The following is a 56,688-nucleotide window of genomic DNA, read 5'->3' on the forward strand; positions in this document are numbered from 1 at the left end:
TCCTGTGGGAACGGGAACCCGAACGGTGAGAGGGGCGAAACGGGGAGAGAGGAAAGCGGCCCCGGGGGGGGGGGGGGGGGGGGGTGGGGGACCGACCCCCCCACCTCCGCCGTCGGCAACTGGCGCCGGGCGGGTGTGGCCGGCGCCGCGATAGGCGTGGTCGCGGCGGGCGCGGCGGCGGGCGTCGCCCTGGAGCGGCTGACCGTCGGCCGGGGCATGCGGAAGAAGGCGCGGCTGGCGCTGGACGCGGCGGGACCGTACGGCGCTCTGCGCGGCATGCCGGGACGGGCCGCGGCGGACGACGGGACCGGGATCTACTACGAAGTGGACGAGGTGGAGGCGGACGGCGCCTCGTCGGGGCCGCGCCGGCGCCGGCTCTTCGGGCGCAGGACCCCGGCGCCGGTCACCGTCGTGTTCAGCCACGGTTTCTGTCTCAGCCAGGACTCCTGGCACTTCCAGCGGGCCGCGCTGCGGGGCGTCGTGCGCACCGTCCACTGGGACCAGCGCAGCCACGGGCGCTCGGAGCGCGGGTCGGCCCAGGGCCGCGGCACGGCGGTCGACATCGAACAGCTGGGGCGCGATCTGAAGGCCGTGATCGACGCCGCCGCACCCGAGGGGCCGCTGGTGCTGGTGGGGCACTCGATGGGCGGCATGACGGTGATGGCCCTGGCCGATCAGTACCCCGAGCTCATCCGCGAGCGCGTGGTGGGCGCCGTGTTCGTCGGTACGTCGTCGGGGAACCTCGGCGAGGTCAACTTCGGCCTGCCGGTGGCCGGCGTGAACGCCGTGCGCCGGGTCCTGCCGCGCGTGCTGCGCGCGCTCGGCACGCAGACGGAGATCGTCGAACGGGGGCGACGGGCCACGGCGGACCTGTTCGCCGGCCTGATCAAGCGCTACTCGTTCGGCTCGAAAGACGTGGACCCGGCCGTCGCGCGGTTCGCGGAGCGGCTGATCGAGGGCACGCCGATCGACGTCGTCGCGGAGTTCTACCCGGCGTTCACCGACCACGACAAGGCCGAGGCGCTGGAGATCTTCGCGGAGGTGCCGGTGCTCGTGCTCGCCGGCGACAAGGACCTGGTGACGCCCAGCGAGCACAGCGAGGGCATCGCACGCCTGCTGCCCGACGCGGAGCTGGTGATAGTGCCGGACGCCGGTCACCTGGTCATGCTGGAGCACCCCGAGGTGGTCACCGACCGGCTCGCGGACCTGCTGGCCCGGGTGGGCGCCGTACCGGCAGCCGCTAACGTTGGGACGTATGGAAGCACCGCACAGCCCGGCGGCTGACGCCACCGCCGTCCTCACCGTCCACTCGCCCGACCTCATGCAGGAGTTCGGGCGCCGGCTCGCGAAACTGCTGCGGCCCGGCGATCTCGTGATGCTCACCGGCGAGCTCGGCGCGGGCAAGACGACGCTGACGCGCGGGCTCGGCGAAGGTCTCGGGGTGCGCGGCGCCGTGACGTCGCCGACCTTCGTCATCGCGCGCGTCCACCCCTCGCTGACCGGCGGTCCCGCCCTGGTGCACGTCGACGCGTACCGGCTGGGCGGCGGACTCGACGAGATGGAGGACCTCGACCTCGACGTCTCGCTGCCCGACTCCGTGGTCGTGGTGGAGTGGGGCGAGGGCAAGGTCGAGGACCTCTCCGACGACCGGCTGCACGTGGTCATCCACCGGGCCGTCGGGGACTCCGCCGACGACGTGCGCCGGGTGACGCTGACCGGGATCGGGGCGCGGTGGGCGGGCGAGGACCTGGCCGCGCTGGGCGCCTGACGTCCGTACGTTCCGACAAGACGTCGGCAAGATGTTGCGCCGGTGAGGCCGGGCGTGGTCACATGGATACCGAGACCTGGTTAGGTCTACCTAACCACGCCTGCTCAACCGGAGCCCAGGAGGCATCCATGCCGGCTTCTGAACGCGAAGTGACTCAGCCGCTCTCCATGCGCGACCTGCTGGCCTCGTGCGTCGCGGCCACAGCGGTCTCCACCCCGCCGAGAGGCCGGTCGCAGGAGGACGACGCCGCCGAGGCGCGCGCGGAGGAACGCCCGGAACGGCGCGACGCCGCGTAGGGGCGTCGCGGGGCCGGTGTGCGGGGGCCGGTCACCTGCCGGCGCTCCGCCCTGTCGCTCGTACGAGCGTATTTACGGGACGACGACGACCTTGACGCCGACCGTCGCGAAGCTCCACAGCGCGTCGCCGTCGGGACGCTCCATGCGGACGCCGCCCGTCCTGCTCTTCGGGTCCGGGCTCGGCATCGACCCGTCGACCGCCGCGCTGAAGCCGATCGGCACGCCCTCGACTGTCGTGAAGCGCACGACGTGCTCGACCTCCACGCCGTCCGAGCCGGTGATGCTCCCCGAGCGCGAGCCCACCGCGTACGTACCGGGCGGCGGGCTGACCGTGCTGGGCGCGACCTGGAACGTCCTGGTGGCCTTGCCGGACCCGTCCACCAGCCACACCCGCCGCTCGGCCAGCGAGTACACGACGCGCGTCCCCGTGCCCGACTGGGCCGGCACCGCGAACGGGTCCTTCTTCTTGGCCGGCGCCTTGGGCGGTTGCGTGGCGTGCGCCGCGGGGGTCTTGCCGGCGGTCGGTTCGACGAGCTGGGCGGCGGAGGGCGCGTTCGCCGACGCCTGGTAGGCGAGGAAGGCGACCGCCGCCACGGCTGCCGCGGTGAGCCCGGCCACGATTCCCGAGCTGCTCCTTGCCACCTTGCTCCACCTCATGTTCGTACAGCGCGCGTATTTGTGGTGACGGTAGCAGCAGGGGCCGGGAGGGACGGGGGACGCCGTGCTCCCCGCGCGCGGGCCGTAGGCTGTTTGTGTGCTCCTGCTCGCCGTTGATACCGCCACCCCAGCCGTCACCGTCGCCCTCCACGACGGAGACTCCGTCGTCGCCGAGGCCGGACAGGTCGACGCCCGCCGCCACGGGGAGCTGCTGCTGCCCACCGTCGACCGGGTGCTCGCCGGGGCCGGCCTGAAACTCGACGCGGTGACCGGCATCGTCGTGGGCGTCGGCCCCGGCCCGTACACCGGACTGCGCGTCGGCCTCGCGACGGCCGAGACCTTCGGCCTCGTGCTCGGGGTGCCGGTCCACGGCCTGTGCACCCTGGACGGACTGGCGTACGCCGCCGGGCTGACCGGCCCCTTCGCCGTGGCCACCGACGCGCGCCGCAAGGAGGTGTACTGGGCGCGGTACGCCGACGCCCGCACGCGCGTGTCCGAGCCCGCCGTCGACCGCCCCGCCGACATCGCCGATCAGCTCACCGGCCTTCCGGTGGTCGGCTCCGGCGCGCTGCTCTACCCCGACGCCTTCCCCGACGCGCGCGGACCCGAGCACCAGTCGGCGGGCGCGCTGGCGTCGCTGGCCGCCGAGAAGCTCGCGGCGGGGGAGTCCTTCCTGCCGCCGCTGCCGCTGTACCTCCGCCGGCCCGACGCGCAGGTCCCCAAGAACTACAAGGTGGTCACGCCCAAGTGACCGCGGGCCTGAGAGAGATGCGCTGGTGGGACATCGGCCCGGTGCTCGACCTCGAGCGCGGGCTGTTCCCCGACGACGCCTGGTCGCCCGGCATGTTCTGGTCCGAACTCGCCCACGCGCGCGGGCCGCGGGCCACCCGCCGGTACGTGGTGGCCGAGGAGGCGGACCGCATCGTCGGGTACGCCGGTCTCGCCGCCGCCGGCGGGCAGGGCGACGTACAGACCATCGCCGTCTCCAAGGACCAGTGGGGGACCGGGCTCGGCGCCCGGCTCCTCACCGACCTGCTGGGGCACGCGACCGCCTTCGAGTGCGCCGAGGTGCTCCTCGAAGTGCGCGTCGACAACCTCCGCGCGCAGAAGCTGTACGAGCGTTTCGGCTTCGAGCCGATCGGCTTCCGGCGCGGTTACTACCAGCCGGGCAACATCGACGCGCTCGTGATGCGGCTGACGACGACCGACCCGGCGGCGCCCGCGCCCTCCGTACGAGAAACCGAGATTCACCATGGCTGACGAACCGCTCGTCCTCGGCATCGAGACCTCCTGCGACGAGACCGGCGTCGGCGTCGTGCGCGGCACCACCCTGCTCGCCGACGCCATCGCGTCGAGCGTCGACGAGCACGCCCGCTTCGGCGGCGTGGTGCCCGAAGTCGCGTCGCGCGCCCACCTGGAGGCGATGGTCCCGACCATCGAGCGCGCGCTGAAGGAGGCCGGCGTCGCCGCCTCGGACCTCGACGGCATCGCGGTGACGGCGGGCCCGGGACTCGCCGGGGCGCTGCTGGTGGGCGTGTCGGCGGCGAAGGCGTACGCGTACGCGCTGGGCAAGCCGCTGTACGGCGTGAACCACCTGGCCTCGCACATCTGCGTCGACCAGCTGGAGCACGGCCCGCTGCCGGAGCCCACGATGGCGCTGCTGGTCAGCGGCGGGCACTCGTCGCTGCTGCTCGCGCCGGACATCACGAGCGACGTACGGCCGATGGGCGCGACCATCGACGACGCGGCGGGCGAGGCGTTCGACAAGATCGCGCGCGTCCTCGACCTGGGCTTCCCCGGCGGTCCCGTCATCGACCGGCTAGCCAGGGAGGGCGACCCGAAGGCGATCGCCTTCCCGCGCGGGCTGACCGGGCCGCGCGACGCGGCGTACGACTTCTCCTTCTCCGGGCTGAAGACGTCGGTGGCGCGGTGGATCGAGGCAAAGCGCAACGCCGGCGAGGAGGTGCCGGTGCGGGACGTGGCGGCGTCCTTCCAGGAGGCGGTCGTCGACGTGCTGACCCGCAAGGCCGTGCGGGCCTGCAAGGACGAGGGCGTCGACCACCTGATGATCGGCGGCGGCGTGGCGGCCAACTCGCGGCTGCGGGCGCTCGCCGCCGAGCGATGCGAACGGGCCGGCATCCGGCTGCGGGTGCCCCGGCCGGGCCTGTGCACGGACAACGGCGCGATGGTGGCGGCCCTCGGTGCGGAGATGGTGGCGCGGGGCCGGGCGGCGTCGGACTGGGACCTGTCGGCGGACTCCTCGCTGCCGGTCACCGAGCCGCACGTGCCGGGCGCCGCGCACGACCACGACCACGACCACGTGCACGAGCTCAGCAAGGACAACCTCTACTCATGACCGTCGCGCTGATGTGGGAGGCCCGCGCCACCGAGGGCCGCGGCGCGGAGCTGCTGGAGTGGGCCCGGGCGCAGTCGCGGGTCCTGGCGGCCGAGCCGGTGCGCACGGAGATCCTGCGGGCGCCGCAGGACCGGGTGCTCGTGCTGACGTGGTGGGACGCGGAGTACGACGCGCGGCTGCCCGAACTGCCGGAGCCCGAGGCGGATCTGGTCACGCGGGCGGTCCACCGCTGGCGTTTCGAGTCGGTCGAGGTGGCCTGAGGCAGCCTTAGGCGGCCTGATCCCGGCCGCGCGGCACTCGGTAGTGTCGTGCTCATGTCCCGTCGCGCGCCGCTTCCTCCCCCTCCGCCGCCCGAGCACCTGCGGGCCTGGCCCGGACCGGAGGCGATGAGCGCCGACCGGGCGCGCGTCCTGGACGAGCTGACCGTCCGCGGGCTCGGCCCCGGGCGGCTGGTGCGCTTCTGGCTTCTGGTGGGCGGCGCGGTGCTCGGGTGGGGAGCGGTCGGGGCGGCCCTGGAGTCGTTCGAGGGGCCGGGCGACCCGCTGACCGCCGTCTTCGCGGCGGGTCTCGGCGCGGTGGGGCTCGCGGGCGCGGTGACGTGCTGGATCTTCATCGGCATCGGGGTGCGGCGCGACCGTACGATCCGTCAGTTGCTCGTGGAGTGGGCCCGGGTGGGGCGGGAGCACGGTTTGTCCGCCGCCCGGTGGCGTGTTCCGGGGCTCAGTCTCGCGTGGCTGCTCTCCTCCGTGGCGGTGTGCGGGCTGGGGCTGTGGTCGTCGCTCGGCTTCGCGGTGACCGCGCGGGCGGGCTCCGACACGTACGCGGACGCGGTCTTCTTCATCGGGCTCGGCGTCGTGCTGTGGGTGGCCGGGCTGATCGGCGCGGCGAAGGCCGTGGGGCACTACCGGTGGGCGGTACGGGTGGGCCCGGCGGGCGGGACGGACGGCGCGGCGGGCTGAGGGGTGCGCGCGGGCCGCGAGGCGTGACGGGCTGGGAGGCGCGGGGCCGAGGCGCGTGTCGGCCGGGGGCGGGGAGGTTCCGGGCGGGGCGGGCCGCGTGGGGCGTGCGGAGGCGGCCCGCCGGTCCGGCCCGTGCTAGGCGGCCCCGAGCACCAGGGCGCCGACCACCGGCGCGGCGTACACCAGGGGGAACGGGATGTGCGCGTACCAGCGGGCCCGGACGACCGCGACGACGGCCCCGCGAAGTACAGGACCAGGGCGACCCCGGCGGCCACTCCGACGACCGGCAGGAACAGGCCGGCCACCAGGCCCGCCGCCCCGGCCGCCTTGGCCGTGCCGAGCCACGGCAGCCAGGACTGCGGAATGCCGTAGTCCGCCATGGGCCCGACCACCCACTTCGCGCGGAGGAAGACGGAGGCGGCCGAGAAGCCCACCAGGGCGGCGGCCAGAACGGTGAATACGGTGTGCGCGGTGGACATCGGCAGTGCTCCTCAGCGGTCGCGGCCGGTGCGGGCTCGCTCCGGCTCGTTGTGCGGTGAGTGGCTCACTGCTCTGACGCGCCCGGCGGCGCGAGTGTGACAGGGCGGCGGAAGATCTTTCCGGTTACGCCGCCGGACGGCCGATCAGCACCGTCGGCGCGCCGGCGACCCGGGTGAGGAAGACCGTGGCCGCGTTCGGTCCCGACAGCTTCATCTTGCGCCGCAGCTCCTCCGGTTCGATCGCCGAGCCGCGTTTCTTCACGGTCAGCACGCCGACGCCCCGCTCGCGCAGCAGCGCCTTCAGCTTCTTCACGCCGAACGGCAGCTGGTCCGTGATCTCGTACGCGGTGGCGTACGGCGTCGGGTGCAGCTCGTCCGACGTGATGTACGCGATCGTCTCGTCGATCAGGCGGCCGTTCACCTCCCGCGCCACCTCCGCCACCAGGTGCGAGCGGACGACCGCGCCGTCCGGCTCGTACAGGTAGCGTCCGACCGCGCCCGGTTCGGGGTCCGGCAGGCCCGTGCCGACCAGGGTGCGCGGACCGGGGAGCAGCGTGGCGCGGACCATCCCGGGGGCCGTGCCGAACCAGAACACCGCCTCCTTCACGTCCCCTCCGTCCGAGATCCACTCCGCCTCGGCGTCGGCGGGCACCGCCTCGTGCGGGACGCCCGGCGCGATCTTGAGCGCCGCGTGCGCGCGGGTGCGGGCGGCCTCGACGGCCCAGGACAGCGGCGGCGAGTACGCCTCCGGGTCGAAGATGCGGCCCCGGCCGCCGCGCCGCGCCGGGTCGACGAAGACCGCGTCGTACGGCGTGGTGTCGACGTCCGTCACGTCGGCGCGGCGGACCTCGACGAGGGCGGACAGGCCGAGCGCCTCCGCGTTCGCACGGGCGACCTCCGCCGTCAGCGGGTCCCGGTCGACCGCCAGGACGCGGATGCCCGCGCGCGCCAGCGCGATCGCGTCGCCGCCGATGCCGCAGCACAGGTCGGCGACGCTGCGCACGCCGAGGGCGGCGAAGCGCCCGGCGCGGTACGTGGCCACGGCCGTGCGGGTGGCCTGCTCGACGCCGTTCGGCGTGAAGTACATCCGGTACGCGTCCCCGGCGCCGAACTTCGCCACCGCCCGCTGCCGCAGCCGCGCCTGCCCGAGCGCCGCCGAGACGAGCGCGGCGGGGTGTTCACGGCGCAGCCGCGTCGCGGTCGCCAGCTCCTGCGCCGGGTCGTGGTCGCGCAGGGCGGTGAGCAGGGACTGGCCCTCGTCGGTCAGCAGGGCGGAGAAGGAGTCGAGATCCACGGTCGCCATTCTCCCTGTCAGTGGCGGGCCGTACTGTCGAGGTGTCGTGAGGCGGCGGGGATCGGGGGATCTGTGGAAGCGGTACTCAGCTCGGCGTGGGACAGCCGGCGTCAGCGCGCCCTGCTCGGTTCGGGCGGTACGGAGGGGATTCCCCGGGAGCGGGCCACGCCGGAGGACCGGGTGGAGCTGCTGGGGCGGCTGCGCTGGGAGGTGCTCCAGGGAGGCGTGGCCTTCCTGACGTACGCACAGCTGCTGGACGGGGCAGCCTTCGCCGTGCTGCGCCCGGCCGAGCTGATGGACGAGCTGGCGATACGGGCGGTCGGCGGCGGCGCGATGCTGCCGGTGCGGGTGAACGCCCGGGACGCCGACCTGGGAGCGCAGCTGGTCGCGATGCTGTCGCGGGGTGTCCTGCTCGCCTCGCTCCCGCTGAGTCTCGAGCGGTGCCGGCGGCTTCAGCACCGGCTGGCGGAGGTGGGCGCCGGCGCCCCGGCTTCGGCCGACGGCGGCCCGGTGGAGGCCGTCGACCGGCTGCTGCGGGCGACCGGCGAGCTCGACACCCCGCTGCGACTGCGCCTGGTCGCCCGCTGGAGCGACTGGCTGGAGGCCGCCGGGCGCGGCCTGCTGGAGGTGCGCGGGCTGACCCCGGCCGACTACGCCACCGCCTACGCCGTCCAGCCGCCGCCGGCGCCGGGGGAGCTGGCCTCCGAGGAGGGCCGCGCGGTGCTGGCGGCCTGGACCGCCGGCGCGCTCGACGTGGGCGGGCTGCCGAACCGCAGCCTGCTCCACGACCGGCTCGCCCCGCTGTCCGGCGCCGCCGACCCGGCGCGGCGCGCCGACGCGGAGCTGCTGGCGGAGGCGTTCGACGAGGCGTACTACCGGGCCATCGCGGCGGGCGAGCACTGCATGCTGGCGCTGGCGGCGCCCCGGCGGGGGATACGCAGACGGGAGGCGACGCTGCTCACCGGACAGGCGCCGCTGGTGACGTTCCCCGCCCACTTCGAGCGCCGGCTCGGTCTGCTGCCGGGGGAGGACTGGCAGCGGTTCGCCGACGACGCGTCCGAGGCGCTGGCCCGCTGGTGGCAGGCGCGGGATCCGGCGGCGCTGCAGGAGATGGGCGACCTGCTCGGCGCCCGTACGAAGGACCCGGGAAGCGGGGGCGCGGACGCGGCGCCCCTGACGCGCATCCAGCGCGCGGTACGGACCGTGGGCGGGCGGGGCGGCGAGCTGACTGCGGCCGGCACGCTCGGCGCGGCGGCCAGTCTCGTGGCGGGCGAGGGGCTGCTGGGCGACGCGGTGTCGGGGATGGCGGGGACGCTGGTGCCCACGGTGGTGACGGTGGTCGTGGCCGGCGGGCGGGCCGTCGGCCGGCATGCGCTGGACGCGTATCGCGGGCGGTGCGATGTGGTGGAGTTGCCGACGACGGTGACGGCGGATCCGAACGGGCAGTGAGCATGGACGGTGACCGTGGACAGTGAAGTGGAGCGCTCCGGTTCGCGCAGGGTCTACGGCGACCCGGACGGGAGATGGTGCGACGTCTTCCTGGACACCTACCGGCTCCCCTCCGGGCAGGCGGTGGAGCTGCACCGGGTGCGGGTCGGCGGGGGCCGTACCGGTGTCGTGGTGCTGGCCCGGCGCGGCGACCACGTGCTGATGGTCCGTCAGTGGCGGCCCGCGGTAGGGCGGTGGGCGTGGGAGCTGCCCCGCGGTTTCGGGGAGAGCGACCCGGTCGCCGACGCGCTGCGCGAGCTCGCGGAGGAGACCGGCGTCGAAGGGAGCGAGGCCAGGGTCCTGGCCCGCCTGGACGTGGACTCCGGGCTGCTGGAGAGCGAGGCGGCGGTGGTGGAGGTGACCGTGCCCGACGGCGCTGTGCCCGCGGGGGGCGGGGGCGCGGGCGGCGACGGCGAGGTCGCGGACGCGCGCTGGTGGTCGCGGCGGGAGCTGGCCGAGGCGGTCCGGCGCGGAGAGGTGCGCGACGGGTTCACGCTGGCCGCGCTGGGGGTGGCCGCGGCGTACGGCTGACACCTCGGCGGCCTGTCGGCCACCCGGGGGACGGTCCGCCGCCGGTGCTGGTGTCGGCCGGGGTCCGGGGGTGCGCGCTGGCAGGATGCGACGCCATGCGACCAGTACGACAAAAGGTAAAAAGGACCGGAAGTGGGTACGCCGCGGGGCTCGGCGTCCTGCTGGCCGCCTCCCTCGCGTCCGCCTGCGCCACGCCCGCCACCGAGCGCCCGCGGCCCGCCGCACCCGCCCCCGGCCAGCAGCAGGAGTACCGGCAGGGCCCGGTCCGCGACCTGGCCGGGTCCGCCGAACGGCTGCGGCGCGCCCAGGCCCTGCGCGTCGCAGCGGCCAAGAAGTGGCGCCTCGCCCGGCCTCCGCTCGCCGCGCCCCCGCCGCCCGCGGTGAAGCCGAAGGTCACCACCCGCAAGGGCTTCGGGGCGGGGCGGGGACTGCCACCGGTCTTCACCACCGTCCCGGTCAAGGAACGGGTCGTCTTCCTGACGATGGACGACGGCGCGGAGAAGGACCCGAAGCTGCTGAAGATGATGACCGAGCTGGGCATCCCCTACAGCGCGTTCCTCAGCGACTACCTCGTGCGCGAGAACTACGGCTACTTCGCCCGCATGCAGGCCCGCGGCGTGTCCCTGCACAACCACACCCTCAACCACCGCTACCTGCCGGGCCTCTCGTACGCCCGGCAGAAGCGCGAGATCTGCGGCATGCAGGACGTCATCCAGAAGCGGTACGGCGAGCGGCCCCGGCTGTTCAGGCCGCCGTACGGCAACTACAACGCCGACACGCTGCGTGCCGCCCGCTCCTGCGGCATCAAGGCCGTGCCGCTCTGGGCCGCCGAGGCGTTCCCCGACCGGATGGAGTGGCGGGAGTGGGACCGCGACCTGCATCCCGGCGACATCATCCTCACGCACTTCCGCGGCAAGGAGGACTGGAAGGGCACCATGCCGGACATGATCCGGCGGGTCATGAAGACCGTCACGGCCAAGGGGTACGCCGTCGCCCGGCTGGAGGACTACCTGTGAGGCGCGCGCACCGGCTGACGGCCGCGCTCCTGGCGGCCGGTGCGCTGACGCTCACCGGCTGCGCCCAGTCCGTGGACCCGATCGAGCGCCTCGGCAGGAAGGCGGTCCGCAGCGTCGCCCCGAAGGTCCGCGACGCGGGGGCCCGGGCGCTCGCGGCGCACGCACCGCCCGCGCCCCCGGCGGCGGCGTACGCCCGGTGGGGGCTGCGGGCGCCGTTGCGCGCCGCGCCGGCGCCCCCGGTGCGCAAACCGGCGCGCCCCTTCGTCGTCGACCGCGTACCGACCCGCGACAAGGTCGTCTTCCTCACCTTCGACGACGGCGCCGAGCGGGACCCCGCCTTCGTGCGAATGGTCGACGACCTGAACCTGCCGATCAGCATGTTCCTCACCGACAGCGTGGCCTCCCCCGGATACGACCACTTCGACCGGCTGCGGCGGGCGGGCGGCGGCCTCTCGACGGTGCAGAACCACACCGTCGACCACCCGTACCTGCCGGGTCTCCCGTACGCCGGTCAGCGCGCCCAGATCTGCGGCCAGCAGGACCGCCTGGAAGCCCGTTTCGGGGCCAGGCCCCGGCTCTTCCGGCCACCGTACGGGGCGTACAACAACCAGACGCTGCGGGCGGCGGGCGACTGCGGGGCCGAGGCGGTGGTGCTGTGGGGGGCGTCGATGCAGATCAACGACCTGCGGTACGCGCACGGCGACCGGCTGCGGCCGGGCGAGATCGTGCTCGCGCACTTCCGGGGACCCGCAGAGCTCAAGGGCGCGACGATCACCGCGATGACCACGCGGATGCTGCGCCGGATCCATGAGCAGGGCTTCGCCGTCGCGCGCCTGGAGGACTACCTCTGACCCCTCCGGCACCCGCCCGCGCACCGCCTCCGTCAACACGTGCGGCCGCGTTGGATTGGCACTCCGCTTGACCGAGTGCTAACCGCGTCATAGTCTCGGCGTTGGCACTCTCCAGTGGGGAGTGCCAACAGTAGCGACGGGCAGGTCCGGCACCCGCGACGACGGATCCACCTGGTCGCCACCCCACATCAGTTAACCCCGTGAGATCTCCGAAGGGGGAGACCGGACCGTGACGACCACCAGCTCCAAGGTTGCCATCAAGCCGCTCGAGGACCGCATTGTGGTCCAGCCGCTCGACGCCGAGCAGACCACGGCCTCTGGCCTGGTCATTCCGGACACCGCCAAGGAGAAGCCCCAGGAGGGCGTCGTCCTGGCCGTGGGCCCGGGCCGCTTCGAGAACGGCGAGCGCCTGCCGCTCGACGTATCCGTCGGCGATGTCGTGCTGTACAGCAAGTACGGCGGCACCGAGGTGAAGTACAGCGGCGAGGAGTACCTCGTCCTCTCGGCTCGCGACGTGCTCGCGATCATCGAGAAGTAATTCGCCCGAAGATTGCTTTTGATCTGCGCCCCTGGCCCCCAGCGATTGCCGGGCGGCCCGGGGCGCATTTCGTTTGAGAGGACAGAGAAGCTCCATGGCGAAGATTCTGAAGTTCGACGAGGACGCCCGTCGCGCCCTCGAGCGCGGCGTCAACAAGCTTGCCGACACGGTCAAGGTGACGATCGGCCCCAAGGGCCGCAACGTCGTCATCGACAAGAAGTTCGGCGCTCCCACCATCACCAACGACGGTGTCACGATCGCCCGTGAGGTCGAGCTCGACGACCCGTACGAGAACCTGGGCGCCCAGCTCGTGAAGGAGGTGGCGACCAAGACCAACGACATCGCGGGTGACGGCACCACCACCGCCACCGTGCTGGCCCAGGCCCTGGTCCGCGAGGGTCTGCGCAACGTCGCCGCCGGTGCTTCCCCGGCCGCCCTGAAGAAGGGCATCGACGCCGCGGTCAAGGCGATCTCCGAGGACCTCCTCGCGAACGCCCGTCCGATCGACGACAAGTCCGACATCGCCGCCGTGGCCGGGCTCTCCGCCCAGGACTCGCAGGTCGGCGAGCTCATCGCCGAGGCGATGGACAAGGTCGGCAAGGACGGTGTCATCACCGTCGAGGAGTCCAACACCTTCGGCCTGGAGCTCGACTTCACCGAGGGCATGGCCTTCGACAAGGGCTACCTGTCGCCGTACATGGTGACCGACCAGGAGCGTATGGAGGCCGTCCTCGACGACCCGTACATCCTGATCCACCAGGGCAAGATCGGCTCGATCCAGGACCTGCTCCCGCTCCTCGAGAAGGTCATCCAGGCCGGCGCCTCCAAGCCGCTGCTGATCATCGCCGAGGACGTCGAGGGCGAGGCCCTGTCGACCCTGGTCGTCAACAAGATCCGTGGCACCTTCAACGCCGTCGCGGTGAAGGCCCCCGGCTTCGGTGACCGCCGCAAGGCCATGCTCGGCGACATCGCCACCCTCACCGGTGCGACCGTCATCGCCGAAGAGGTCGGCCTCAAGCTCGACCAGGCCGGTCTCGACGTGCTGGGCACCGCCCGCCGCGTGACCGTGACGAAGGACGACACGACGATCGTCGACGGCGGCGGCAACGCCGACGAGGTCGCCGGCCGCGTCAACCAGATCAAGGCCGAGATCGAGTCCACGGACTCCGACTGGGACCGCGAGAAGCTCCAGGAGCGCCTCGCGAAGCTCGCCGGCGGTGTGTGCGTGATCAAGGTCGGCGCCGCCACCGAGGTGGAGCTCAAGGAGAAGAAGCACCGTCTGGAGGACGCCATCTCCGCGACCCGCGCCGCGGTCGAGGAGGGCATCGTCTCCGGTGGTGGCTCCGCTCTGGTCCACGCCGCCAAGGTGCTCGAGGGCGGCCTGGGCAAGACCGGCGACGAGGCCACGGGTGTCGCGGTCGTCCGCCGCGCCGTCGTCGAGCCGCTGCGCTGGATCGCCGAGAACGCCGGCCTCGAGGGCTACGTCATCACCGCCAAGGTGAGCGAGCTCGACAAGGGCCACGGCTTCAACGCCGCGACCGGCGAGTACGGCGACCTGGTCAAGGCCGGCGTCATCGACCCGGTCAAGGTCACCCGCTCCGCGCTGGAGAACGCCGCGTCCATCGCGTCGCTGCTGCTCACGACCGAGACCCTGGTCGTCGAGAAGCCGGCCGAGGAAGAGGCGGACGCCGGCCACGGCGGCCACGGCCACTCCCACTGACGTACCGCGTCGCGCAAAGGCCCCCGTTTCCCGCTGCTCAGCGGTGGGAACGGGGGCCTTTCGCGTTCGGCCGGCCGCGCGTGGGCGGCCGGACGCGCGGTCAGCCGAGCGCGCCGAGCTGGCGCATCAGGCCCAGGGCGTCCATGTGCCACCAGCCCTCCTGGATCTTCCCGTCCTGGAAGCGGAAGATCGTCGTGCCGGTCATGGTGCACTGCCTGCCGGTGGGCGCGATGCCCATGAAGTCGCCCTTGTGCGTGCCGGTCCACGTCCAAAGCGTCACCACGTCGTCGCCCTCGGACACCTGCCGGTCGAGTTCGAAGCGGAAGTCGAAGGCGTCGCGCCAGCCCGTCACGTCGCTGCGGATGACGTCGGCGCCGACCGTGCTCTCCTCCTCCTTGATGACGTCGTGGTCCCGGTAGTCGGACGCGAACATCTCGTCGATCGCGTCGAGATTGCCTCCGACGGCGACCTCGTGGAAGAAGCGGCGGACGGCGGCGGAGTTCAGCTGCTCCTCACGCACCACGTCGAGGTCCGTGAACGAGGGCATGCCGTCGCAGAGCTCCACCATCTCCCGGAAGATCCGGTCGGTCTCCGGCAGCTGGGAGTTCTTCATCGCCTCCTCGTGCGACGGGAACTCGACGATCTCGACGTAGTGGTTCGCCTGGGACCTGTCCTTGCCGATGATGTTGTGCGTGGCGGTCCGCTTGCCCTTGGTCTGCTCGACCCACCGGTCCATGAGCTGGTTCATGTCTGCGGACCGCTCGGTCGTGTAATCGATTATCTGTACGAATTTCATGACGCCTCCCGACCCTCGTGAGATACGTCTATTTTAGTGAGATGGCCACTTTGTGCTGATTCGGGTCGGCGCTGACTCAGGCCGAGTGGTGCAGGGCCGCCGGGTGTACCGGGTCGGCGAAGGGCTGCCCGGCGGTGTAACGCTCAAGCTCGTCCAGGGCCTGGTCCGCCATGCGGTGCAGCTCGTCGCCGAGCGACCCCGCGATGTGCGGGGTCAGCAGCACGTTCGGGAGGTCGTACAACGGCGAGCCCGGCGGCGGCAGTTCGGGGTCCGTCACGTCGAGTACGGCGTGCAGGCGGCCGGAGGCCAGCTCCGGGAGCAGGGCGGCCTCGTCGACGAGCGAGCCGCGGGCGGTGTTGATCAGGGTCGCCCCGGCGGGCATCGCGGCCAGCTGTCGCCTGCCGATCATGTGACGCGTGGCCGGGAGCTGCGGGGCGTGGACCGAGACGACGGAGCTGCGGGCGCATAGGTCGTCCAGGGGCGCGAGCCCGACGCCGAGCGCCGCGGCTTCGCCGGGTGTGACGTACGGGTCGTACAGCAGGACGTCCAGGTCGAAGGGGCGGAGCAGCTCGATGACGCGGCGGCCGATGCGCGAGGCGCCGACGATCCCGACGGTGCGGCGGTGGTTACCGGCGCCGTGGAGCTCCTCGCGCCAGTCGTGGTCGGCGCGCAGGGCGCGGTAGCGGGCGGCGGCGTGCAGGACGCGCTTGCCGGCGAAGAGGATCGCGGCGAGCGTGTACTCGGCCACGGGCAGGGCGTTGGCGGCCGCCGCCGAGGTCACGGCGATGCCTCGGTCCCAGCAGGCCTGGGTGACGTGGTGCTTGACGGAGCCCGCCGCGTGGACGACCGCGCGCAGCCTGGGGGCGGCGGCGAGGACCTCGGCGGTCAGCGGGGTGGCGCCCCAGCAGGTGAAGAGGACCTCGGCCTCGGCGAGGGCGTCGGCGACGCGCGGCGCGGGGGCGGCGAGGTCGTGCGCAACGAGGTACGGGTCGGTGCGCGAGAGGTCCGCGAGGCGGGTGCGGTGGCGGTCGGTGAACAGGCGTTCCGCGATGCCCTGCCCCATCGCGAGCAGCAGGGACGGCTGATTGTCAGTGGTGTGGTGCATGGTGGGACTCGGGCTCCTCTACGGGCGCTTGCGTACGTCACTTGACGCTTCCGGCGGTGAGCCCCGCCTTCCAGTGCCGCTGGAGGGAGACGAAGGCGACGATCAGGGGGACGACGGCGAGGAGGGAGCCGGTGACGACGAGGGGGTAGAACCCGGGCTCGCCGTGGGCGTTGCTGTTCCACGCGTACAGGCCCAGGCTCAGCGGGAAGAGCTGCTGGTCCGAGAGCATCACCAGGGGGAGGAAGAAATTGTTCCAGATGGCGGTGAACTGGAAGAGGAAGACGGTCACGAAGCCCGGCATGATCATGCGCATACCGATGGACCAGAAGGTGCGCAGCTCGCCGGCCCCGTCGATACGGGCGGCTTCGAGGGCCTCGTCCGGGATGTAGCCGGCGCTGAAGACGCGGGCGAGGTACACGCCGAAGGGGTGGACCAGCACGGGCAGGAGCACGGCCCAGTAGGTGTTGACGATGCCCACTTCGCTGGCGAGCAGGTACATCGGCAGGGCGAGCGCCGTGGTGGGGACGAGCACCCCGAGCAGGACGACGCCGAACAGCTTCTCCTTGCCCCGGAAGTGGTACTTGTCGAAGGCGTAGCCCGCGGCGACGCTGATCAGCGAGCTGACCGCGGCGCCGCCGCCCGCGTAGAGAAGGCTGTTGAGGTACCAGCGGAAGTAGACGCCGTCGCTGTACGTCGCCAGGGCGGTGAGGTTCGCGCCGAGGTTGAAGTCCTCGAAGGAGAAGGCGTTTCCGGCGAGCAGGCCGCCGGTGTCCTTGGTGGCGGCGGTGACCAGCCAGACGAGGGGGAGGAGCATGTAGAGCGTGGCGAGGACGAGTGCCCCGTTGACGGCGGTCTTCGACAGCCAGGGGCCGGAGGCGGGAGAGCTCATGCCTTTTTCCCCTTCCGGCCGGTGAAGCGGGTGACCGCGAAGGAGAGCAGCGCGGCGGTGAGCGCCAGGAGCACGGAGGCGGCGGCCGCGAGCCCGTAGTCGCCCCGGTCGAAGGCCGCGGTGTACGCGTACATGTTCGGCGTCCAGGTGGAGGTGACGGATGATCCGGTGCCCTTGTTGATGATCAGCGGCTCGGTGAACAGCTGGAGCGAGCCGATGACCGTGAACAGCGCGACCATCACGACCGAGGCGCGGATCAGCGGGACCTTGATGCTGAGCGCGGTGCGCCAGGCGCCCGCCCCGTCCACCGTGGCCGCTTCCAGCACGGAGCGGTCGACGGCCTGGAGGGCGGCGTAGAAGATCACCATGTTGTAGCCGAGCCATTCCCACAGCGCGATGTTGATGACGGAGGGGAGGGCGCCCTCGGGTGCGAAGAAGTCGAAGCCGATGCCGCCGGCCTCCATGGCGTCCACGACCGGGCTGAGCTGGGGCGTGTAGAGGTAGACCCAGATCAGCGCGGCGATGATGCCCGGGACGGCGTGCGGCAGGAACAGCGCGAGCTGGAAGAAGCGACGGGCCCGGGCGAGCGCGGAGTCGAGGAGCAGGGCGAGGGCGAGGGCTCCGCCGATCATCAGCGGGATGTAGAAGACGCAGTACCCGAGGAGTACGGCGAAGCCCTCGCGGAAGGCCGGGTCACCCAGCGCCGCCGTGTAGTTGTCGAGGCCGCTGAAGACGGTCTCCGTTCCGCCGAATCCCAGTCCGGACTGCTTCTCGGTGAACAGGCTCAGCCAGACCGCGTATCCGACCGGCACCACCATCACCAGGGTGAAGAGCGCGAAGAAGGGAGTCAGCAGGACGCCGGCGGCGGCATTGGTGCGGGTGCGGGCCTTCACGTTCTTCTCAGCCCTCCACCTTCAGGCCGCGCTTCTTCAGCTCCGAGACGGTCGCGGCGTGACCGGCCTTCACGGCGTCCGCGATCGTCGCGCCGTCGTCGGCCACCTTGCCGAACTGGTCCTTCATGACCGTGTTGGTGGTGCCGGTGCTCGGGCCCCAGGCCCAGCCGGGGGCGATGGAGGCGCCGGCGTCCTCGAACACCCGGTAGATGTCCTGGCCGCCGAAGTACGTCGCGTCGAAGGCCGCCTTGGCCGCCGGGCGCAGTTCGGCCGCCGCCGGGAACGCGCTCGACGTGCCGGAGGCGATCCGGGCCTTGACGCCGTCCTCGGTCGTCGTCATCCACTGCGCGAACTCGACCGCCGCCTCGGTCTTCTCGCTGTCCTTGGTCACCGCGAAGGTGGAGCCGCCGAGCATGCCGCTCGCCGGCTTCCCGTCCCACGACGGCATCGGCGCGACGGCCCACTTGCCGCTCTGCTCGGGCAGGGTGCCGGTCAGGACGCCCGCGCCCCAGGACGCTCCGAGGTAGCCGACGGTGCTCCCGCTCTTGAGGGAGTTGGTCCACTCGGGGCTGAAGGAGGCGTTGTTGTGGATCAGATCGTCCTCCAGGAGCCCCTGCCAGTACGCCGAGACCTTCCGGGTGGCGGAGTCGGTCGTGTCGACCTTCCAGGTGTCGCCCTCGGCCTTGAACCACCGCGCTCCGGCCTGCCAGGCCATCGCCTGGAAGGTGGACGGGTCGTCGGGGAAGAAGGTCCCGATGCGCGCCTTCCTGTCGGCCTTCTTCACCTTCTCCGCGGCCCGGCGGAACTCGTCCCAGGTACGGGGGACTTCGACGCCGTACTTCTCGAACAGGTCCTTGCGGTAGTAGAACGCCTGCGGCGAGGCGTCGAAGGGGACGGCCCAGTTCTTGCCGCCGAGGGTGGTCAGCTCGACCGCCTGCGGCAGGAACTTCTTCTTCACGTCGTCGGTGAGGTGGGCGCTGATGTCCTGCACCGAGCCCTGGCTGACGAACTCGGGGAGCATCGGGTACTCGATGGACACCAGGTCGGGAGCGTTGCCCGCCTTCACGGCGTTGGAGATCTTGGCGTAGCCGCCGGCGTTGCCGGAGGGGATCTCCTCGTACTTCACCCGGATGTTCTCGTGCGAGGCGTTGAAGGCGTCGACGACCTCCTTCGAGCCCTTGGCCCAGCCCCAGAAGGTGATCGAGACGGGCTTGCCGTCACTTCCGGGGGCTGCCTTCCTCTCGTCCGAGCCGCTGCCGCCGCAGGCCGTGAGAACGGCGAGGGCGGTGGCGGCGCCGACTATGACATGGGACGTTCTGTTCCAACTGGGGCTCACGGCACGGCTCCTGAACGGGCGGCGACATTGCGTTGGCCGTGATACTTGAGCCAGCGATGAGCGAAGTCAAGAGCGAAAGATTGATTGATCGAAAAAAGATCAGACCGCCGTGGCTCCGCAGGACGCCCGTACGCGCAGCTGCGGCAGCAGCGTCAGATGGCGCCGCGGCTCCTCCCCGCCCGCGCCCCGCCCCTGCCCGAGCCGCTCCACCAGCAGCCCGGCCGCCTGCCGCCCCACCTCGCGCTTCGGCGGCGCCACCGCCGTCAGCGGCGTGTCGGCGAGCGCCGCCACCTCGTCGTCGTACGCGATCAGCGCCAGATCCTCCGGCACCCGCACACCCAGTTCCGCCAGCCGCTGCGCCACCTGGATCGCGTCCACGTCGTTGTGGACCAGCGCGGCCGTCGCCGCCCCCGAGGCGACCACCGCCCGCAGCGCCTGCACCGCCGCCTCGAAACGGTCCGGACCGACCTCCGCCGGTACGGAGTCGATCACCTCGCACGGCGCCCGCACCCCCAGCACGCCGAGCGCCTCCGCGTACCCCGAACGCACCGCGAGAGCCGTCGGCGAGTCGTCGCGCGCCATCAGCAGCGGCGCCCCGTGCCCCAGCCCCATCAGGTGCCGCACGGCCAGCAGCACCCCGTGCCGGTGGTCCGAGCAGACCCGGTCGATCCCGTCCAGCGCCGAGCCGGCCGCCGGCTGCCGCTCCAGCAGCACGGTGGGCACGGGCAGCGAGGCGATCCAGTCGCCGTACGCCGCCGGGTCGTCCGGCCGCCGCCACCCCGGCGCCACCAGCAGCCCCTCGGCCCCCGCCGCCAGCAGCCCCTCGGTGCGGGCCTGGTCCTCCTCCGGGCGGTAGTCCGAGATGCGCAGGACCAGTCGCGCCCCGGCCCGCGCCGCAGCCTCGTGCGCGCCGCGGATGACCTCGGCGAAGTAGTACGTCGCCGAGGGGGCCAGCATGCCGAGCACCACGCCGCCGGCGGTCCCGGCCGGCGCGGCCGCCGCGACGCCCGCCTCGCGCGGCCACGACACCGACCCGTGCACCCGGTCGAGCAGCCCCCGCCCGGCCAGTTCCTCCACGTCCCGGCGCACCGTGACGGGCGAGACGCCCAGCAGTCCGGCGAGGTCCGAGACGCGGGCCGAGCCCCGTTCCCGTACCAGGCCCAGCAGTCGGTCGTGACGGTCAGCAGCACTCTCGCGCACGGCGGCAGTCCCCCTCGCAGTGTGTGGCACGGCAAACGTGCATCGTGATCGAACGATAGAAGTTTCGATCATTCAACCGCAATGCATTGACGTTCGATCAGTCCGGGTCCTAGATTCCGGCGACGGAGCAGGACAGCCTTCAGGGGAGCATCATGCCGTTCGGACACCGCGACGACTGGGCGGCGACGGCGGACCGGCTCCTGCTGGCCGTGCGCCCCTGCGCGTCCCCCCGCCACGCGCTGATCAACCTGCCCGGCTTCCGCCCCAGTTGCTCCGGCCCGCGCTCCGACGGCCTCGAAGGCTACGCCCGTACGTTCCTGCTCGCCGCCTTCCGCGTCGCGGGCGCGGGCGGCCACGATCCCCTGGGCCATCTCGCCCGCTACGCCGAAGGTCTCGCCGCAGGCACCGAACGCCCGGTGTCCGACAGCGGGTTGTCGGCAGAAGCGCCCGAGTCCTGGCCGCTGATGTCCGACGTGCGCCAGGCCGTCGTCGAGTCCGCCTCCGTCGCCCTCGCCCTGCGCCTCACCCGCCCCTGGCTCTGGGACGCCCTCGACGAGCGCACCCGTGCCCGCGCCGTGGACTGGCTGCTGCCGGCCCTCGGCCCGTCCCCGGTCGACAACAACTGGTGGCTCTTCGGGCTCACCGTCGCCGGATTCCTCCAGGACATCGGCGTCGAGACCGACCGCGCCCGCGCCACCGTCGACCGCTCCCTCGCCCGGATCGAGGAATGGCACCTCGGCGAAGGCTGGTACAGCGACGGCCCGCACCGCGCCTTCGACCACTACAACGCCTGGGCCCTGCACTTCTATCCCGTCCTGCACGCCCACCTCGCCTCGGACCGCCGGCTCCTCGACCGCTACGGCCCCCGGCTGCGCGCCCAACTGGAAGCCCACACCCGGATGTTCGACGCGAACGGCGCCCCCATGCCGTACGGCCGCTCCCTCACCTACCGTTTCGCCGCCGCGGCCGCGCCCTGGCTCGGCGCGCTCACCGGCCACACCCCGCTCACCCCCGGCGCCACCCGCCGCCTGGCCTCGGGCACCCTGCGGTACTTCCTCGACCGGGGCGCGGTCGACGACCGGGGGCTGCTGACGCCGGGCTGGCACGGCCCGTACGCACCGGTCGTCCAGCCCTACTCGGGCCCGGCCTCCCCCTATTGGGCCGCCAAGGGCTTCCTCGGGCTGCTGCTCCCCGCGGACCACCCGGTCTGGACGGACCCCGAAGAGCCGCTGCCCGTCGAGACCGGCGACGCGGTGACCACCCTCGGCCCGCCGAACCTGCTGATCCAGTCCACGGCGGCCGACGGTCTCGTACGCCTCCACAACCACGGCAGCAACCACGCCGGCCCGGAGGACGACCCCGGTTACGCCCGCTTCGCCTACTCGACCCGCACCGGCCCCACCCACGACAGCGCCGACAACCACTTCGCGCTGCACATCGACGGTGCCTGGACCCGGCGCGGCCCTGCCGAACCCCTGGGCAACGGCCCCCGCTGGGCCGCCTCCGCGCACACCCCCGCGCCAGGGGTCCGCGTCGTGTCCGCCACCGCCGCCCACGGCCGCGCCGAAGTCCGCGCACACCTCGTCACCGGCGCGCCCGAGGGCACTCCCGTACGTCAGACGGGCTGGGCCACCGAAGAGGAAGCACTGGGACCACTCCACCCAGCCCACGCCCGCCGGACCGCACAGCTCCCGGCCCACGCCCGCCCGACCGCACAGCTCCACGCGGTGCACGGCTACACCGGCGCCGACGAGTCGCCCACCGGCTCGACCCTGGCCGCGCCCCGCACCCGTACCGCCGCCCTCGACGGCCGCACCACGGCGGGGGACTCGCTCTTCGTCGCCCTGGCCTCCCTCACCGCCGAACCCGGCCCGGCGCCCGTCGACGCCCTCGCCGCCGTCCGGATCACCGGCCTCACCGTCCAGGTGACCTGGGGGGACGGCTCGACGACGGCGCTGCGCCTGGACTGCCTGGACTGCCGGGACTACTGAGGCCCGTACTTGCGCCCCGTCCTGGAAGTGATGCCCCCCAGCAGGCCGCGCGGCGCCAGCTTCACCGCGCCCATCAGCGCCTTGTACCGCGGGTCCGGCACCGAGACCGTCTTCCCGCGGGCCAGATCGCCCATCGCCGCGGCCACCAGCTTGTCCGCGTCCAGCCACATCCACCCGGGGATGTTGTCCGTCCCCATCCCGGCCCGCTCGTGGAACTCCGTGCGCACGAAGCCCGGGCACAGCGCCATCAGCCGCACCCCGCTCCCCGCGAGATCCCGCGCCGCGCCCTGGGTGAACTGCACGACCCACGCCTTCGAGGCCCCGTACGTCCCGCGCGGCACGAAGGCCGCGACCGACGCGACGTTGACGACGCCGCCGCGTCCGCGGTCCTTCATTCCCGAGGCGGCCGCGGCCGTCAGCCGCAGGACCGCCTCGCAGTGCACCTTCAGCATGGTCAGCTCGTCGGCCATGGACACCTCGAGGAAGCGTCCCTTGTTGCCGAACCCGGCGTTGTTGACCAGCAGGTCCACCGGATGCCGGCGGTCCGCCAGCCGCGCCTCGACCGATGCGATGCCGGCCTCCGTCGACAGGTCGGCGGTCAGCACCTCCGCTTCGATGCCGTGCAGGTCGTGCAGTTCTGTTGCCTGCTCCTGGAGCCGCTCGGTGTCGCGGGCCACCAGAACCAGGTTGTGCCCGTCCGTGGCGAGGCGCCGCGCGAAGGCGGCGCCGATGCCCGCGGTCGCTCCCGTAATCAGTGCAGTCGTCATGCGGGGCACGTTAGTGCCCTGCGGATCCCGGCCGCCCGCCAGGTTTCGCGGCCGATGACTGTCGGGTGACGTACTTGCGCGCCGCCGCCAGGGCCTCGGGGTGCAGCGCGTCGCCGGCCGCGAGGGTGCGCGGCAGCAGCTCGCGCTCCGTCGTCTCCGACCTGAACTGCATGCTCACCGTGATGTCGTGGTCCGGCCGGTGCACGATCTCCACGGCGTCGCCCGCCCGTATCTCACCGGGCTCGATCACCCGCAGGTACGCCCCGGGCGCGGCCCGCCGCGTGAAGCGTCCGACCCAGCCCTTCTCGCCGAGGGCGCTCGCGAACGTACGGCACGGAATGCGGCCGCAGGTGACCTCCAGGACCAGGTCGGCCCCGACGCGCCAGCGTTCACCGATGAGCGCGCCGTTCACGTCGAGCCCGAGGGTGGTGAGGTTCTCCCCGAACGCCCCGTTGGCCAGCGTGCGTCCGAGTTCGCGCTCCCAGCCGTCGAGGTCCTCACGGGCGAAGGCGTACACGGCCTGGTCGTTCCCGCCGTGGTGGCGCCGGTCGCACACCACGTCGCCCACCAGACCGCTCCCGCCGACCCCCTTGGGTCCGGGCGCCTCCACCCGTACGGGTCCGCCGGCCGGCCGTTTGTGGATGCCGGTCGTGCCATCGGGGGAATCGGTGTAGTCGAAGGCCTCGGCGCGGCCCAGATTGACGCTCAGAAGCTGCATGGCCGCACGCTAACCGCCATCGGCTAAAAGCCGCCCACGATTAATCCGCGTCACATCCAAGCGTCACTTATGCTCGAAGGGTGATCGAAGCCCGTCATCTCCGTGTCCTGCGCGCCGTGGCCGCCACCGGCTCCTTCTCCGCGGCCGCGCGCGAACTCGGCTGCACCCAGCCCGCCGTCAGCCAGCAGATGAAGGCCCTCGAACACTCCGCGGGGACCCCTCTCCTCATCCGTACGGGCCGCGAGATGCGCCTCACCCAGGCGGGCGAGGTCCTCGTCCGGCACGCCGCCGGCATCCTGGCCGGGCTGACCGCCGCCGAGGAGGAGGTCGCCGCCATCGCGGGCCTGCGCGCCGGACGGGTCCGCCTGGTGTCGTTCCCCAGCGGCAGCTCGACCCTCGTACCCACCGCGCTGGCCGCCCTGCGCGCGGCCCACCCCGGCACCCGCGTGTCCCTGGTCGACGCGGAGCCCCCGCGCTCGGTCGAGATGCTGCGCGAGGGCGACTGCGACGTGGCGCTCGCCTTCCGGTACGGGCCCGGCGGGACCGCCGAGGACTGGGACGACCTGGTCGTACGCCCGCTGCTGACCGACCGCCTCGTCGGCCTGGTCCCGGAGGGGCACCGGCTCGCGGACGCCGGCCGGGTCGGCATCGGGGAACTGGCCGACGAACCGTGGATCGCGGGCTGTCCGCGCTGCCGCCGGCAGTTGGTCGAAGTATGCGAGAGCGCGGGCTTCACGCCCCGCATCGATTTCGCGACCGACGACTATCCGGCCGTGATCGGCCTGGTCGGCGCCGGGATGGGGGTGGCGGTACTGCCCGAGCTGGCGATGGAGTCGGTACGCCCCAAGGGCGCGCGCACCGTGGCGGTGGAGCCCGCCGTACGGCGCGAGATCGTGGCGCTCACGCTCCCCGACCTGGCCCAGGTGCCGGCGGTCGCGGCCACGCTGGACCAGCTGGCGCTGGCCGCGGCGCGCTGAGAGCGGTTGCCCCGTGCCGGGCGGGGCGGATGCAAAACGCGGGGCCGAAACGTGGGGCCGAAACGCGGGGCCGATGCAGAAACGTTCCTTCGGAGATCAGGGGTCCGGGGTGCCGGCGGGCCCCGACGACGCCGCGATGAGGCGGGTGCGCGCCCGGCCCATCAGCTCCTCGCGCTCGTCCTCGGTCAGGCCGCCCCACACGCCGTAGGGCTCACGCACGGCCAGCGCGTGGGCCGCGCACTCGGCGCGCACCGGGCACCTCATGCAGACCTCCTTGGCCGAGTTCTCACGCGCACTTCGCGCCGCGCCCCGCTCTCCCTCCGGATGGAAGAAGAGCGAGCTGTCCACTCCGCGGCACGCCGCGAGCAGCTGCCAGTCCCACAGGTCGGCGTTGGGTCCGGGAAGGCGGGAGAAATCTGCCATTGCTTGTCCCCTTGCGTCGATGCACCGAGAGCGTCTGGACCGTGGGTTGGCGTCTACTTGTGGAAGTAGATGTAAATATGACTCATTGCGAATCTAGCCACAGACACCAGCAAAACGGAAGAAAAGCCGCTAAATGGGGCATAGCTTTACTTAGGGGGCATGGCGACCCTCGATGCGCTTCTGTGCGACCGGGCCCTCACGTAGAGTGCCGATGGCGCCCGTCCGACCCGTAACTCTTTCGAGTGACCGTCGTTGAGAGTGCGAGGCGGTTGAAAGCACAAGCGATCGGGCAAGTGTCCGAGAGCGTCAATCGCACAGGTGACGAAATATGTACCAGCCTGGAGGCTCAAGGTGACGCGCAGCAGCTGTGAGAGTCGCGGAGGACAGTCATGACCTCGGTCCTCGTCTGCGACGACTCCCCGCTCGCCCGAGAGGCGCTCCGCCGCGCGGTCGCGACCGTGCCCGGCGTCGAGCGCGTGACGACAGCGGCCAACGGCGAGGAAGTCCTCCGCCGCTGGGGCGCCGACCGCTCGGACCTGATTCTGATGGACGTACGCATGCCCGGCCTGGGCGGCGTCGAGACCGTGCGCCGGCTGCTCTCCGCGGACCCGGGCGCCCGGATCATCATGCTCACGGTGGCCGAGGACCTGGACGGCGTCGCGCTCGCGGTCGCCGCCGGCGCCCGCGGCTACCTGCACAAGGACGCCTCGCGCGCCGAGCTGCGGGCGACCGTCACCCAGGCGCTCGCCGACCCGACCTGGCGGCTCGCCCCGCGCCGGCTGCGGTCCGCGGAGATGGGGGCGGCCCCGACGCTCACGGCGCGTGAGATCCAGGTGCTCGAAGGCATGAGCCACGGGCGCTCGAACGCGGAGATCGGCCGTGAGCTGTTCCTCTCGGAGGACACGGTCAAGACGCACGCCCGGCGGCTCTTCAAGAAGCTCGGCGCCTCGGACCGGGCGCACGCGGTCGCGCTCGGCTTCCGCTGGGGCCTGGTCCGATAGGACCGGCCGGTGCGCTCCCGCGCGGGTGTCTCGTTCCCCGTCCGCCCTCCGGCGGGCGGGGCGGCGGACGCCCGTGCCCCTTTCCGCCGCCGATGCCGCATCCTTGAGGGGTGGAGTTCCTCGGGGACGATTCGGTCGAGCGGGAGGGGAGGGCTCAGGAGATGAGTTCCGGCGTACCTGCTCATAACGCTTCGGTGCACAACTACGGTCGCGGTGCCGCGGATGCCTCGGCGCCAAGGCACCATGGACCGATGCGCGACGACGAGACGACGGTGATCGGTGCACTCGTCCGCCGGGCGGTCGAGGGTGACGAGCAGGCGACGCACGACCTGCTGGCACGCGTCCACCCGCTTGCGCTGCGGTACTGCCGCACCCGGCTGAGCCGGCTGCCCGGTGATGCCCGCCACTTCGTGGAGGACCTGGCGCAGGAGGTCTGCGTCGCGGTGCTGATGGCGCTGCCCCGCTACAAGGACACCGGCAGGCCGTTCGAAGCCTTCGTCTTCGCCATCGCCGCCCACAAGGTCGCAGACCTCCAGCGCGCCGCGATGCGGCACCCCGGATCGACCGCGGTGCCGTCCGACGAGATGCCGGAGCGGCCCGACGACTCCCTGGGCCCCGAGGAGCGGGCGCTGCTGAGCAGCGACGCCGAGTGGGCGAAGAAACTTCTGGCCAATCTTCCGCAGGCGCAGCGCGAGCTGCTGGTGCTGCGGGTCGCGGTCGGGCTGACCGCGGAGGAGACCGGCCAGATGCTGGGCATGTCGCCCGGCGCCGTGCGGGTCGCGCAGCACCGCGCGCTCAGCCGCCTGCGCGCCCTCGCCGGACAGTAGCCGGACCCCCGGGTCCGCCCCCGCTTCCGTAGGAACGCACGAATTCGACAGGTGATCTTGCTCGTGGAATGAGACACCGCACGATCCCGTTAGCATGGACATCCGCGCCGAGCAAGACCATTTGGGAAGGTGTCAGGCATGACTGCCAACGTCGACGGAGTGCCCGAGAAGTTCGCGATGCTCGGGCTGACCTACGACGACGTGCTGCTGCTGCCCGGCGCGTCGGACATGGCCCCCGACCAGATCGACACCTCTTCGTACATCTCGAGGAACGTACGGGTGAACGTCCCGCTGCTCTCCGCCGCGATGGACAAGGTCACCGAGTCGCGCATGGCCATCGCCATGGCCCGTCAGGGCGGCGTCGGCGTGCTGCACCGCAACCTCTCGATCGCCGACCAGGCCAATCAGGTCGACCTCGTCAAGCGCTCCGAGTCCGGCATGGTGACCGACCCGATCACCGTGCGCCCCGACACCACGCTCGGCGAGGCCGACGAGCTCTGCGCCAAGTTCCGCATCAGCGGCGTGCCGGTGACCGACCCGGCGGGCAAGCTGCTCGGCATCGTCACCAACCGGGACATGGCCTTCGAGACGGACCGCTCCCGCCAGGTCCGCGAGATCATGACGCCGATGCCGCTCGTCACGGGCAAGGTCGGCATCTCCCGCGTGGACGCGGTCCAGCTGCTGCGCCGCCACAAGATCGAGAAGCTTCCGCTGGTCGACGACGCCGGCATCCTCAAGGGCCTCATCACGGTCAAGGACTTCGTCAAGGCCGAGAAGTACCCGAACGCCGCCAAGGACGCCGAGGGCCGGCTGCTCGTCGGCGCGGCCGTGGGTGTCGCCGGTGACGCGTACGAGCGTGCCCAGGCACTCATCGAGGCGGGCGTCGACTTCATCGTCGTCGACACCGCGCACGGTCACTCGCGGCTCGTCGGCGACATGGTCGCCAAGATCAAGTCGAACTCCACGGTCGACGTCATCGGCGGCAACGTCGCCACCCGCGACGGCGCCCAGGCGCTCATCGACGCGGGCTGCGACGGCATCAAGGTCGGTGTCGGCCCCGGCTCCATCTGTACGACCCGCGTCGTCGCCGGTATCGGCGTACCGCAGGTCACCGCCATCTACGAGGCCTCGCTCGCCGCGAAGGCGGCCGGCGTGCCGGTCATCGGCGACGGCGGCCTCCAGTACTCCGGCGACATCGCGAAGGCCATCGTCGCGGGCGCCGACACGGTGATGCTCGGCTCGCTCCTCGCGGGCTGCGAGGAGTCGCCGGGCGAGCTGCTCTTCATCAACGGCAAGCAGTTCAAGTCGTACCGCGGCATGGGCTCGCTCGGCGCCATGCAGTCCCGCGGCCAGGCCAAGTCGTACTCCAAGGACCGCTACTTCCAGGAGGGCGTCGGCGCCGACGACAAGCTCGTGCCCGAGGGCATCGAGGGCCAGGTGCCCTACCGGGGTCCGCTGTCCGCCGTCGTGCACCAGCTCGCGGGCGGCCTGCGTCAGTCGATGTTCTATGTCGGCGGCCGGACGATTCCGGAGCTTCAGCAGAACGGCCGGTTCGTACGGATCACCTCGGCGGGCCTCAAGGAGAGCCACCCGCACGACATCCAGATGACGGTCGAGGCGCCGAACTACAGCAGGAAGTAATCTCGCACGTACACGCTGAGGGGCGGCCCCGGATTTCCCGGGGCCGCCCCTGTCGTGTGTGTCGGGGATACTGGAGCGGCATACCAAGAGGGAAAGGCCACACACGTGACTGAGATCGAGATCGGGCGCGGCAAGCGCGGCCGCAGGGCGTACGCGTTCGACGACATCGCCATCGTGCCGAGCCGGCGCACCCGGGACCCGAAGGAGGTCTCGATCGCCTGGCAGATCGACGCCTATCGTTTCGAGCTGCCGTTCCTGGCCGCTCCGATGGATTCCGTCGTCTCGCCGCAGACCGCCATCCGCATCGGTGAGCTGGGCGGTCTGGGCGTACTGAACCTCGAAGGTCTGTGGACGCGGTACGAGAACCCCGAGCCGCTGCTCCAGGAGATCGCCGAGCTCGACGACGAGACCGCGACCCGCCGCCTCCAGGAGATCTACGCCGCCCCCATCCAGGCGGACCTGATCGGGCAGCGCATCAAGGAGGTGCGCGACTCGGGTGTCGTCACCGCCGCCGCCCTGTCGCCGCAGCGTACGGCCGAGTTCTCCAAGGCCGTCGTGGACGCCGGTGTCGACATCTTCGTGATCCGCGGGACCACGGTCTCCGCCGAGCACGTGTCGGGCGCCGCCGAGCCGCTGAACCTCAAGCAGTTCATCTACGAGCTCGACGTCCCGGTGATCGTGGGCGGCTGCGCGACGTACACCGCCGCGCTCCACCTGATGCGTACGGGCGCGGCCGGTGTCCTCGTCGGCTTCGGCGGCGGCGCCGCGCACACCACCCGCAACGTGCTGGGCATCCAGGTCCCGATGGCCACCGCCGTCGCCGACGTGGCCGCGGCCCGCCGCGACTACATGGACGAGTCCGGCGGCCGGTACGTGCACGTCATCGCGGACGGCGGCGTGGGCTGGTCCGGCGACCTGCCGAAGGCCATCGCCTGCGGCGCGGACGCCGTGATGATGGGCTCCCCGCTGGCCCGCGCGACGGACGCGCCCGGGCGCGGCCACCACTGGGGCATGGAGGCCGTCCACGAGGACGTGCCGCGCGGAAAGCGCATGGACCTGGGCGCGGTCGGCACGACCGAGGAGATCCTCCTCGGCCCGTCGCACACCCCGGACGGTTCGATGAACCTGTTCGGCGCGCTGCGCCGCTCGATGGCCACGACGGGCTACAGCGAGCTCAAGGAGTTCCAGCGCGTCGAGGTCACGGTCTCCCCGGCCGAGCACAAGCGCTGACGCGTTCGCGCGCGTACGCGAAGGGGCCCGGACCACGGTGTGACGCCGTAGTCCGGGCCCCTTCGCGCGCTCGGCGGCGTCAGGCGGACTTCTTGGCGGCCGAGAAGGCGGCGTACGCGCCTATGGCGAGGAAGAGGAAGGTCATCGGGCCCGCCTCCTCCTTCCACACGGACGTCAGGTCCTGGAAGTTCTGGAAGAAGATCTCCGCCACGCCGAGGTGGAGCGCCTCGCCGAGGGCGATCGCGAAGCCGAGCAACTGGCCCAGGTAGACCGCGCCCAGCGAGAGGATCGCGCTCACCACCGGCAGGGCGGGGTTGGCGCCGCCGGCCTTGCCGGCCGCCAGGCCGGTGAGGTAGCCGACGGCGACGGCCGCGAAGCCGATCTGGTATTCGGTCGCGCCGATGATGCCGCCGTAGATCCCGCCGGTGACGAGCGCGGCGGCGAAGGCCGCCGCGACGCCGAGGACGACGTTGTCGCGCGCCGGCGCGGGGGCCGGGGCCTGCGGGTGGGCGTGGTCGGCGAACGGGTTGCCGGACGCCGGCGGCGGTACGGACTGGCTCATGGTGAGAATCCCCCCCAAGGGATGTGGTGCACCGTGGATGCGCACGAACGTGCGACAAGTGACGCCGAACGCTAGCAGTGCCGTACGACACCGCACCTTCGAGTTCCGCGCATCGCACGGCTTCAGAGCCGGTGGGTCGCCCCCGTCGGGGACGCGCCGCGCGTGTCGAGGAGGAGCTGCGCCTTCACCGCGAGGGCCTGGAGGTCGTACGTGCGGTGGTTCTGCAGCAGCACCGTCAGATCCGCGTTGGCGGCCGCCTCGTAGAGGGAGTCGACGCGGGGGACCGGGACATCGCGGACACGCCAGTCGGGGACGTGCGGATCGTGGTAACCGACCTGCGCGCCGAGGTCCATCAGGCGGGTGGCGATCTCCTGGGCGGGGGAGTTCTGCTGGTCGGCCAGGTCCGGCTTGTAGGTGACGCCGAGCAGCAGCACGCGGGCGCCGCGCGCGGACTTGCCGTGCTCGTTGAGGAGCGTGGCGCAGCGCTGGATGACGTACTGCGGCATGCGGTCGTTGATCTCCTGCGCGAGCCCGACCATGCGCAGGGGATGCCCCGGAGTGCCGCCGCTGTGCGGGATGTAGGTGGGGTCGACGGGGACGCCGTGGCCGCCGACGCCCGGCCCCGGGCGGAACGCCTGGAAGCCGAACGGCTTGGTCTCGGCGCAGCGGATGACGTCCCACAGGTCGACGCCGAGGTCGTGGCACAGCACGGCCATCTCGTTGGCGAGCGCGATGTTGACGTGCCGGTAGTTCGTCTCCAGTACGCCGACGGTCTCGGCCTCGCGCGGTCCCCGCGCGCGGACCACCTTGTCGGTGAGGCGCCCGTAGAAGGCGGCGGCCGATTCGGTGCAGGCGGGGGTGAGGCCGCCGATGACCTGCGGCGTGTTGGCGTGACGGTGCTGCCGGCTGCCCGGATCCACCCGACTGGGGGAGTAGGCGAGGTGGAAGTCCCGGCCCGCGCGGAGCCCGGAGCCCTCTTCGAGGATGGGGCGCAGGAATTCTTCCGTGGTGCCGGGGTATGCGGCCGATTCGAGCAGCACGGTGGTGTGCGGGCGCAGTCGCGCCGCCAGGATCCTGGCGGCGTCGCCGATGTGGCTCAGGTCGAGCGTACGGTCGGCGCCGAGCGGGGTGGGGGCACAGATGACGGCGGTACGGACCCGGCCCAGTTCGGCCGGGGCTTCGACGGTGCGGAAGCCCCCGGCCAGCATGCGGCGCAGGTCGGCGGCGGTGAGGGAGCCGTCGACCGGAGCGCGCCCGGCGGCGAGGTCCGTGAGGCGTCCGGGGTCGGTGTCGTAGCCGATGGTGTCGATGCCGGAGGCGACCGCGGCCTGGGCGAGGGGCAGGCCGAGGTGGCCGAGTCCGATGACGGCGAGATCTGCGGGCATGGCGGTGGGCCGTCCTTCCCAATAGCCGGAGGGGAGGCAACGCGCAAACCCTGTGGACAGTTCGGGCGAGCGCAATTTCAGACTAAGCGTAAATATGACCGTTATGCGGCATTGTGTGAGGCCGGGGCGCGGGAGTGTTGTCCACAGGCGGTGGCCGGAGACGGGCGGCCCAGACAGAATCGAGGAGGCGGGGATGTGATCCCGGCCACCCCGACCACTACGGGAGGCAGCAGTGAGGACAGCGACACTGGGACCCGCCGAGCGTGCCGAGGCGCTCGCGGCGATGGCCGAGCGTGAACTGGACGTGCTCGTCGTGGGCGCGGGCGTGGTCGGCGCCGGGACGGCACTCGACGCCGTCACGCGCGGGCTCTCGACCGGGCTCGTCGAGGCACGGGACTGGGCCTCCGGCACGTCGAGCCGGTCGAGCAAACTCATCCACGGCGGCCTGCGCTATCTCGAGATGCTCGACTTCGCGCTCGTACGGGAGGCGCTGAAGGAACGCGGACTGCTGCTGGAGCGCCTCGCACCGCACCTGGTGAAGCCCGTGCCGTTCCTCTACCCGCTCCAGCACAAGGGCTGGGAGCGGTGGTACGCCGGGTCGGGCGTCGCGCTGTACGACGCGATGTCCGTGTCCTCCGGGCACGGGCGCGGCCTGCCGATGCACCGTCACCTCTCGCGCAAGCGCGCCCTGCGCGTCGCGCCCGCACTGAAGAAGGACGCCCTGGTGGGCGCCCTGCAGTACTACGACGCCCAGATGGACGACGCGCGCTTCGTGACGACGCTGGTGCGCACGGCCTCGCAGTACGGCGCGCAGGTCGCCAACCGGGCCCGCGTCGTGGGATTCCTGCGCGAGGGCGAGCGGGTCGTCGGGGCCCGGGTGCGGGATCTGGAGGGGGGTGGAGAGTACGAGGTCAGGGCCAAGCAGGTCGTCAACGCCACCGGGGTGTGGACGGACGACACCCAGGCGCTGATCGGCGAGCGCGGCCAGTTCCACGTACGGGCGTCGAAGGGCATCCACCTGGTGGTGCCGAAGGACCGCATCCACTCGTCGACCGGGCTGATCCTGCGGACCGAGAAGTCGGTGCTGTTCGTCATCCCCTGGGGGCGGCACTGGATCGTCGGCACGACCGACACCGACTGGGACCTCGACAAGGCCCACCCGGCGGCGTCCAGCGCGGACATCGACTACCTGCTGGAGCACGTCAACTCGGTGCTGGCGGTGCCGCTGACGCGCGACGACGTGCAGGGCGTGTACGCCGGCCTGCGGCCGCTGCTGGCCGGGGAGTCGGACGCCACGAGCAAGCTCTCGCGCGAGCACACGGTGGCGCACCCGGTGCCGGGGCTCGTCGTGGTCGCGGGCGGCAAGTACACGACGTACCGCGTGATGGCCAAGGACGCCGTCGACGAGGCGGTGCACGCGCTCGACCAGCGCGTCGCCGACTGCGTGACGGAGGACGTGCCGCTGGCCGGGGCCGAGGGCTACCGGGCGCTGTGGAACGCGCGGGCGCGCATCGCGGCGCGGACGGGTCTTCACGTCGTGCGCGTGGAGCACCTGTTGAACCGGTACGGCTCGCTGGCCGAGGAGCTGCTGGAGCTGATCGCCCGTGACCCCGGGCTCGGCGTGCCGGTGGGCGGGGCGGACGACTACCTGCGGGCGGAGATCGTGTACGCCGCCTCGCACGAAGGGGCGCGCCACCTGGACGACGTACTGACCCGGCGGACGCGCGTCTCCATCGAAACGTTCGACCGGGGTACACGCAGTGCGAGGGAGTGCGCCGAGCTGATGGCGCCGGTACTCGGCTGGGACCAGGAGCAGATCGAGAAGGAGGTCGAGCACTACGAGAAGCGGGTGGAGGCGGAACGGGAGTCGCAGCGCCAGCCGGACGATCTGACGGCCGACGCCGCGCGTCTGGGGGCGCCCGACATCGCGCCGATCCAGTGACTGGCCGTGATGCGGTGAACTCGGCAAGGCGGCGGGGAGGTTCGGTGGAACCGGCCTGATACTGCTGTGACCTGCGCGTGGTCCCTTTTGTTCGCCCGGTGGAGAGGGCCCGGCGACCCGGGACCACGATCGGTCGCGCGGTGAGGGACAATGAAGGCTCTGCCAGGGCGGGTTGTCGCATCACCCTGGAACGCAGCCATCGCGGGCGAAGATCAGGGATCGCAGAGGGGACGCATGTCGGAGGCGGAGCAGTCCAAGGACACCGAGGGACGTCTTCTCGCCGGGCGGTACCGGCTCGGAGAGGTACTCGGCCGGGGCGGCATGGGTACGGTCTGGCGCGCGGTCGACGAGACGCTGGGCCGCACGGTCGCGGTGAAGGAACTGCGCTTCCCCACAAGCATCGACGAAGAGGAGAAGCGCCGGCTCATCACGCGCACGCTGCGTGAGGCCAAGGCGATCGCCCGCATCCGCAACAACGGCGCCGTGACCGTCTACGACGTGGTCGACGAGGACGACCGGCCGTGGATCGTCATGGAGCTCATCGAGGGCAAGTCGCTCGCCGATGTGGTGCGCCAGGACGGGCTGCTGACGCCGCGGCGGGCCGCCGAAGTGGGCCTCGCGATCCTCGACGTACTGCGTGCCGCGCACCGCCAGGGCATCCTGCACCGCGACGTGAAGCCGTCCAACGTCCTGATCTCCGAGGACGGCCGGGTCGTCCTCACCGACTTCGGCATCGCGCAGGTCGAGGGCGACCCGTCGATCACGTCGACCGGCATGCTGGTGGGCGCGCCGTCGTACATCTCGCCGGAACGGGCCCGTGGTCACAAGCCGGGCCCGGCCGCCGACCTGTGGTCGCTGGGCGGTCTGCTCTACGCCTCGGTGGAGGGCACCCCGCCGTACGACAAGGGTTCCGCGATCGCGACCCTCACGGCCGTGATGACCGAGCCGCTCGACCCGCCCAAGAACGCGGGCCCGCTGGAAGAGGTCATTTACGGCCTGCTGGCCAAGGACCCTGACCAGCGGCTCGACGAGGCGGGCGCGCGAGCCCTCCTCAACGACGTGATCCACCTGCCCGAGAAGCCGGACGGGGCCCGGCCGTCGCTGGAGGCGACGCGGGTCGTGCCGCTGCCGCCCGTTCCGGACGACGTGCTCAGCGAGGTGCGCCCGGCCGGGCGCGACGCGAAGGCGGACGAGACCGCGGCCCCCGGCGACCGGGTCCGGGGCGCGCTGAAGTCCGTACGCAACGCGGCGGCCGCCCAGACCGCCAAGCAGAAGCAGACCTCGCAGGCGGGGCGGCCCGCGGGCGGCCCGACGCCGCCGGCGCGGGCGTCGCTCACCGATGTCGTCCCGCGTCGCACGCTGGTGATAGTGGCGGTGGTCGCCGCGCTGGCGGTGATCGGCACCGTGCTCGCCGTCGCGCTGTCCGGTATCGGTGACGAGGGCGCCCAGGGCAAGTCCCCGGACGGCACGTCCGCTTCGAGCGGTACGACCGCCGGCGGCGACGCCAAGGGCGGCGACGCCAAGGGCGGCGCCGGCCAAGGCAAGGAGCCGGACGGCGGGAAGAGCCCGAGCCAGGACGCCGGTCAGGGCCGGGGCGACGCCACGGGTGACGACGCCGGCAAGGACGACACCGGCAAGGGCGACGCAGACGACGACTCGGCCGACGACTCCGGGACGGACGTCCCGCCGAAGGACGGTGCCCTGCCCAAGGGATACGCGAAGGTCAGCGACGATCGGTTCCGCTTCACGATGGCGATGCCGAAGGGGTTCAAGCGCACCGACATAGCGGGCGTGAACTCCGGCGGCATCTACAACGCGCGGCCGGGCGCCTTCCCGCGCGTCCAGATCGACTTCAACGCCAGCCCCCGGGACGACGCCCGCGCCGCCTGGGCGGCGGCCCAGGCCGGAGTCGCCGCCACGAGCAGCAACTACAAGCACCTGGGGATCCGGCCCGTCGACTACAACGGCTACCCCACCACCGCCGACTGGGAGTTCGAGCGCGATCAGGGCGGAATGCGGGTACACGTCCTGAACCGGGGCTTCAAGGTCGACGCCACGCACGGTTACTCGATCATGGTGAGCTGCAAGGCGAGTGAGTGGAACGGCGAGGAGTGCCGGACGCTGCGGAAGGCCGCGCACGACACGTTCAAGCCGAGGGACTGACGTTCACATCCGCCGGGTTGCCGAGACCCGGCGGCGCGGCAGGGGTCGGCCACGTATCGTGAGAGCTCGTGGACTGACCGTACGCGACCGGAATTGACGACTTGGTGCGGTCACCGGGTCGGAGGTACAGCGCGCTCTGGGGAGGCGTCGTGGATGACTACGCGGGTCGGGTGCTTGCCGACCGCTACCGCCTTCCGTTGCCGCCTTCCGATGCGTACGAACTGGTGGAGACCAGGGCGTTCGACACCTACAGCGGCCAGGAGGTGCTGGTCCGTCAGATCCCGTTACCGGAAGTCGTGGAAGCGGAGTTCCTGGACGGCGAGGGCGGCGGGGCCGCGCAGCGGCGCGCCGCCGGGCATGCGACCCGGCGGCCGGCCGATCCCGCCGTGCGCCGGGCCGTCGAGGCGGCGCAGGCCGCCGCGCAGATCCCCGACCACCCCCGGCTCGACCAGGTCTTCGACGTCTTCGCCGAGGGCGGCTCGCTGTGGATAGTGAGTGAACTCGTGGCCGCGCGGCCGCTCGCGGCGCTGCTCGCGGAGAAGCCGCTCAACCCCTACCGGGCGGCGGAGATCGCCGCCGATGTGCTGACCGCCCTGCGGGTGCTGCACGCGCACGGCTGGACCCACCGCAACATCACCGTCCGCACCGTGCTCGTCTGCGACGACGGCCGCATCGTCCTGACCGGCCTCGCGGCCGGCGCGGCGGAGGAGGCGCTCTGCGGATACGCCCCCGTCCCCGTGCCGGCGGATCCGGCCGATGACGAGGACGGGGAGAGCGGCGGCTGGGGCGGCCCGGCGCCGGAGTACGACGCGCCCGCAGGCTACGGCGGCGCCCCCGCTCCCGCCGCCCGCGCCCCGCTGCCCGCGGGCGGCGGCAGCCCCGCCGCCGAAGTGCGCGCGGCCCGCGCCGGAGCCATCGCGGCGTACCGCGCGGGAGCCCGGGCAGCGGCCCGGGTCAACGAGGAGCAGCGCCCCGGCGCGGCGAACGCGGTCCCGGCCCAGCGTCCGCCGGCCGGCGGCCCGCGCGCGATCAGCCCGTACGTCGACCTCGACCCCGGCCCCGAGCCCGCCGAGCGCCCCCAGTGGCCGGAGCTCGCCGGGACCCGGCAGGACGGCCCGCGCCCCGGCGCGCCCGGCGCCGCCGCCCGGCGGCCCGACCCCGGCCGGCCGGCGGGCGCGGCCCCGGCGGCCACCACCGGCGGCCGTGCCCCCGCCGCCACCGGCGACCACGACGACTCCTGGCACGGCGCGGTGCCCCGCTCCCCGGCGGGCGACGGGATGCGGGCCGACGGTTTGCGCCGCGGACCGCAGCAGCCGCCGCAGGCCGCGCAGCCCCGGCCCCCGGCCCGGAGCTGGGACGAGGTCGTGGCGGGCGGGCACGACGACGGCCGGGGCGACACCGGCGGGCAGCCGCCCGTGTACCGGGGACCCGCCACCCCGCTCGCCGCCGAACGCGCCCGGCAGGCGCGGATCGCCCTCGTCGGCGCCGTCACCGAGCGGTGGGCGCCCGAGCAGGCCGGGTCCGTCCACGGGAACTGGCAGCTCGCTCCGCCCATCGGCCCCTCCACCGACCTCTGGGCCCTCGGCGCGCTGCTCTTCCGCACCGTGCAGGGCCACGCCCCGTACCCGGAGGAGAGCGCCATAGAGCTGGTGCAGCTCGTCTGCGCCGAGCCGCCCGCCTTCGCCGAGGAATGCGGCCCGCTGCGGCCGGTCGTCGAGTCGCTGCTGCGTCAGGACCCGACCGAGCGGCCCGACTTCGAGGAGCTGCGCGGCTGGCTGCGCTCGCTGGTGCGGTCCGCGCCCGAGCCGGAGGCCGGGGCGGACGTCGTGCCGCTGCCGTCCGCCGACGCCGCGCGTCTGCCCATCGTGCGCCGCCGCGGTGAGCTCGTCCGCAGACGCCGGGGGGCGTCGTCCGACGTGCATGGCCGCCACCGGCACAAGAAGGCCAAGGTCCGGGGCAAGGTGGAGCACCGGGAGCCGCGCGAGCCGCGGCCTCCCAGGGAGCCGCGGATCAAGGAGCCGCGGATCCAGAAGAAGCAGCGCGGCGGCCCGCGTTCGCTCGGGCGTACGCTCCTGCTCCTCATCCTCCTCGGCCTGACCGCCGCGCTCGTCTACGCGATGGTCTTCATGCCGAAGGCCGGCGAGGAGGAGGGCGGCCAGGACGGCAGCCGGGCCGGTGACCCCGTGCGGGCGGGCGCCGGACGGAGCACCGGCGCGCCCACCACGCCCGGCCCCTCCGCCGGGCCCGCGAGCGAGCGGCCGGACCCGGAGAGGACGCCCGGCTCCCAGCAGCCGCAGACCTCCGGACCGGCCACCGACGTCGCCGAGGGCTACACGCTGCGCAAGGACCCCGAGGGCTTCCGGATCGCCGTCGACAAGGACTGGGAGCGGCGGCCGATCAACGACGCCGGCCAGGTCCGCTACCGGGGCAGCGGCTTCGAGCTGCTCGTCGTGCCCGGCCGCGACACGGTCGAGGAGTACGGCGGCGACCCGATGGACTACCAGCTCAAGAAGGAACGCGAACTCCAGGCCGTCAGGGACTCCTCCTGGTCCACCCAGAACGGCCTGCGCCGCATCGACGTGGGACAGCAGGCCATGGCGGAGGGTCAGTTCACCTGGCAGGACAGCAGCGGTCGGGACGTGTACGTACGCAACCTCGCGATGATCGTCGGCGACCGGTACCACGTCGTCCAGGTGATCGGACCGGAAGCCCAGCGCGACAAGATCACCGAGATCTACGAACAGGCCACGGCGGCCTACCGGGTGACAGGCGGCTGACCAGGCCCTTGGGCCTCCTAGACGCGGGGCAGGACAGATGACGTGGACCACTCACACGCGATGACCGGCGCGACAGGGGGCGGCAATCGCCTCATCGCCGGGCGGTACCGCCTCGGCGACCGGCTGGGGCGCGGCGGCATGGGCACCGTCTGGCAGGCGACCGACGAGCTGCTCGGACGGCAGGTCGCCGTCAAGGAGCTGCACTTCGGCGGCGACGAGCCGGGCCTTCCCACGGCCGACGCGCAGTTGCGGCGCGAGCGCGCGCTGCGCGAGGCCAGGACCGTGGCCCAGCTGGTCCACCCGCACGTGATCGTCGTGCACGACATCGTCGAGGACTCCGACGCCGGGCTCTCGTACATCATCATGGAGCTGATCGACGGTGATTCGCTGGCGGACCGGATCGCCTCCTCGGGACCGGTCGACGTCCGCGAGGCCGCCCGGATCGGTCTCGCGCTGGTCGGCGCGCTGCGCAACGCCCACGAGCGGGGCGTACTGCACCGCGACCTCAAGCCCGACAACGTGCTGCTGGAGGCGGGCACCGGCCGGGTCGTCCTCACCGACTTCGGGATCGCCCGGCTCGACGGCGGTACGACCATCACCGACGCCGGATCCTTCGTCGGCTCGCCCGAGTACACCGCGCCCGAGCGGATGGAGGGCCGCGCGGCGGGCCCGGCCTCCGACTTGTGGTCGCTCGGCGTGCTGCTGTGCACGGCGGTGAGCGGCGAGTCCCCTTTCCACCGCGACTCCCTGGGCGGCGTGCTGTGCGCCGTCATGCACGACCCGATCGTGCCGCCCGCCGCCGCGGGCCCGCTGCTCCCCGTCGTACGCCGCCTGCTGGAGCGCGATCCGCAGCGCAGACTCGGCGCGGCCGAGGCGGAGCGTCTGCTGCTGGCCTTCCTCGCGACCGGGATCGCCCCCGAGACCGTGCCCCCGTGCCCGGCCACGCAGTCGCACGTACCGCTGGTGCCCAGGGTGATGCGGCTGCGGCTCGGCGGCGTCCGGGGCGCGCTCGTCGCGAGCGTGCTGGTCGCCGTGATGGCGGGGGCCGGCGCGGCGACGGCGACCCTGTTCCTGCGCGGCGGCGACGGGGAGGGCGGCAACCGGGGCGGCGGGCGTACGGACGCCGCGCCCACCCGTACGGTCACCTCGACCGTGTCGACGCGCCCCGGCGACGGGGGTCCGGCCCCGAGCGGCACGGCCGGCGCGGCCCGCACGCCCCCGCCCGGCTACCGCAGGGTGAGCGACCCGGCGGGCTTCACGGTCGCCGTCCCGGAGGGCTACGACCGGTCGGCCGACGACAGCCGGGTCGCGTACCTGTCGCCGGACAAGAGCATCAGGATCGGTGTGCGCCAGCAGACGCCCGTGCCCGGCGGCCCGCTCGGCGTGATGCGGCGCGCGCACGAGAGGGGCCCGGACGCGCACGCCGGCTACCGCGCCGGCAAGGTCACCCGCACCACGCACAACGGGCTGGCCGCCGCGCTGTGGGAGTTCGTCAGCGACGGTTTCGAGCCCGGCGACGAGGACCGGCACACCTACGACCTGTGCTGGGAGGAGGGCGGTCTGATGTACGACGTGTGGGTGTCGGCGCCGGTCCGCCTCCAGGACGACGCCAAGCGGCACTTCGACACCGCCCTCGACTCGTTCGCCCGCGACTGAGACGCCGCGTGCCGAGGGTCGGAAGGCCGGCACAAGCCCCTGATCAGGGCTTATTTGCCAGTGAACACTGGCACGGTGGTGAGGGGCCCGTGAAAAGGCGTTACCGACGGGTACCAAAAGGCTCGCCGGAGGCTTACTCTCCCCTTCATGACGGACTCGCAGGCCCCCGCAGCCGCCCTCGGTACGAACCCCACCGCCGCCGCCCCAGCGGGCGCGCGCACCGCGGCCGACGTGGTCACCCCCGAGGTGGTCGCCCAGCTCACGCGTGACGTGGTCGGCTCGGGCCGCACCGCGAACCACACGCCTTTCACCGGGGAGAAGCTGGCCGACCTGCCCGAGTCGACCCCTGAGGACGTCGCCACCGCCTTCGAGCGGGCGCGCGCCGCGCAACCCGTCTGGGCGGCCGTGCCCGTGCGCCGGCGCGCCGCGGTCCTGCTCCGCTTCCACGACCTCGTGCTGGAGCGCCAGGCCGAGGTGCTCGACCTCATCCAGCTGGAGACCGGCAAGGCCCGCCTGCACGCGCACGAGGAGATACAGGCCGTCGCCACGGCCGCCCGTCACTACGGCCGCAGGGCCGCCTCGTACCTCAGGCCCAAGCGGCGCACCGGCGCGATCCCGACTCTGACCAAGGTCACCGAGCTGCGCCAGCCGCGCGGCGTCGTCGGCCAGATCGCTCCCTGGAACTACCCCCTCGAGCTGTCGATCGGCGACGCGCTGCCCGCCTTCGTGGCCGGCAACGCCGTCGTGATGAAGCCCGACACCGAGACCGCGCTGACCGCCCTGTGGGCCCGCGACCTGCTCGTCGAGGCCGGACTGCCCGCCGAGGTCTTCCAGGTCGTCCTCGGTGACGGCCCGGTCGTCGGCCCCGAGATCGTCAAGCACGCCGACTACGTCTCCTTCACCGGCTCGACCCGCACCGGCCGCGAGGTCGCCCAGGGCGCCGCCGCCCGCCTCATCGGCGTGTCCTTGGAACTCGGCGGCAAGAACGCCATGCTGGTCCTGGCGGACGCCGATGTCGAGAAGGCCGCCGCGGGCGCCGTCCGCGCGTGCTTCTCCTCCGCCGGGCAGCTGTGCATCTCCATCGAGCGGCTGTACGTGCACGAGTCGGTCGCCGACGACTTCGTCGCCCGGTTCGCCGCCCGTACGAAGGCGATGCGCCTCGGCACGTCCCTCGCGTACGGCGCCGACATGGGCTCGCTGGCCGGCGAGCGCCAGCTGGAGAACGTCAGGCGTCACGTCGAGGAGGCCGTCGCCAAGGGCGCCACGCTCGTCGCCGGCGGCGTCGCCCGCCCCGACATCGGCCCGCTCTTCTTCGAACCGACCATCCTGGACGGCGTCGAGGCGCCGATGGCGGTGTGCACCGAGGAGACCTTCGGCCCGGTCGTCTCCGTCTACCGGTTCACCGACGAGGACGACGTCGTCGAGCAGGCCAACGCCACGCCGTACGGCCTCAATTCGAGCGTCTGGACGAAGGACGCCAAGCGCGGCCACGCGGTCGCCGCCCGGCTGCGCACCGGCACGGTCAACATCAACGAGGGATACGCCCCCGCGTACGGCAGCGTCCAGGCGCCGATGGGCGGCATGAAGGACTCCGGCCTCGGCCGCCGGCACGGCTCCGAGGGCATCCTCAAGTACACCGAGGCGCAGACCGTCGCCCACCAGCGGCTCATTCCGATGGCCCCGTCCTTCGGCATGGACGACGAGAAGTACGCGGCGTTCATGAGCACCAGCCTGAAGGCGCTCAAGGTCCTGCGTTTCCGCTGATCCCAGCTTTTTTCCGACGAGGAGCGCCCATGTCACAGGAGAGCTCTGTCCGCAGCCAGGAGGCTGAGGACGATTCCGCGTACGACTACGACGTCATCGTGGTCGGGTCCGGCTTCGGCGGGTCCGTGTCCGCACTGCGCCTGACGGAGAAGGGCTACCGGGTCGGCGTCCTCGAAGCGGGCCGCCGCTTCACCCGCGAGACCCTGCCCAAGACCTCCTGGGACATCAAGAACTACCTGTGGGCGCCCGCGCTCGGCCTCTTCGGCATCCAGCGCGTACACCTGCTCGGGAACGTCATGGTCCTGGCCGGGGCGGGAGTGGGAGGCGGCTCCCTCAACTACGCCAACACGCTGTACGTACCGCCCGCCGCCTTCTTCCAGGACCGGCAGTGGGCGGACATCACGGACTGGCAGGACGAACTCGCGCCGTACTACGACCAGGCCAGGCGCATGCTCGGGGTGCGCCTGAACCCGACCATGACACCGTCCGACGTGCACCTGAAGGCGACCGCCGAGGCCATGGGAGTGGGGAGGAGCTTCCACATGGCGCCGGTCGGCGTCTTCTTCGGCGACGGCGAGGACGCCGACGGCACAGCAACGGCCGCCCCCGGAGCGGAAGTCCCCGACCCCTACTTCGGCGGGGCCGGACCGTCCCGCCGGGCGTGCAGCGAATGCGGCGAGTGCATGACCGGCTGCCGGCACGGCGCGAAGAACACCCTCAACGAGAACTACCTCTACCTGGCGGAGAAGGCCGGCGCCGTCGTCCACCCCATGACCTCCGTCGTCGGCCTCACCGAGCACCCCGACGGCGGCTACCGCGTCGCCACCGTCCCCACCGACGCCCGCCGCAAGGCCGCGCCCCGCACGCTGCGCGCCCGCCAGGTCGTCGTCGCCGCCGGCACCTACGGCACACAGACGCTCCTGCACACCATGAAGGACCGCGGCGACCTGCCCCGCCTGTCCGCGAGGCTCGGCGAACTGACCCGCACCAACTCCGAGGCCCTCGTCGGCTCGCAGACCACCGACCGCCGCTACCGCAGGAAGCACGGCGCGCCGAAGGCCGACTTCACGCGGGGCGTCGCCATCACGTCCTCGATCCACCCCGACGAGAACACCCACATCGAACCGGTCCGCTACGGCCGGGGATCCAACGCGATGGGCGCGATGTCCATCCTCCAGGTGCCGTACGCCGACAAGTTCCCCCGCGCGCTGGGCTGGCTCGGCAACGTCGTCCGGCACCCCGTGCTCACCGTGCGGTCGCTCTCCAACTACCGCTGGTCGGAGAAGACCATCATCGGCCTGGTCATGCAGTCGCTGGACAACTCCCTGACGACGTACCGCAAACCGGGCGGCATCGGAAAGGGCCTGCTCACCGCCCGTCAGGGCCACGGCGCGCCCAACCCGAAGCAGATACCCGAGGCGGCGCGCGCCGCGACGCTGCTCGCCGAGGAGATCAACGGCTTCGCAGGCAGCAACGTCGGCGAGCTCATGGGCACGCCCCTGACGGCGCACTTCCTGGGCGGCTGCCCGATCGGGGCCACACCGGAACAGGGCGTCATCGACCCGTACCACCGCCTGTACGGGCACCCCGGGATCTCGGTCGTCGACGGCTCGGCGGTCTCCGCCAACCTGGGTGTCAACCCGTCGCTGACGATCACCGCGCAGGCGGAGCGCGCCATGTCGTACTGGCCCAACAAGGGCGAGCCGGACGTGCGCCCGGCGCAGGACGCGGCGTACGAGCGCCTCTCGGCGATCGAGCCGAAGGCGCCGGCGGTGCCGAAGGAGGCGTTCGGCGCGCTGAAGCTGCCGTTCCTCGGCATTCCGGCGGTCCCGCCGAAGAGGTGAGCGGACAGGCAGAAGGCGCTGCACCCCCCTCCGAGTGCAGCGCCTTCTGCCGGCTCTACCGGTGTGTCACCGGGTCATGCGCGTTCCGGGATCAGGCCTCGGAACCGGCCTTGCGGCGGCGTACGACGAACATCGCACCGGCGCCGAGCGCCACGGCCGCGCCACCCGCGAGGGCGAACATCGGCATCTGGGACGAGGAACCGGTCTCGGCGAGGGCGCCGGTCACGGCCGGGGCCTTGTTGTCGGCCGGCTTCTCACTCGGGACCGGGGCCTTGCCACCCTCCTGCGGCTTGGTGCCTTCGGTCGGCGTGCCGGCCTTGACGATCTCGAACCGGTACGCGATGTCGGCGAAGCCGAAGCAGTCCTCGTCACCGATGTAGAGACCGGCGCCGAGGGTGAAGGCGGCGCCGGCGGGCGCGTCGGCCTTCACGTTGATGCGCATCGGGATGTCGACCTCGTAGCCCGGCTTGATCTCGTCGGACTGGCCGACGTAGCCGACGACGTTGCCGTCGGGGTCGACGAGGTCTTCCCAGTTCTTGGTCTCCTCGTTGAACGCCTGCAGCGTGACGTGTCGCGACTTGAGGAGCTCCGAACCGTCCTTGTCGAAGGACGCGCCCGCGAAGTAGTCGACCTGGGAGACGGTCGTCTCGGACGAGTTGTAGACGTTCAGGCTGAACTCGCGCCAGCCGCTGCCCGCGGCGATCTTGCCCGGCAGGCCCTTGACCGCGAGCTCCAGGTCGGAGGACTCGCAGATGGGCGGCTCTTCACCGTCGTCGGGGTCCGTCGGGTCCTCGTCCTCCGGGTCCGTCTCGGGGTCCGTCTCCGGGTCCTCGTCCGACGGGTCCGTCTCCGGGTCCGTCTCGGGGTCGGTGGCCGGGTCCGTGGCCGGGTCCGTCGCCGGGTCCGTGGCCGGGTCCGTGGCCGGGTCGGTGGCGGGGTCCGTCTCGGGGTCGGTGGCCGGGTCCGTGGCCGGGTCCGTGGCGGGGTCGGTGGCGGGGTCCGTCTCGGGGTCGGTGGCCGGGTCCGTGGCCGGGTCCGTCGCCGGGTCCGTGGCGGGGTCGGTGGCGGGGTCCGTCTCGGGGTCGGTGGCCGGGTCCGTGGCCGGGTCCGTCTCCGGCTCCGCGCCAGGGTCGGTCGCCTGACCCGGGTCGGTCTGCGTGGTGGAGGTGGGGTCACCGTCGGCGTGCGCTGCCGGCGCGGCCAGGAACGCGGCGGGAGCTATGACGGCCGTCGCGGCCGCAATGGCCATGGCGCGGCGAAGCTTCATGTAGACCTCAGAAAGTCTGGCGTACCGCAGGGGAGCGGTACGAGATGTGAGAGCCGCCGGGGCTTGGGGATGCACAGGTGGCCGTTGGTTCGCATGGATGACCTGTGACCGGCGTAAAGGGTTGCGCGGAACCTCACGCGTTTCTTATGTGTCGTGCGTCACACAAGCGCCGGGCGGGCGGCGCGAGTCCTTCCCCGCCACGCGAGGAACCCCGCGGACGGGGGGATCCGCGGGGCTCCAGGCCGTCAGCACCGAGCAAGCGCCGGAGCAGCGCCGGTGCCGCGGGGGGGCGCCGGGGGTGCGCCGCCGACTGGGGTGCGCGCCCGCGGCAAAGCGCGCCCGCGGGGTGCCGACCAGGAGGCGGTCGTCGGGAGGCGGGGGCCGTGTTCGCATCGTGGGGGAGAGGCGGCGACCCGCGCGGCGGTTTCGACGGCGTCACCGGGCCGGCCGGGGACCGTCGGGACACGGCCGGCCGGTTCCGGGCGTCCCCGGAACCGGCCGCATCGAGTGACCGGGCTGCTGTCCCCTGCCGACCGGTCACGCACGCCGGGACGAGGTCCCACGACGTACGAGAAGTACGCCGCACGCCCCGGCGGAGCCACGCGTGGTGTGCTACCTGCGTGTCCGCCCCTGGCTGGCGCGGACACCGGTACCAACGAACCCGCACCGCGCCCGGTCACGCGCCGAACGGGTGAGGACGCGCCCGAACTCGCATACGCCCCCGGACGGGGAGTCAGATGCGGCCGCGGCACAGCTCCAGCATCGTCATCGCGAGCGCCGTGCCGGGCTTGCCCAGGGCGTCCCTGTAGTGAGCCAGGACCTCCATCTCGCGCGACAGGTTCACCCGTCGCCCGCCGGAGGTGATGCGGGCCTCCTGGATGACGGCCGAGACGGCCACCCGTTCCTGGATCAGGCCGATGATCCTGTCGTCGAGCGAGTCGATGCGCTCCCGGGCGTCGCCGATCAGGTCCGCGGCCTCGTCGGTGCGGGCGCCGGTCTTCTCGATGGCGGTGGCGGTGGCGGTGCTCATGTCCGTATCTCCTGGCTGAAGGGGTACGGCTCCCCGGGGCGGCCGGGCCCGGAAACGACAGAACGCCCCGGGCCTGTTCGGCCCGGGGCGCCTGTGAGGTCGCTTGTCAGTAGCTCAAGCAGCTCGACCATGGCACCGGTCGGACCGGGTGCCATAGGTAAAGAGGAAGCTCAGCTGCTCGTGCATGGGCCCAGTATGGCCCGGCGGCCCGTCTCCGGCCAAAGGCGGGTTCGTATGGTGAGACAAGGGGAATCTCCCGTCCCCGTTAGAATTGACAGTCCCGACACCCTTCACCGCCGGAAGGCCGCCCCGTGCCAGCAGTGCCCCCCGCCGCCCCCGACGCCGTCCTCGTTGTCGACTTCGGCGCGCAGTACGCCCAGCTCATCGCCCGCCGTGTCCGTGAGGCCCGCGTCTACAGCGAGATCGTCCCCAGCACCATGCCGGTGGCGGAGATGCTGGCCAAGAACCCCAAGGCGATCATCCTCTCCGGCGGCCCGTCGTCCGTGTACGCCGAGGGCGCCCCGACGCTCGACCGCGAGATCTTCGAGGCCGGAGTACCCGTCTTCGGTATGTGCTACGGCTTCCAGCTGATGGCCACGACGCTCGGCGGCGCGGTCGACGACAACGGCGCTCGTGAGTACGGACGTACTCCGCTCGCCGTCTCCAAGGCCGGCTCCACGCTCTTCGAGGGCACCCCCACCGAGCAGTCGGTGTGGATGTCGCACGGCGACGCCTGCTCCGCCGCGCCCGAGGGCTTCACGGTCACCGCGTCCACGGACGTCGTGCCGGTCGCCGCCTTCGAGAACGACGAGAAGAAGCTGTACGGCGTGCAGTACCACCCCGAGGTGATGCACTCCACGCACGGCCAGCAGGTCCTGGAGCACTTCCTCTACCGGGGCGCCGGCATCGAGCCCGAGTGGACCACGCACAACGTCGTCGAGGAGCAGATCGCCGCGATCCGCGCGCAGGTCGGCACCAAGCGCGCCATCTGCGGCCTGTCCGGCGGCGTGGACTCCGCGGTCGCCGCCGCGCTCGTGCAGAAGGCCATCGGCGACCAGCTGACCTGCGTGTACGTCGACCACGGTCTGATGCGCAAGGGCGAGACCGAGCAGGTCGAGAAGGACTTCGTCGCGGCCACCGGCGTCCAGCTGAAGGTCGTCGACGCCCAGGAGCGCTTCCTGAACGCGCTCGCCGGGGTCTCCGACCCCGAGGAGAAGCGGAAGATCATCGGACGCGAGTTCATCCGCGTCTTCGAGCAGGCCCAGGCGGAGATCGTCGCCGAGGCCGGCGCGGAGGGCGAGGACGTCGCGTTCCTCGTGCAGGGCACGCTCTACCCGGACGTGGTCGAGTCCGGCGGCGGCACCGGCACCGCGAACATCAAGTCGCACCACAACGTGGGCGGCCTGCCCGACGACATCGAGTTCGAGCTCGTCGAGCCGCTGCGCCAGCTGTTCAAGGACGAGGTCCGGATGGTCGGCCAGGAGCTCGGCCTCCCCGAGGAGATCGTCCAGCGCCAGCCGTTCCCCGGCCCCGGCCTCGGCATCCGCATCGTCGGCGAGGTCACCAAGGAGCGCCTCGACCTGCTGCGCGACGCCGACGCGATCGCCCGCGAGGAGCTGACGGCGGCCGGTCTCGACCGTGACATCTGGCAGTGCCCCGTCGTGCTGCTCGCTGACGTGCGGTCCGTGGGGGTCCAGGGTGACGGCCGGACGTACGGCCACCCGATCGTCCTGCGCCCCGTCTCGTCCGAGGATGCGATGACGGCGGACTGGACGCGGATGCCGTACGACGTGCTGGCGAAGATCTCGACGCGTATCACCAACGAGGTCGCGGACGTGAACCGCGTGGTGCTCGACGTGACGAGCAAGCCGCCGGGCACGATCGAGTGGGAGTAATCCCCGCCGTTCCACAGGTCAACGCCGTCGCCGTCGCTCATTCGTTTGGGCGGCGGCGTCGTCGTATCCGCTGGGTACGCTGACCGCACGGACCAGCATCCCGTCCATCGGAGGGATCATGACCGCTGAGGTTGCGCACCGCTGGCCGATGCCGCCGCCGAAGGGTTACACCGTGGGTCGAGATGGAGGGGCCGACCGAACACCCCGTCATCCAGGTCTTCGCGCTCTCCGGCGAGACGAAGCCCTACGTCCGCACCGGCACCTACCGCGACCGGGTCGAGCTGTCCGCGCCGTTCGGCATCGGCATCGATCTGACGGCCATCGACAGCATGTGAACGCTCTTCTCAGTCGCGGTACCGCACGGTAGCTTCCGCCCCATGACGTCCGAGACACCCGCGCCCGTACCCGTCGAGCAGCTGCACTTCGCGATGCCTCCCGCGCACGCGACCGCCGACGAGGAGCGCCGGTACCGCAAGGAACGGCTGGCCGCCGCGCTCAGGCTGTTCGGGCAGTACGGGTACGAGGAGGGCGTCTCAGGGCACATCACGGCGCGCGACCCCGAGTACGCCGACTGCTACTGGGTGAACCCCTTCGGGCTCGCGTTCGCCGACATGACCGTGAGCGACCTCGTCCTCGTCAACGGCGACGGGCAGGTCGTCGAGGGCCGCCGCCACGTCAACCAGGCGGCGTTCCTCGTCCACGTGCAGGTGCACCGGGCCAGGCCGGATGTCGTGGCCGTCGCCCACACCCACTCCGTCCACGGCCGCGCGCTGTCCGCGCTCGGCGAGCTGCTCGACCCGATCACCCAGGAGGCGTGTGCCTTCTACGAGGACCACGCCCTGTACGACGCCTACACCGGGGTGACCGTCGACGAGGAGGAAGGGCGGTGGATCGCCGGCGCGCTCGGACCGCACAAGGCCGTCATCCTGCGCAATCACGGACTCCTGACCGTCGGGGACTCGGTGGACGCCGCGGCCTGGTGGTTCCTCGCGATGGAGCGCTGCTGCCAGGTGCAGCTCGCCGCGCGGGCGGCGGGGCGGCCCGTGCTGATCGACCACAAGGACGCCGTCGCCACGCGCGACCAGCTGGGCAGCGACCTCGTCGCGTGGATCAACCACCAGCCGCTGTGGAACCGGATCAGCCGCACTGAGCCGGAGCTGTTCGCATAGCCCCCTACGGGTGAAGCGGGGACCTCCCTCCGTACGGCAGAATTCCGTTGTGCCGGAGGGACGTTCCCTGCGGCGGGTTCGAGAGGGCGGCAACTTCCGTGGCTGTGCAAGAGGCACGACAGAGCACGCACAGTGGCGGTTGTACGTGCGGCGACTGCCCGCACGGCGCCCGCGAGGGCCACCGGCGCGCGGTGGCCGCGTTCCTCGCCAAGCGCGACGGACTGGCCGCGGGCGAAGGGCTGCCCGCCGCCGTGGCGCACTCCGCCGGCGCCTCGCGCCAGTGGGTGTCGGACGAGCTGACCCAGTCGGCCCGCGCGGTCGCCGAGCGCAGCCGTGAGGCGGGCGAGGCGTGGCTTGCCATGGTCTGGCGCTCCACGCTGTGCGTGGTGTGGGGCGGCGTCGTCGTGCTGATGCTCGCCGAGGCGTTCACCGCCATCGGGACCGGCTGGACCACGGCCCGCACGGCGGGCCTCGTCGCCGCGCTCGTCACCGCCGCTCTGCTGACCGGCGCGGCGCGCGCGCACCGGGCGCGCGGTGGTCTCCTCGCGCCCCTCATCGGCGAGGACAACCGGCTGTCGACCTCGCGCGCCGTCGCGGCGGGCTGGGTGCTGCTCGTCGTCTTCGCCGTGCTGGTGATCGCGATCCAGCTGGCCGCCGCGTCGGACCACGCCGACCGTGACGCGCTCATCGCCGGACTCGAACTCGCCCGGGGCCTCGGCATGCTGACCGTCCTCGCCCTGACCTGCGCCGTCGCCGTCGTCGTACGCCATGTGGTGACCGTGCGCGTGCTCTCCCAGCGCCTCCAGAAGGTCCGGGCCGACCGCCCCCGCGCCGCCGACCTCCTCACCGACGACGCGGGCCGGGGCAGCTTCGCCGACGTGCAGTACGTCCTGGTGAGCGCGGTCGCGGTGGTCTTCGCGGCGGTACGGCTCGCCCGGCGGCCCGAGCAGCTGCCCGATCTGCCGTGGGGGCTCGCGCTGCTGGTCGTGGTGTCGGCGGCGACGTACGTCGCGGCCAAGTTCGCGGAGGGCGGCCGTCCGGTGGTGCTCTCGGTCGTACGGGCCAGGGAGGCGGGCGATCTGGACGCCCCCATCCGTACCGGCGACGACATCGAGATCCGCGGCGCGGGCTTCGTCCCGCCGGGCGCGGGGACTCCCGACCGGCTGGCCCGGATGGTCGTACGGATCGGGACGGTGCACGTGCACGTGCCGCTGATCCCGGTGCCCGGCGGCTTCGCCAACCCGACCGACACGGCGCTGACCGTGCCCGTGCCGGTGGAGGTCGAACCGGGGCGCGTCGACGTGCGGGTGGTGACGGCGGCGGGCGTGGAGACCGACCGGGTGACGATCGACGTCACCGACTGACCAGCCCTCGTGACCTGCCGTTTGAGCCGGATCACCGCTGCATACGTATCCCTTTTCGAGGGGCGCGGGGAGAATCGTGCCCGCGCCGTACGGCGCTGACGCTTCGGAGAGGCGGGACCAGGCGATGAGTCACGGGCATCGGGCCGGCGGCAACGGAATGACGGGCAGGGGAACGGGTGCGGGCCCCGGCGACGGGCCGTATGCGGGGGGCGGCCCGCGGGCGACGGCGCGCCGCTACGCGCTCCTGCCTCTGCGGATCTTCCTCGGCGTCACCTTCGTCTACGCCGGTCTCGACAAACTGACGGACAGTCAGTTCATGTCGGCGAGCGGCCCCGGGTCGATCGGCGAGATGATGCGCGGCGTGCGCGACACCGCGGCGATCCCCGCCCTCGTCGATCTCGCGCTCAAGAACCCGGTGGGCTTCGGCTACGGCATCGGGATCGGCGAACTCGCCGTCGGGATCGGCACGCTCCTCGGACTCCTGGCCCGCCTCGCCGCGCTCGGCGGGGCACTGATCTCGCTGAGCCTGTGGCTGACGGTGAGCTGGGCGTCCGACCCGTACTACTACGGGAACGACCTGGTCTACCTCATGGCCTGGCTGCCGCTGGTGCTCGCGGGCGCCGCGTACCTCTCCGTGGACGCCGCTCTCGCGGCGCGCCGCCGGCGCACGCTGTAGGCGACCCAGCTGGCCGCCCCGGCGAGCAGCAGCCCGGCGAAGACCACCGGGAGCGCCAGGTAGGACGGAACCCGCCAGGCGCCCGCCGCGTCCCCGAGGTACGCGCCCGCCGTGCCCAGCACGGTGAGGCCGCTGATCAGCCTGCCGGGCCGGAACTCGTGCCGGAAGCGCGGGGGGCGTGTGCCGCGGTCGCTCCCACGGCTCGGCGTGTCACTTCGCCGCACGGGTCACCTCCACCTGTCCGACGCCGACTTCGAGGTCCAGCCGCAGAGTGCCCGCGGGCTTGGCGGGCTTGGCGGGCTTCCCGGGCTCGGGCGGCGTCGGCGGCTTTGGCGGCGTCGGGGGCGTCGGGGGCGTCGGGGGCGTCGGCTCCAGCGTCTCGGCGCGGAAGTGGTCCGCCCGGATGTCGAAGTCCTGCCGCCGCTCCCCGGGCAACTGCACGTCGCCGAATCCCACGTTCATGCGCAGATCCACCGTCACGTCCTTCGGTACGACGACCCTGAGCTTCCCGGCCCCGACCTCCACCCGCGTCGCCACCGACCCGTTCGCCGGGATCCCCACACCGCCGAGGTCGAGGGTGCCCACGCCGGAGCCGAGCTCGTACCGGGGCCGCACGTCGGAGGCCGAGGCGGGCTGCCAGGTCGTACGCATCCAGTCCGTGGAGATCTGCTTCGGCAGCGCGGAGGCGCCGGTCAGCAGCAGCGCCGTGATCACGGCGAGCAGAATCGTGCCGACGCCGGTACGCCCCAGGAACGCGCTGATCACGATGCCGAGCCCGAAGACGGCGAGCGCGCAGGACAGGCCGAGCTGGAGGCTCGTGCCGAGCGGCTGGGCGTCCCACGACAGGCCGGTGCCGAGCCCGCCGGCGAGCACCGCCAGCGTGAACACGCGCCCGCCGATGCCGCGCGGACCGCGCGACGCCGGATCGCGCGGCTGCGGCGGGCGCGGGCCGGGGGCGGGCGCCGGGCCCCCGAGCCGGCCCGGCGGCTCGTCCGCGACCGCGCTCTCGGGTCCCCACAGGTAGCCGGTGCCGACCGGCCCCGTCGTGCCGTCCTTGACGATGGGGTCGCGCCACCAGGAGGGGGCGCCCGGCACGGGAGGCGCCTGCGTCTCGGGCGGCGCGACGGCGGCCGCCTGCGCGGTCACCGGGTCGGCCGGGCCCGTCTCGGGGTCGGTGAGGCTGCGGCGCTGGGACCAGTAGGTGGCGCCGGTGAGCGCGACCGAGAGCAGCACCGCGAAGCCGAGGACGGTGCCGTTGTTCAGCATGGAGAGGAAGAGCCCGCAGCCGACGAGGGCGAAGAGGACGGCGATCAGGGTGGCGCCGTCGACGCGGCCCGTCAGCAGCCGGCGGGCCTCGTTCTCGTCCTCGCCGTCGAGCGGGACGAAGAGCCACGCGAAGCCGTAGAAGATCAGGCCGAGGCCGCCGGTGACGGCCAGTACGCCGAGACCGATCCGGAAGATCACCGGGTCGAGGTCGTAGTGCCGGCCGAGCCCGCCGCAGACGCCGCCCACCAGCTTCTGGCGCCTGCTGCGGCGCAGCGGCGGCTGCGGCGCCGGGTGCTCCGTCGGGTCGTCCGAGGCGCCCGGCGGGGCGGCAGCGTCGTACGGCTGTGTCATACGTCCATGGTGAGGGGCGGCCCGGCGCCGCGGCACCCGCCCCGACCCTGGACCATCCCTGATTTCGACCCCGAGGCCTGAGACGGGCGGCGGGGCCTGGGACGGGCCGTCCGCCCGGTCCGCGGGAGGCCGCGGCGGTCAGGGGGATCTGGGGGACCGACCCTGATGCCCGCCCCCGCCCGTACGTGTGACGATCGGGGCATGCCAGTCGCCACCCCCCGCCGAGCCGCGAACTCCCGCGCCCCCGAACCGGAGGAGCCGCAGCCGCGCAAGCTCTACCGCAGCGCCGAGGGGCGCATGCTCGGAGGCGTCGCGCGCGGACTCGCGGGGCATCTCGGCCTGCCGGTCGTCTGGGTGCGGATCGTGTTCCTCGCGCTCTTCCTCTCGGACGGCCTCGGCGCGCTGCTGTACGCCGCCTTCTGGTTCGTGGTGCCGCTCGGCGTCGGCGGCGTCGACGCGCCGCGCTCGGCGTTCGAGACCACGCCCGACGGCCGCCGGCGGCTCCGCAAGCCCGACAAGGGCCAGGTCTTCGCGCTCTTCGCGCTGCTCATCGGCGCCGGCACCTTCGTCACCCACGTCGAGTTCGGCGGCCAGGCCGGGCGGTACGTCTGGCCCGCCCTGCTGATCGGCCTCGGCGTCGTCCTCGTGTGGCGCCAGGCCGACAACGCGCGGCGCGCCCACTGGACGGAGACCGGCAGCCGCCGCCGGATGCTGCAACTCGCGCGCGGCATGGCGGGCGTGGCGCTGGTCGGCATGGGGCTCACGGCGTTCCTGGTGGTACGGGGATCCGCGGCCCAGCTCGGCAACGTCCTGACGGCGGCGCTCGCGGTCGTCACCGGCATAGCGCTCCTCGCGGGCCCGTGGCTGGTCCGGATGACCCAGGACCTCTCCGAGGAACGCCTGATGCGCATCCGCGCGCAGGAGCGCGCCGAGGTCGCGGCCCACGTGCACGACTCGGTGCTGCACACCCTGACGCTGATCCAGCGCAACGCGGAGGACCCGGGAGAGGTACGGCGCCTCGCCCGCGCCCAGGAGCGGGAACTGCGCAACTGGCTCTACAAACCGGAGGGCAACGGCAAGGACGAGTCGGAGGAGCCCGACACCCTGGCCGAAGCGGTCAAGCGGGCGGCGGCGGAGGTCGAGGACAAGCACGGCGTACCGCTGGAGGTCGTCGTCGTCGGCGACTGCCCGCTCGACGACAAACTCGTCGCACAGATGCAGGCCGCACGCGAGGCGATGGTGAACGCCGCCAAGTACGGTGGCGAGGGCGGGGCGGTGCAGGTCTACGCGGAGGTCGAGGGCCGGACGGTCTTCGTCTCCGTACGGGACCGGGGGCCGGGGTTCGATCCGGACGCGGTTCCGGGCGACCGTATGGGCGTACGAGAATCGATCATCGGCCGTATGCAGCGCAACGGCGGCACGGCGAGGCTGCGTTCCGCGCCCGACGGGGGCACGGTGGTGGAGCTTGAGATGGAGAGGGCGGCGGACGCATGACCGAGACCGAGGCAACGCGGGACCGGCGGGTACGGGTGGTGCTGGTGGACGACCACCGGATGTTCCGTACGGGAGTGCAGGCGGAGATCGGACAGACCGAGACGACCGGCGTGGAGGTGGTCGGTGAGGCCGCCGACGTCGACCAGGCGGTCACGGTCATCACCGCGACCCGCCCCGAGGTGGTCCTGCTGGACGTGCACCTGCCGGGCGGCGGCGGCGTAGAGGTCCTGCGCCGGTGCGCGCCGCTGATGGGGGCGGTGGAGAACCCGGTGCGGTTCCTGGCGCTGTCCGTGTCCGACGCTGCGGAGGACGTGATCGGCGTGATCCGGGGCGGCGCGCGCGGGTACGTCACGAAGACGATCACGGGCACGGACCTGGTCGACTCGGTCTTCCGGGTGCAGGACGGCGACGCGGTCTTCTCGCCCCGGCTCGCCGGCTTCGTCCTGGACGCCTTCGCGTCGACGGACGCGCCGCCGGTCGACGAGGACCTGGACCGGCTCACGCAGCGGGAGCGGGAGGTGCTGCGGCTGATCGCGCGGGGTTACGCGTACAAGGAGATCGCGAAGCAGCTCTTCATCTCGGTGAAGACGGTCGAGTCGCACGTCTCGGCGGTGCTCAGGAAGCTCCAGCTCTCCAACCGCCACGAACTGACCCGCTGGGCGACGGCCCGCCGACTGGTCTGAGGCGGGGACCCTGGGGGCCAGGCGGCTCTCCGGGCCCCTGGGGCAGGCCCCTCCCGGGGCCTCTGGGGTCAGGCCGCTCCCGGGGCGAGGCGAGTCCGTCGCCCCTGGGTCACGCCGCCGCCCCGGCCAGGGTCTCCCGGGCGTCCATGAGTGCGAAGCCGAGGAGGTTGAGCCCCCGCCACGTGGTGGGTGAAGCGGCGCGGGCGTCGTCGGCCGCGAGGCCGATGCCCCAGACGCGGTCGAGCGGGCTGGCCTCCACCAGGACGCGCTCGCGCGTTCCCAGGAGGTACGCGCGCAGGGCTTCGTGCTGACCGAACTTCGCGACGCTGCCCCGTACGACGATGCCGTAGCGGTGCTCGCGCCAGGTCCGTTCGTCGAAACCGGTGATCCGGCGGCCCAGCGACTTGGCCTCCGCGGGATGTCCGGCGGCGAGGATCCTCGCGGCGGAGCCCGGGTCGTCGAAGAGCCACGCCTTGTGGGCCATCATGTAGTGCTCCGCGGAGCGGTAGGTGTGGCCGTCCTCGGCGAACTCGACGGGCCACCACTGGCTGAGACAGCCGGGGCCGGCGGCGGAGCCGGGTGTCGGCCGGTGACCCCAGAAGTAGAGGTAGCGCAGCCGCGCGCCGCCGGAGTGCTCGGCGACGACGGCCTCCTCGACGGACGTGGGGAGGGGCGCGCGGTGGTGGTCGTTCGGCATGGGCGCACCGTCGCACACCGCGCCGGGCCGCCTCAAGGCAATTGACCGCCGGACGGCGATCCGGCGTACCCGGGCGGACGAACCGGGGCGGGACGCCGGCCCGGCGTCCCGCCCCCGCTCTCAGTGCCGTCGGCCGCGCAGCCGCCCCAGCAGCTGCTTGGCCTGGCTGCGCTTCCTCGGGTCGGACGCCGCCCGGCGCGCCTGTGCGATCGTCCGGCGCCCCTGCGGGCTGCTCGCGTACTGCTTGATCCGGTTGATGATGCCCGGCATGTCGGCCCTCCGTTCACGGTCGTGGCGTACGGCATGCGGCACGGCGTTCCCGCACGCTCTCCCTACGCCGTTTACCCCGCCCCGGCGGGTCCAGACCGAACGGGCCGCACCCGTGGGCCGCACGCCCGCCCGGCCGGCCCGCGCCGGTGGCGCGCCGGCCCACGCCGGAGGGGTTGTCATGCGCCGGCCGGGTCGTCATGCCGGACGGGTCGTCGTCATGCGCCGGACGGCGGCTCCGCGCCGGACCGTTCCGCCTACGCCGGTCTCGTCGCCCCCGCGAACGGCATCTGGTCGAGCGGGGCCACGCGGACCGGTGCGCCGGGACGCGGGGCGTGGATCATCTGGCCGTTGCCGATGTAGAGGCCCACGTGGCTGATGCCGGAGTAGAAGAACACCAGGTCACCCGGCACGAGTTCGGAGCGCGAGACGCGCCGGCCGGCGTTGATCTGCGTGTACGTCGTACGGGGCAGGGAGACGCCCGCCGCCCGCCAGGCCGCCTGCGTCAGTCCGGAGCAGTCGAAGGCGTTGGGCCCCGTGGCGCCCCAGACGTACGGCTTGCCGATCGCCCCGTACGCGAAGGAGACCGCCTGACCGGCGCGGGAGTTGGACGCGGCCGGGGCGGCGGCCGGGGCGGCCGGGACGCCGCGCGGCGCGGCACGGTCGGCGCGGGACGCGGCGGGCGAGGC

At 72.7% G+C, this 56,688-nt stretch carries 52 protein-coding genes and 1 pseudogene (1 of these 53 only partly in view); 33 read left to right on the forward strand and 20 right to left on the reverse strand.

All coding sequences use genetic code 11. The features are described 5' to 3' along the window. From AC07FK_RS13355 to AC07FK_RS13365, 3 genes are all read left to right on the forward strand, one after another. Positions 1–1,284 (forward strand): alpha/beta fold hydrolase (locus tag AC07FK_RS13355; RefSeq protein WP_479105006.1); only part of this gene is annotated, 1,284 nt, incomplete at its 5' end. Continuing rightward, entirely contained in the window at positions 1,256–1,768 is a 513-nt protein-coding gene (gene tsaE / locus AC07FK_RS13360; protein ID WP_479105007.1) for a tRNA (adenosine(37)-N6)-threonylcarbamoyltransferase complex ATPase subunit type 1 TsaE, read from the forward strand. The genes AC07FK_RS13355 and tsaE, both read left to right, overlap by 29 nt. A gap of 128 nt (positions 1,769–1,896) precedes the next feature. Then, on the forward strand, positions 1,897–2,064 hold the full coding sequence (locus tag AC07FK_RS13365; RefSeq protein WP_479105008.1) for a hypothetical protein: 168 nt from the start codon (positions 1,897–1,899) through the stop codon (positions 2,062–2,064). Between the two features lie 72 nt (positions 2,065–2,136). Here the strand turns inward: AC07FK_RS13365 and AC07FK_RS13370 are convergent, their stop codons facing one another. Further along, positions 2,137–2,682, reverse strand: a complete 546-nt coding sequence (locus AC07FK_RS13370) for a hypothetical protein (RefSeq protein ID WP_479105450.1) — start codon at positions 2,680–2,682, stop codon at positions 2,137–2,139. Positions 2,683–2,818: 136 nt separating this feature from the next. Here AC07FK_RS13370 and tsaB point away from each other — a divergent pair, with 136 nt between their 5' ends. The 5 genes from tsaB to AC07FK_RS13395 are packed head-to-tail and all read left to right on the forward strand — an operon-like array spanning position 2,819 to position 6,036. After that, positions 2,819–3,472, forward strand: a complete 654-nt coding sequence (tsaB, locus tag AC07FK_RS13375) for a tRNA (adenosine(37)-N6)-threonylcarbamoyltransferase complex dimerization subunit type 1 TsaB (protein ID WP_479105009.1) — start codon at positions 2,819–2,821, stop codon at positions 3,470–3,472. Between the two features lie 17 nt (positions 3,473–3,489). Then, positions 3,490–3,981 (forward strand): ribosomal protein S18-alanine N-acetyltransferase, encoded by a 492-nt coding sequence (gene rimI, locus AC07FK_RS13380; protein WP_479105451.1) that lies wholly within the window; start codon positions 3,490–3,492, stop codon positions 3,979–3,981. Beyond that, positions 3,974–5,077, forward strand: coding sequence for a tRNA (adenosine(37)-N6)-threonylcarbamoyltransferase complex transferase subunit TsaD (gene tsaD, locus AC07FK_RS13385; RefSeq protein WP_479105010.1), 1,104 nt, complete (start codon positions 3,974–3,976; stop codon positions 5,075–5,077). Before rimI ends, tsaD begins: the two co-directional genes overlap by 8 nt. Continuing rightward, entirely contained in the window at positions 5,074–5,337 is a 264-nt protein-coding gene (locus AC07FK_RS13390) for a hypothetical protein (RefSeq protein WP_479105011.1), read from the forward strand. The genes tsaD and AC07FK_RS13390 overlap by 4 nt, the downstream gene beginning before the upstream one ends. Positions 5,338–5,391: 54 nt before the next feature. Beyond that, positions 5,392–6,036 (forward strand): hypothetical protein, encoded by a 645-nt coding sequence (locus AC07FK_RS13395; RefSeq protein WP_479105012.1) that lies wholly within the window; start codon positions 5,392–5,394, stop codon positions 6,034–6,036. 135 nt (positions 6,037–6,171) lie between these two features. Here the strand turns inward: AC07FK_RS13395 and AC07FK_RS13400 are convergent. Continuing rightward, positions 6,172–6,515 (reverse strand): annotated as a pseudogene (locus tag AC07FK_RS13400) (DoxX family protein). A gap of 124 nt (positions 6,516–6,639) precedes the next feature. Further along, positions 6,640–7,818 (reverse strand): THUMP-like domain-containing protein, encoded by a 1,179-nt coding sequence (locus AC07FK_RS13405; protein ID WP_479105013.1) that lies wholly within the window; start codon positions 7,816–7,818, stop codon positions 6,640–6,642. A gap of 63 nt (positions 7,819–7,881) precedes the next feature. Between AC07FK_RS13405 and AC07FK_RS13410 the strand changes: the two genes are divergently transcribed. From AC07FK_RS13410 to groL, 6 genes are all read left to right on the forward strand, one after another. Beyond that, a complete protein-coding gene (locus tag AC07FK_RS13410; protein ID WP_479105014.1) occupies positions 7,882–9,258 on the forward strand; it encodes a hypothetical protein in 1,377 nt (458 codons plus the stop codon). A gap of 15 nt (positions 9,259–9,273) precedes the next feature. Continuing rightward, a complete protein-coding gene (locus tag AC07FK_RS13415; protein ID WP_479105015.1) occupies positions 9,274–9,828 on the forward strand; it encodes an NUDIX hydrolase in 555 nt (184 codons plus the stop codon). Between the two features lie 95 nt (positions 9,829–9,923). Beyond that, a complete protein-coding gene (locus tag AC07FK_RS13420) occupies positions 9,924–10,844 on the forward strand; it encodes a polysaccharide deacetylase family protein (RefSeq protein ID WP_479105016.1) in 921 nt (306 codons plus the stop codon). Further along, complete coding sequence (locus tag AC07FK_RS13425; protein ID WP_479105017.1) at positions 10,841–11,695, forward strand: polysaccharide deacetylase family protein; 855 nt, start codon at positions 10,841–10,843, stop codon at positions 11,693–11,695. Before AC07FK_RS13420 ends, AC07FK_RS13425 begins: the two co-directional genes overlap by 4 nt. A gap of 229 nt (positions 11,696–11,924) precedes the next feature. After that, positions 11,925–12,233, forward strand: a complete 309-nt coding sequence (groES, locus tag AC07FK_RS13430) for a co-chaperone GroES (RefSeq protein ID WP_028812332.1) — start codon at positions 11,925–11,927, stop codon at positions 12,231–12,233. A 94-nt stretch (positions 12,234–12,327) separates the two neighbouring features. Beyond that, on the forward strand, positions 12,328–13,953 hold the full coding sequence (groL, locus tag AC07FK_RS13435; RefSeq protein ID WP_479105018.1) for a chaperonin GroEL: 1,626 nt from the start codon (positions 12,328–12,330) through the stop codon (positions 13,951–13,953). Positions 13,954–14,053: 100 nt separating this feature from the next. Here the strand turns inward: groL and AC07FK_RS13440 are convergent, their stop codons facing one another. From AC07FK_RS13440 to AC07FK_RS13465, 6 genes are all read right to left on the reverse strand, one after another. After that, a complete protein-coding gene (locus tag AC07FK_RS13440; protein ID WP_479105019.1) occupies positions 14,054–14,749 on the reverse strand; it encodes an ester cyclase in 696 nt (231 codons plus the stop codon). Positions 14,750–14,825: 76 nt separating this feature from the next. Continuing rightward, the gene (locus AC07FK_RS13445; RefSeq protein ID WP_479105020.1) at positions 14,826–15,854 is read right to left on the reverse strand and encodes a hydroxyacid dehydrogenase; all 1,029 of its coding nucleotides are present in this window, start codon (positions 15,852–15,854) and stop codon (positions 14,826–14,828) included. 37 nt (positions 15,855–15,891) lie between these two features. After that, positions 15,892–16,743: a carbohydrate ABC transporter permease gene (locus AC07FK_RS13450; RefSeq protein WP_479105021.1), complete on the reverse strand. Its 852-nt coding sequence runs from the start codon at positions 16,741–16,743 to the stop codon at positions 15,892–15,894. Continuing rightward, on the reverse strand, positions 16,740–17,636 hold the full coding sequence (locus tag AC07FK_RS13455) for a carbohydrate ABC transporter permease (protein ID WP_479105022.1): 897 nt from the start codon (positions 17,634–17,636) through the stop codon (positions 16,740–16,742). The genes AC07FK_RS13450 and AC07FK_RS13455 overlap by 4 nt, the downstream gene beginning before the upstream one ends. 7 nt (positions 17,637–17,643) lie before the next feature. Further along, a complete protein-coding gene (locus AC07FK_RS13460) occupies positions 17,644–18,972 on the reverse strand; it encodes an ABC transporter substrate-binding protein (RefSeq protein ID WP_479105023.1) in 1,329 nt (442 codons plus the stop codon). 99 nt (positions 18,973–19,071) lie between these two features. Then, positions 19,072–20,172, reverse strand: a complete 1,101-nt coding sequence (locus AC07FK_RS13465; RefSeq protein WP_479105024.1) for a LacI family DNA-binding transcriptional regulator — start codon at positions 20,170–20,172, stop codon at positions 19,072–19,074. Between the two features lie 152 nt (positions 20,173–20,324). On the opposite strand from AC07FK_RS13465, the gene AC07FK_RS13470 reads away from it, so the two are divergent. Continuing rightward, positions 20,325–22,163, forward strand: a complete 1,839-nt coding sequence (locus AC07FK_RS13470) for a DUF2264 domain-containing protein (RefSeq protein ID WP_479105025.1) — start codon at positions 20,325–20,327, stop codon at positions 22,161–22,163. On the opposite strand, the gene AC07FK_RS13475 is transcribed toward AC07FK_RS13470, so the two are convergent. Then, complete coding sequence (locus AC07FK_RS13475; protein ID WP_479105026.1) at positions 22,157–22,930, reverse strand: SDR family NAD(P)-dependent oxidoreductase; 774 nt, start codon at positions 22,928–22,930, stop codon at positions 22,157–22,159. The two genes, AC07FK_RS13470 and AC07FK_RS13475, sit on opposite strands and share 7 nt — an antisense overlap. A gap of 10 nt (positions 22,931–22,940) precedes the next feature. Continuing rightward, positions 22,941–23,648: an MOSC domain-containing protein gene (locus AC07FK_RS13480; RefSeq protein ID WP_479105027.1), complete on the reverse strand. Its 708-nt coding sequence runs from the start codon at positions 23,646–23,648 to the stop codon at positions 22,941–22,943. Positions 23,649–23,728: 80 nt separating this feature from the next. On the opposite strand from AC07FK_RS13480, the gene AC07FK_RS13485 reads away from it, so the two are divergent. Further along, positions 23,729–24,625 carry a LysR family transcriptional regulator gene (locus AC07FK_RS13485; RefSeq protein ID WP_479105028.1) on the forward strand — a complete coding sequence of 299 codons (897 nt, stop codon included), beginning with the start codon at positions 23,729–23,731 and terminating at the stop codon, positions 24,623–24,625. A 96-nt stretch (positions 24,626–24,721) separates the two neighbouring features. Here the strand turns inward: AC07FK_RS13485 and AC07FK_RS13490 are convergent, their stop codons facing one another. Beyond that, on the reverse strand, positions 24,722–25,048 hold the full coding sequence (locus tag AC07FK_RS13490; RefSeq protein WP_138896198.1) for a WhiB family transcriptional regulator: 327 nt from the start codon (positions 25,046–25,048) through the stop codon (positions 24,722–24,724). Between the two features lie 389 nt (positions 25,049–25,437). Here AC07FK_RS13490 and AC07FK_RS13495 point away from each other — a divergent pair, with 389 nt between their 5' ends. From AC07FK_RS13495 to AC07FK_RS13510, 4 genes are all read left to right on the forward strand, one after another. Further along, complete coding sequence (locus tag AC07FK_RS13495; RefSeq protein WP_003948568.1) at positions 25,438–26,049, forward strand: response regulator transcription factor; 612 nt, start codon at positions 25,438–25,440, stop codon at positions 26,047–26,049. A 251-nt stretch (positions 26,050–26,300) separates the two neighbouring features. Further along, on the forward strand, positions 26,301–26,876 hold the full coding sequence (locus AC07FK_RS13500) for a sigma-70 family RNA polymerase sigma factor (protein ID WP_028812321.1): 576 nt from the start codon (positions 26,301–26,303) through the stop codon (positions 26,874–26,876). Between the two features lie 138 nt (positions 26,877–27,014). Next, on the forward strand, positions 27,015–28,517 hold the full coding sequence (guaB, locus tag AC07FK_RS13505) for an IMP dehydrogenase (RefSeq protein WP_479105029.1): 1,503 nt from the start codon (positions 27,015–27,017) through the stop codon (positions 28,515–28,517). A gap of 105 nt (positions 28,518–28,622) precedes the next feature. Next, entirely contained in the window at positions 28,623–29,747 is a 1,125-nt protein-coding gene (locus AC07FK_RS13510) for a GuaB3 family IMP dehydrogenase-related protein (protein ID WP_479105030.1), read from the forward strand. 79 nt (positions 29,748–29,826) lie between these two features. Here AC07FK_RS13510 and AC07FK_RS13515 read toward each other — a convergent pair whose 3' ends face one another. Continuing rightward, positions 29,827–30,309, reverse strand: a complete 483-nt coding sequence (locus AC07FK_RS13515; RefSeq protein ID WP_479105031.1) for a hypothetical protein — start codon at positions 30,307–30,309, stop codon at positions 29,827–29,829. 122 nt (positions 30,310–30,431) lie between these two features. Then, positions 30,432–31,694 carry a nucleotide sugar dehydrogenase gene (locus tag AC07FK_RS13520; protein WP_479105032.1) on the reverse strand — a complete coding sequence of 421 codons (1,263 nt, stop codon included), beginning with the start codon at positions 31,692–31,694 and terminating at the stop codon, positions 30,432–30,434. Positions 31,695–31,926: 232 nt separating this feature from the next. Here AC07FK_RS13520 and AC07FK_RS13525 point away from each other — a divergent pair, with 232 nt between their 5' ends. From AC07FK_RS13525 to AC07FK_RS13550, 6 genes are all read left to right on the forward strand, one after another. After that, positions 31,927–33,636, forward strand: coding sequence for a glycerol-3-phosphate dehydrogenase/oxidase (locus AC07FK_RS13525; RefSeq protein ID WP_479105033.1), 1,710 nt, complete (start codon positions 31,927–31,929; stop codon positions 33,634–33,636). A 234-nt stretch (positions 33,637–33,870) separates the two neighbouring features. Beyond that, positions 33,871–35,799, forward strand: a complete 1,929-nt coding sequence (locus AC07FK_RS13530; protein ID WP_479105034.1) for a serine/threonine-protein kinase — start codon at positions 33,871–33,873, stop codon at positions 35,797–35,799. A gap of 149 nt (positions 35,800–35,948) precedes the next feature. After that, positions 35,949–38,576, forward strand: a complete 2,628-nt coding sequence (locus tag AC07FK_RS13535; protein ID WP_479105035.1) for a protein kinase — start codon at positions 35,949–35,951, stop codon at positions 38,574–38,576. A 60-nt stretch (positions 38,577–38,636) separates the two neighbouring features. Continuing rightward, positions 38,637–40,232, forward strand: a complete 1,596-nt coding sequence (locus AC07FK_RS13540; protein WP_479105452.1) for a serine/threonine-protein kinase — start codon at positions 38,637–38,639, stop codon at positions 40,230–40,232. A gap of 147 nt (positions 40,233–40,379) precedes the next feature. Beyond that, positions 40,380–41,996: a succinic semialdehyde dehydrogenase gene (locus AC07FK_RS13545; RefSeq protein WP_479105036.1), complete on the forward strand. Its 1,617-nt coding sequence runs from the start codon at positions 40,380–40,382 to the stop codon at positions 41,994–41,996. A gap of 29 nt (positions 41,997–42,025) precedes the next feature. After that, positions 42,026–43,840 carry a GMC oxidoreductase gene (locus AC07FK_RS13550; RefSeq protein WP_479105037.1) on the forward strand — a complete coding sequence of 605 codons (1,815 nt, stop codon included), beginning with the start codon at positions 42,026–42,028 and terminating at the stop codon, positions 43,838–43,840. Between the two features lie 91 nt (positions 43,841–43,931). On the opposite strand, the gene AC07FK_RS13555 is transcribed toward AC07FK_RS13550, so the two are convergent. Together AC07FK_RS13555 and AC07FK_RS13560 are read right to left on the reverse strand one after the other, a co-directional pair. Beyond that, complete coding sequence (locus AC07FK_RS13555) at positions 43,932–45,107, reverse strand: LAETG motif-containing sortase-dependent surface protein (protein WP_479105038.1); 1,176 nt, start codon at positions 45,105–45,107, stop codon at positions 43,932–43,934. 733 nt (positions 45,108–45,840) lie between these two features. Then, a complete protein-coding gene (locus tag AC07FK_RS13560) occupies positions 45,841–46,137 on the reverse strand; it encodes a chorismate mutase (protein ID WP_479105039.1) in 297 nt (98 codons plus the stop codon). A 311-nt stretch (positions 46,138–46,448) separates the two neighbouring features. On the opposite strand from AC07FK_RS13560, the gene guaA reads away from it, so the two are divergent. From guaA to AC07FK_RS13585, 5 genes are all read left to right on the forward strand, one after another. Beyond that, a complete protein-coding gene (guaA, locus tag AC07FK_RS13565; RefSeq protein ID WP_479105040.1) occupies positions 46,449–48,032 on the forward strand; it encodes a glutamine-hydrolyzing GMP synthase in 1,584 nt (527 codons plus the stop codon). A gap of 182 nt (positions 48,033–48,214) precedes the next feature. Beyond that, the gene (locus tag AC07FK_RS13570) at positions 48,215–48,367 is read left to right on the forward strand and encodes a hypothetical protein (RefSeq protein ID WP_479105041.1); all 153 of its coding nucleotides are present in this window, start codon (positions 48,215–48,217) and stop codon (positions 48,365–48,367) included. A gap of 42 nt (positions 48,368–48,409) precedes the next feature. Continuing rightward, the gene (locus tag AC07FK_RS13575) at positions 48,410–49,201 is read left to right on the forward strand and encodes a class II aldolase/adducin family protein (RefSeq protein ID WP_479105042.1); all 792 of its coding nucleotides are present in this window, start codon (positions 48,410–48,412) and stop codon (positions 49,199–49,201) included. A 98-nt stretch (positions 49,202–49,299) separates the two neighbouring features. After that, positions 49,300–50,565, forward strand: a complete 1,266-nt coding sequence (locus AC07FK_RS13580) for a hypothetical protein (RefSeq protein ID WP_479105043.1) — start codon at positions 49,300–49,302, stop codon at positions 50,563–50,565. A 124-nt stretch (positions 50,566–50,689) separates the two neighbouring features. Continuing rightward, positions 50,690–51,241 carry a DoxX family membrane protein gene (locus AC07FK_RS13585; RefSeq protein WP_479105044.1) on the forward strand — a complete coding sequence of 184 codons (552 nt, stop codon included), beginning with the start codon at positions 50,690–50,692 and terminating at the stop codon, positions 51,239–51,241. Positions 51,242–51,451: 210 nt separating this feature from the next. On the opposite strand, the gene AC07FK_RS13590 is transcribed toward AC07FK_RS13585, so the two are convergent. Further along, positions 51,452–52,858 carry a PspC domain-containing protein gene (locus tag AC07FK_RS13590; RefSeq protein ID WP_479105045.1) on the reverse strand — a complete coding sequence of 469 codons (1,407 nt, stop codon included), beginning with the start codon at positions 52,856–52,858 and terminating at the stop codon, positions 51,452–51,454. Between the two features lie 201 nt (positions 52,859–53,059). On the opposite strand from AC07FK_RS13590, the gene AC07FK_RS13595 reads away from it, so the two are divergent. Next, on the forward strand, positions 53,060–54,352 hold the full coding sequence (locus AC07FK_RS13595) for a PspC domain-containing protein (protein ID WP_479105046.1): 1,293 nt from the start codon (positions 53,060–53,062) through the stop codon (positions 54,350–54,352). Further along, the gene (locus tag AC07FK_RS13600; RefSeq protein WP_479105047.1) at positions 54,349–55,035 is read left to right on the forward strand and encodes a LuxR C-terminal-related transcriptional regulator; all 687 of its coding nucleotides are present in this window, start codon (positions 54,349–54,351) and stop codon (positions 55,033–55,035) included. The genes AC07FK_RS13595 and AC07FK_RS13600 overlap by 4 nt, the downstream gene beginning before the upstream one ends. 109 nt (positions 55,036–55,144) lie before the next feature. Here AC07FK_RS13600 and AC07FK_RS13605 read toward each other — a convergent pair whose 3' ends face one another. From AC07FK_RS13605 to AC07FK_RS13615, 3 genes are all read right to left on the reverse strand, one after another. Continuing rightward, complete coding sequence (locus AC07FK_RS13605) at positions 55,145–55,732, reverse strand: NADAR family protein (protein ID WP_479105048.1); 588 nt, start codon at positions 55,730–55,732, stop codon at positions 55,145–55,147. 120 nt (positions 55,733–55,852) lie between these two features. Continuing rightward, positions 55,853–56,002 carry a hypothetical protein gene (locus AC07FK_RS13610; RefSeq protein ID WP_167368021.1) on the reverse strand — a complete coding sequence of 50 codons (150 nt, stop codon included), beginning with the start codon at positions 56,000–56,002 and terminating at the stop codon, positions 55,853–55,855. Positions 56,003–56,256: 254 nt separating this feature from the next. Then, positions 56,257–56,688 carry the 3' end of a C40 family peptidase gene (locus AC07FK_RS13615; RefSeq protein WP_479105049.1) on the reverse strand. The gene runs 645 nt beyond the window's last position, so only the last 432 of its 1,077 coding nucleotides appear in the window; its start codon lies beyond the right edge, outside the window — the gene reads right to left on this strand; its stop codon occupies positions 56,257–56,259.

The organism is Streptomyces sp. NPDC046122 (genome assembly GCF_056429965.1).

Excerpts from the sequence above, each read along its gene's own strand:
- tsaE (WP_479105007.1), top strand. The coding sequence starts at position 1,256 with ATGGAAGCACCGCACAGCCCGGCGGCTGACGCCACCGCCGTCCTCACC.
- AC07FK_RS13365 (WP_479105008.1), top strand. The coding sequence starts at position 1,897 with ATGCCGGCTTCTGAACGCGAAGTGACTCAGCCGCTCTCCATGCGCGAC.
- rimI (WP_479105451.1), top strand. The coding sequence starts at position 3,490 with ATGCGCTGGTGGGACATCGGCCCGGTGCTCGACCTCGAGCGCGGGCTG.
- tsaD (WP_479105010.1), top strand. The coding sequence starts at position 3,974 with ATGGCTGACGAACCGCTCGTCCTCGGCATCGAGACCTCCTGCGACGAG.
- AC07FK_RS13390 (WP_479105011.1), top strand. The coding sequence starts at position 5,074 with ATGACCGTCGCGCTGATGTGGGAGGCCCGCGCCACCGAGGGCCGCGGC.
- AC07FK_RS13395 (WP_479105012.1), top strand. The coding sequence starts at position 5,392 with ATGTCCCGTCGCGCGCCGCTTCCTCCCCCTCCGCCGCCCGAGCACCTG.
- AC07FK_RS13405 (WP_479105013.1), bottom strand. The coding sequence starts at position 7,818 with ATGGCGACCGTGGATCTCGACTCCTTCTCCGCCCTGCTGACCGACGAG.
- AC07FK_RS13420 (WP_479105016.1), top strand. The coding sequence starts at position 9,924 with ATGCGACCAGTACGACAAAAGGTAAAAAGGACCGGAAGTGGGTACGCC.
- groL (WP_479105018.1), top strand. The coding sequence starts at position 12,328 with ATGGCGAAGATTCTGAAGTTCGACGAGGACGCCCGTCGCGCCCTCGAG.
- AC07FK_RS13440 (WP_479105019.1), bottom strand. The coding sequence starts at position 14,749 with ATGAAATTCGTACAGATAATCGATTACACGACCGAGCGGTCCGCAGAC.
- AC07FK_RS13445 (WP_479105020.1), bottom strand. The coding sequence starts at position 15,854 with ATGCACCACACCACTGACAATCAGCCGTCCCTGCTGCTCGCGATGGGG.
- AC07FK_RS13450 (WP_479105021.1), bottom strand. The coding sequence starts at position 16,743 with ATGAGCTCTCCCGCCTCCGGCCCCTGGCTGTCGAAGACCGCCGTCAAC.
- AC07FK_RS13470 (WP_479105025.1), top strand. The coding sequence starts at position 20,325 with ATGCCGTTCGGACACCGCGACGACTGGGCGGCGACGGCGGACCGGCTC.
- AC07FK_RS13475 (WP_479105026.1), bottom strand. The coding sequence starts at position 22,930 with ATGACGACTGCACTGATTACGGGAGCGACCGCGGGCATCGGCGCCGCC.
- AC07FK_RS13480 (WP_479105027.1), bottom strand. The coding sequence starts at position 23,648 with ATGCAGCTTCTGAGCGTCAATCTGGGCCGCGCCGAGGCCTTCGACTAC.
- AC07FK_RS13490 (WP_138896198.1), bottom strand. The coding sequence starts at position 25,048 with ATGGCAGATTTCTCCCGCCTTCCCGGACCCAACGCCGACCTGTGGGAC.
- AC07FK_RS13495 (WP_003948568.1), top strand. The coding sequence starts at position 25,438 with ATGACCTCGGTCCTCGTCTGCGACGACTCCCCGCTCGCCCGAGAGGCG.
- AC07FK_RS13500 (WP_028812321.1), top strand. The coding sequence starts at position 26,301 with ATGCGCGACGACGAGACGACGGTGATCGGTGCACTCGTCCGCCGGGCG.
- guaB (WP_479105029.1), top strand. The coding sequence starts at position 27,015 with ATGACTGCCAACGTCGACGGAGTGCCCGAGAAGTTCGCGATGCTCGGG.
- AC07FK_RS13515 (WP_479105031.1), bottom strand. The coding sequence starts at position 30,309 with ATGAGCCAGTCCGTACCGCCGCCGGCGTCCGGCAACCCGTTCGCCGAC.
- AC07FK_RS13520 (WP_479105032.1), bottom strand. The coding sequence starts at position 31,694 with ATGCCCGCAGATCTCGCCGTCATCGGACTCGGCCACCTCGGCCTGCCC.
- AC07FK_RS13530 (WP_479105034.1), top strand. The coding sequence starts at position 33,871 with ATGTCGGAGGCGGAGCAGTCCAAGGACACCGAGGGACGTCTTCTCGCC.
- AC07FK_RS13540 (WP_479105452.1), top strand. The coding sequence starts at position 38,637 with ATGACCGGCGCGACAGGGGGCGGCAATCGCCTCATCGCCGGGCGGTAC.
- AC07FK_RS13545 (WP_479105036.1), top strand. The coding sequence starts at position 40,380 with ATGACGGACTCGCAGGCCCCCGCAGCCGCCCTCGGTACGAACCCCACC.
- AC07FK_RS13550 (WP_479105037.1), top strand. The coding sequence starts at position 42,026 with ATGTCACAGGAGAGCTCTGTCCGCAGCCAGGAGGCTGAGGACGATTCC.
- AC07FK_RS13555 (WP_479105038.1), bottom strand. The coding sequence starts at position 45,107 with ATGAAGCTTCGCCGCGCCATGGCCATTGCGGCCGCGACGGCCGTCATA.
- AC07FK_RS13560 (WP_479105039.1), bottom strand. The coding sequence starts at position 46,137 with ATGAGCACCGCCACCGCCACCGCCATCGAGAAGACCGGCGCCCGCACC.
- AC07FK_RS13570 (WP_479105041.1), top strand. The coding sequence starts at position 48,215 with ATGGAGGGGCCGACCGAACACCCCGTCATCCAGGTCTTCGCGCTCTCC.
- AC07FK_RS13575 (WP_479105042.1), top strand. The coding sequence starts at position 48,410 with ATGACGTCCGAGACACCCGCGCCCGTACCCGTCGAGCAGCTGCACTTC.
- AC07FK_RS13585 (WP_479105044.1), top strand. The coding sequence starts at position 50,690 with ATGAGTCACGGGCATCGGGCCGGCGGCAACGGAATGACGGGCAGGGGA.
- AC07FK_RS13590 (WP_479105045.1), bottom strand. The coding sequence starts at position 52,858 with ATGACACAGCCGTACGACGCTGCCGCCCCGCCGGGCGCCTCGGACGAC.
- AC07FK_RS13595 (WP_479105046.1), top strand. The coding sequence starts at position 53,060 with ATGCCAGTCGCCACCCCCCGCCGAGCCGCGAACTCCCGCGCCCCCGAA.
- AC07FK_RS13600 (WP_479105047.1), top strand. The coding sequence starts at position 54,349 with ATGACCGAGACCGAGGCAACGCGGGACCGGCGGGTACGGGTGGTGCTG.
- AC07FK_RS13605 (WP_479105048.1), bottom strand. The coding sequence starts at position 55,732 with ATGCCGAACGACCACCACCGCGCGCCCCTCCCCACGTCCGTCGAGGAG.
- AC07FK_RS13610 (WP_167368021.1), bottom strand. The coding sequence starts at position 56,002 with ATGCCGGGCATCATCAACCGGATCAAGCAGTACGCGAGCAGCCCGCAG.